This window comes from Pseudomonas sp. JQ36, from assembly GCF_053851495.1.
On sequence record NZ_CM132642.1, the window covers coordinates 2,454,919 to 2,512,430 of the forward strand.

The following is a 57,512-nucleotide window of genomic DNA, read 5'->3' on the forward strand; positions in this document are numbered from 1 at the left end:
TTCACTGGCTTGGCTTGCTCGGCGGCGAGCTTGGGTTTGCTGATCAGGGTGCGTTCGCTGAGCACGCTGTCCGGCTCGGCGCTGAGCACGTCGTAATCGTCTTGCGGGCGCGCGGCGCTGTCCTGATGTTTGATCAGAAACCAGTTTTCCTTCTTGCCCGGCATGTGCGTGCGCACCAGGTTCCAGATCCCGGAGAGCTTTTCGCCCTGCAGCTCGAACTTGAGTTTGCCCTTGGCGTAAGCCTTGGCCGGATCCTCCAGCGGAATCCACACGCCACGATCCCAGACAATCACATCGCCGGCGCCGTAATGCCCCTCGGGGATGCTGCCCTCGAACGTCGCGTAATCCAGTGGATGGTCTTCGACGTGCACCGCCAGGCGCTTGACCTTGGGATCGAGCGACGGCCCCTTGGGCACCGCCCAGCTCTTCAGCGCACCATCGAGTTCGAGGCGAAAGTCATAATGCAGGTGCGACGCGTCGTGCTTCTGGATGCAAAACTGCAGCGCATGTTCAGTGGCCTTGCTGCGGCCACGGCGCTTGACGGCGGCCGGCTCCGAGGTCGCCGAGAAATCGCGCATGCGGTTGTAATCGTCGAGGTTCCTGTTCATGGCGCACCTGCCTTGTGTCAGCCAATGCGGGTCACGGTCAGCGCGACCACGGCGATCCGGTCCACGCGCTGGTAACCGGGGTTCAACAACTCTTCACCGAACACGTCAGGATCCAGTTCGCGATAGGTCCAGCCGAATCGCGTCGAATCCAGGCGTGGCACCACGGTGTCGAAAAACGGATCACGACCATCGACCATCGCTACCCCGGTGTACAACAGCAACGAGCCACCGGGCGCCAGTCGATTGAGCGCCTGCTCGACGATGCGCAGCGACAACCCCGCACCGAGCGACCCACCGCCATGCCGATAAGCACGCCCGGCCGGGTCAGCCATATACGGCGGGTTGGCGACGATCAGATCGAAGTTGCCTTCGGTGCCCTGCAGTACATCACTGGCCAGCACCTCGACATTGGCGACCTCGGCCAATGCCGCATTGATCGCGGTCAGGCGCAGCGCGGCGGGATTGATGTCCACCGCCAGCACCTCGGCTTCGCGGCGCGCGCGGGCAATCAGGATTGCGCCGACGCCGGCGCCGCAGCCAATGTCCACCGCACGCTGAATCGGCGCGAAGCTCTGTTGCAGATGCGCGTGAATCAGTTGCGCGAAACGGTAGGTGTCCGGGCCGAAAAACACCGAATCGGCGGCATCGGTTGGGAAGCCCGAATGCACGAACAGCAGGTCATCCAGACTCGACCAGCGCACCCGGCTCTTCAAGCGGCCGTCGTAGACGTCAATCACTTGTGCCTCCTGCAATTGCCGCTGTTCGTCAGCGGACAACAGCCCCGGTTCGAACGGGCGCGACCAGCCGAAGACGTCGCGCAGGGTATCGGCCACCTGCCCTTCGTCACGCTGGTTGACCCGCTGATGGGTCAATGGCGTCGGCGTGATGAAATGGTAGCCGTCGGCCTGCAAGCGCCGGCCGAGTTGCAGCAGCGTCAGGTCGTTGGCGGACAATTGTTCTTCCTGATTCATGGAGATTTCCTTAACGCAGACTGGATTTGAGTTCGATAAACCGACGTGTCGCCAGCAGCCCCGCCGGGTGGGCATGGCGGGCCGGTGCCAGCCAAGGGATCAGCGTCGCCATTTGCGCGTGTCCGTCCTGCCCTTGCAGGGCAGACATCAGGCGCTGCACATCGGGATCGTGTTCGGGCACGGCGGCGTCCGGGGTGGCGACCTGACGGCTGCGTCGTGGCGCTTTGCGTTGGTCGGATGGGGTCCAGTCGCCGGCAATCCAGTCGTGCAGCAGCTGCTTTTCATACGGACTGAACACGCCGAACATCGCCGCACCGTCGCCGTCAATCAGTTGCCAGAAACGGCTAGCCTGCGGATCTTCGTTGCGTTTGATCCAGCCTTTGTCCTGCATTGCCTGCAGGAAACCCGGTAGCTGTTCGGGAGTGGCCAGCCACTGATTGACGGTTTTGCCTTCGAAACGGCAGTAATCGGAGTGCATGTGCTGACCGAACGGGCGCTTGCGCTCGAGCATCGCCAGCACTTCCTGCTCCAGGTCAAAACCCTCGATGATCGCGCGACTGCCCTGCCCCAGGTCATTGAGTCGATAGCCCAGCGACACCCGACGCAGAAATTCGCCGCGATCGGCTTCCAGCGGCAGCAAGTCGAGTACCGACTGCACGGCTTTTTGCGCATGGCCGGTGCTGGCGTTATCGATGGTCACATGCAGGGTGAAGTAGTAAGGATCAATGCCCAACTCACTGAGTTCATAGGCACTGATCAGCAAATGCAGCGGCAGTTGTTCGTAGCCGAGGTTGTAGCCGATCACCTCCGGCAGCAAGCTTTCGCCACAGGCGCCGAGTGCCAGTTGCAGGGCACCTTGCAGGTAGCGTTCATCGGCGATGGCGCTGGCGTCCTGCAAACCGTGCTCAGCGAGCAGTTTGCGGTAGATCACCACGTGGTTTTGCGCCGGATTGCCGTCGCCGAGTTCTTCCAGATAGGTACACAGCAACCCGTCGAAACGCGGGTCGCGCCACTGCGCCAACAAACCGTACAACCACGCGCCATCGACCAGTTTGGTCGGCGCCACGGCTTGCAGAAAGTACAACGCGTGAGCCTTGTTACGGAAGAACTGGCGCGGTCCGCCGGCCTGGCGCTGTTGCAGGTAATCGGCGTACTGCCGGGCAACTTCTGTGCAGTGCTCGGCGACCCAGCCTTGCCACGCCGACGGATCCTGCGGAAGTTCCTCGGGCAACAGCGCGGCGCGCTGCAACTGCTCGGCGAGAAAGTCCTGCGCGAGGGTTTCAGGCGCATCCTCAAGCAGCAGTGCCTCATAAATGCGCCGCAGGTCACCGTCGGCAGTGATGGGCTGTTGCTGCGCACTCGGCGCATGCAGAGGGGTCAGGGCAGTCATGTCAGTGTTCTCACTCGGTTGGCCGGTCAGGGCGTTGTTTCACGCCTCTACATCAGCAGAGCAACCGCTACGGAGAAAAATTCAATCGACATGAAAATTGCCCTGACGGACGGCCTGATCAGCGCCAATTCTCTTTCACTTGATCAATCATCACTTGGTCACTTGGTCACTTGGTCACTTGGTCACTGTAGGAGCTGCCGAAGGCTGCGATCTTTTGATTTTGTCTTTTACGATCAAGATCAAAAGATCGCAGCCTTCGGCAGCTCCTACATTTACATCGTGTAATGGCTTGGGTTCGTGAACTGTCATTGGGCAGCTAGTGTTGAAGGACGATGGTTACAGAGGGCAATGGAATGCCTGAAGCTGCAAAAGCCTGCGGTTTACGCAAGGGACGCTATTCGGAGGTTGGGCGGGTTTATTTGCTGACAGCGGTGATTAAGGAACGTCGACCGGTGTTTAGCGACTGGAGAATCGGACGACTGTTGGTTGAACAGATGCGCGCGACAGATGAGGCAGGATTGGTCGTGTCTTTGGCTTGGGTGGTCATGCCGGATCACCTGCATTGGCTGGTTGAACTGAAGCAAGGTTCTTTGGCGCAATTGATGTGTCGTGTAAAGGCAAGAAGTTGCCGGTCAATCAATTTGATTTTCGGTAGACAGGGCGGCCTGTGGCAACGCGGATATCACGACCGCGCTCTGCGTCGCGATGAGGATTTGAAAGCGGCCGCCCGCTACATTGTCATGAATCCATTGCGGGCCGGTCTGGTGCAGCGCTTGGGTGATTACCCGTTGTGGGACGCAATCTGGCTTTGAAGAGCAAAAGATCGCAGCCTTCGGCAGCTCCTACATTTGGAACACTTTTCCCCTGTAGGAGCTGCCGCAGGCTGCGATCTTTTGACTTTGCGTCAGGCAGTGCCCTTGGCCTGCTGTTCCAGATGCACCTGCAATTGCGGGTCAATCTGCAGCGCGGCAGCCAGTTCATCCAGGTAGTTGCGTTCGGCGTCTTGCTGGTCGTCTACCAGGATCACGCTGACCAGGTACATTTCGGCGGCCATGGCCTGGTCGCCTTTTGCAGCCGTGGCGACTTCGTTGGCGTCCAGCGGTTTGGCGACTTCGCTTTCGAACCACTGCTGCAATTGCGGATCGTCGGTGTGCTTGCTGATTTCACTGTTGATCATCTGTTGTTCCCTGAGATCAATCTCACCGTCAGCCTTGGCCGCCGCGATCAGCGCCCGCAGCACAGCATGACTGTGTTCTTCAACTTCGGGCCCGGCCAGCAGATTGGCCGTTTGCGGGATCTGTTGTGGCGCCGCCGAGGCCTGACTGCGTTGCCAGGCCTGATACGCCTGGAACGCCATCATCCCCAGTGAGGCCAGCGCCGCGTAATTGGTACCGCCGGAACGACTTTGTGTTCCGCCGCCGCCGAGTGCTCCGCCAAGTGCACCGCCCAAGCCACCACCGCTACCGCTGCCGAGCAGGCCGCCGAGCAAACCGCCCAAACCGCCCAGCCCACCGGACTGCGCCGCACTACCGCCGGAGCCTGCACCGCCACCCAGCAGACCGCCAAGCAAGCCGCCCAATCCACCCAGCCCACCAGCGGCTGGGCCAGCACCTTGTTGTCCCGCCGAGGCCTGGCCCCGCAGCAGTTGTTCGAGCAAATCACTGGTGTTCATGATCTCGTCCTCAGCCATTGGCAATAAATGCGTCAGGCAACAATAGACTGCAGACGCTGGCGCGCCAGCACCGTTTGGCTGACGCTGGCAGATTTCGCCGAGGTATTTTTCGAGCGGCCAGCTAAGATTCAAAGGTGGTGAACCTTATCCCGGCCAAACCGGTCGATAGCTGCAACCCCGACCCGGTTTGCCGGCGCCCTTTGCCCGAGGGTGATACCCGGCATGCTTCATTTTTCTGGAGAACGCCCCTGTGATATCGACTGTACACATCGCCAGGCTCAAAGCATGGGGCGCCCATGGTTTTACCGCGACCGGCGTGGTCACTGCATTTCTGGCGACCCTCGCCCTGCTGGAGAACCAGCCGACCCACTGTCTGATGTGGCTGGGCGTGGCGCTGATCGTCGACGGTCTCGACGGGGCGCTCGCACGCAAGGTCAATGTGCAGTCGGTGCTGCCGAGTTTCGACGGCTCGATCCTCGATCTGGTGATCGACTACCTGACCTACGTGTTCATTCCGGCCCTGTTCATCTATCGCTACATTCCCCTGCCCGACTACACCCTGCTGCTGAGCGTATCGCTGATTCTTGTGTCGTCGCTGTTCTGTTTCTGCAACGTCAACATGAAGAGCAAGGACAACTACTTCGTCGGCTTCCCCGCCGCGTGGAACGTGGTTGCCCTGTGCCTGTACATCATCGACCCGGGGCCGTGGATCACCTTTCTGACCATCATCGGTCTGGCGCTGCTGACCGTGACCCGCATGAAGTTCCTGCACCCGTTTCGCGTTCGCCGGTTCATGCCGATCAACATCGCGGTGACGGCCATCTGGCTGCTGTGCAGCCTGTCGCTGGTGCTCAATCACCCGGTGATCAATCCGCTGGTGATGGGTTTGTGGCTGCTGGCGTCGGCGTACTTTCTGGGGATCTGTATCTGGCGTACGGCGCTGGAGTGGTTTGATGGGGCGCACCTGAAATAGGCCCGATCACCATACCCAAAACCTGTGGGAGCGGGCTTGCTCGCGAATGCGTCTGTCCAGTCGATAACTCTGTCTACTGACCCACCGCATTCGCGAGCAAGCCCGCTCCCACAGGGGTTTGGCATGATTCTGAACATTCAGCGTTTGGTGATGACCACCTCCAGATACTCGCTCGGCACCACCAGCGACTTCTCTCCCACCCGGTTCGAGCGGTTCAGCAGGTCCGCCAGATCACTCTCCAGCGCCTGCCCGCTTTCCGGCGGCAATGCCGCAAAGGCCTTGTGCACCGGCCCGTACCAGTGACGGAAAATGTCGATGAAATGCGCCGCCGAGCGATAGCGGAAGTTGAAGGTGCGGCGGGTGACCTGCAGCAGAAATTCGCGCTCATTGAAGTGGCTGTGCAACCACGCTTCAGTGCCCCAGTTCGACGGCGGTTGGGCCACGGCGGGTGGCGGCACATGCCGGCCAAGCACCTTGAACATCTGGCCGACGAAGCCTTCCGGCGTCCAGTTCGCCAGACCGATGCGCCCGCCCCTTCGGCAGACCCGCGCCAGTTCCGCCGCCGCAATCGCCTGATCCGGGGCAAACATCACGCCGAAGGTCGACAGCACCGCGTCGTAACTCTCGTCGGCGAACGGCAACGCTTCGGCATCGGCGACCTGAAAAATCACATCCAGATGTTCGGCCCGCGCCCGATCCTGTCCGCGCTCCAGCAGCGCCGCCACATAGTCGGTGGAGGTCACCTGACAACCACGTCGCGCCGCCGCCAGTGTTGCATTGCCGTTGCCGGCGGCAACGTCCAGCACCTGCTCGTCATAGCGCAGGTCGCAAGCCTCGGCGAGATTTTCGCCGACGATTTGCAAGGTGGTGCCGATCACGGCGTAATCGCCGCTGGCCCAGGCGACTTTCTGACGCTCTTTCAAAGCCGTCAGATCAATGGGAGTACTCATCAATCGTGCTCCGCAGGTTGGAGAAATTCACTCGGCCGTGGTCGGGTCGATGACCGTCATCACCCGCGCCACACTGTCAGCCGGGAATCCACCCAGCCTGGCGTGCTCGCGCACCTGTTCTTCGTCAGGGGCGATGTAGACGCAATAGATTTTGTCGGCCGTGACGTAACTCTGCAGCCACTGCACCTCTGGCCCGAGTTCACGCAACACTTGGCAGGAGGTTTGCGACACGGTTTTGAGTTCTTGCTCCGACAGCTTTCCGGCCCCTGGAATCTCGCGTTCAATCACGAATTTCGGCATGGCAACCTCGCGCTTTTTTTATCAGCGACAGAGTCGGCAGTGGCCCTGCTTGTGCACTATCGCGCCGAGGGGCGATGGCGTCCCTGCCAATCGTCCGAAGAGCCCGGAAAACCGCGGCCGGGCCGATGAATGGCGGCTTTTTGTAAAGGCCTCGAAACACTCTCGGGATTGCCATGGCACGCGGGCAATCAGATCGGACGAACAATGGATCACGATTCGCGACCTGTGAGCCGTCGTCGGGTTTCGACACTTACGCCGCCGGTGCCTTGGCCTCCTCCAGCAACTGACGGATCATCTGCTCCTGCGCCTGGTAGCCGCCCTCGCCGAAATGGCTGTAACGCACCTGCCCTTTGGCATCGATCAGGTAATGCGCCGGCCAGTACTGATTGTCGAAATTGCGCCAGATCGCATAGTTGTTGTCGATCGCCACCGGGTAAGTGATGCCGAGTTTCTGCACCTGCTCCCTGACGTTTTCGATGATCCGTTCGTAGCCGTATTCCGGGGTGTGCACGCCGATCACCAGCAAACCGTCTTTGGCGTATTTTTTCTCCCACTCTTTAACGTACGGCAGGGTGTGCTGGCAGTTGATGCAGTCGTAAGTCCAGAAATCCACCAGCACCACTTTGCCGCGCAGATCCTCAGCGTTCAACGCGGGTGAGTTGAGCCATTGCACCGCTCCGGACAGCGACGGCATGCTGCCCTGGCCTGTCTCCATCGGCGAATCCGCGCGGACTTTGCTGACCAGGTAATCGAGCACTTTCGGTACGTTCTGCAGCACGCGGGTCTCGATGCCGGTGAGGCCTTCGGACGAGGTGCCGGCCAACAGGGTTTTGTCGGTGCCGGTCGCAATCAGCGCCGCTGCACCGAGCACCGCGACCCCGGCGCCACGGCGCAGCCAGCCGGTGAAGGGAATCGACGGCTTGAGCCGGTTGACCAGCCCGCGCCCGGCAAAAATCAAAACCCCCAGCGACAATGCACTGCCGGCGCCATAAGCCAGCAACAGCAGGCTGGTCTGCGCGTTGGCACCTTGCAGCATGGCGCCGGTGAGGATCACCCCGAGAATCGGCCCCGCACACGGTGCCCACAACAAACCTGTGGCCACGCCGAGCATGAGCGAGGTGAGCGGCCCGGACTTCTTGCGCATGTCGGGGTCAAGGCGATTGCCGAGCCAAACAAACGGTCGCGCCAGCCAGTCGCCGACCCGCGCCGAGATCAGCGACAGGGCGAACAGCGCCATCACCCCCAACGCGACGTGGCGTCCGGAATTACTGGCCTGAATCACCCATTCGCTGCTGACCACCGCCAGGCTGGAAATCAGCGCAAAGGTCAGCGCCATGCCAACCAGGGTCAGCAGGATCGACGAGCGCTGGCGCTGGGCACCGGCAAACAGGAACGGCACCACCGGCAGGATGCACGGGCTGAGGACGGTCAGCAGACCGCCGACAAATGCGATCAAGTACATAAGCTTCACTCCGAAAAAGGGATCACTCAGTTCTCGTTGTTGCAGCCGTCGGCGAATTTGCGGTAATCCAGCACCTGGGTTTTTCCGGCCGAATCCAGGTACGTCATGCGCGCATCGATAATGCCGCAGGTCACCGAGTTGTCCTCGGTCATCGACAGCACTTTCTGGATGTCCAGGTGCGTGCCGTAGGTGTAGGTGTGCGGGCTGACATCGGCTTCGGCGCGGGCCGACAGGGTGCAGATGTTCAGGGCGGCGAACAGGCAGGCGGCGACTACGGTCTTGTGCGTCATGGTGGTTTCCTCAAGGCTTGTATGGGTTGAGCCGAGGCAAGCTGTGTGGGCCTCGATGGAGCCTATTTGAAGCGCTTGAGGTATCGCCTCTGTGTCAGGAAACGGCCGCTATCAATCGCTGTGTATCTCTGCCGCCCCGAGATACACAGCGATACAAAACCCTGAAAAAATCGCGCTTTTGCGTGTGTATGTATCCGTCACGGCGCCAGATACACTGCAATACAAACCCGGGCAGGCAAGCCGGCGCAGGCTCGATAGACTGCACCGCATTGCCCTTTGATAGAGGTTCTGCACCGATGGAACATGTCGATCACATTCTCATCGTCGACGACGACCGCGAGATCCGCGAGCTGGTCGGCAATTACCTGAAGAAGAACGGTCTGCGCACCACTGTGGTCGCCGATGGCCGGCAGATGCGCAGTTTTCTTGAAGCCAACACCGTTGACCTGATTGTGCTCGACATCATGATGCCCGGCGACGATGGCCTGCAGCTGTGTCGCGAATTGCGCGTGGGCAAACACAAGGCCACGCCGGTGCTGATGCTTACGGCGCGCAACGATGAAACCGACCGCATCATCGGCCTGGAAATGGGCGCCGACGATTACCTGACCAAGCCGTTCGCCGCTCGCGAACTGCTGGCGCGAATCAACGCGGTGCTGCGGCGCACACGGATGCTGCCGCCGAATCTGGTGGTCAGCGAAAGCGGCCGGCTGCTGGCCTTCGGCCGTTGGCAACTGGACACCTCGGCCCGGCATCTGCTGGACAAGGACGGCACGCTGGTCGCCCTCAGTGGCGCCGAATATCGCTTGCTGCGGGTGTTTCTCGATCATCCGCAGCGGGTGCTCAGCCGTGATCAATTGCTCAACCTGACCCAGGGCCGCGAGGCCGATCTGTTCGACCGTTCGATTGATCTGCTGGTCAGCCGTTTGCGCCAACGCCTGCTTGATGATGCACGTGAGCCGGCCTACATCAAGACCGTGCGCAGCGAGGGTTATGTGTTCTCGCTGCCGGTGGAGATCCTCGGGGCCTCGGCATGAGCCTCAAGCTGCATTGGCCGCGCACCCTGGCTTCGCGGTTGTCGCTGATCTTTCTGGTCGGGCTGATCCTCGCCCAGGGCCTGTCGTTTGGCGCGCAGTATTACGAGCGCTATCAAAGCGCCCGCAGCACCATGCTCAACAATCTGCAAAACGACGTCTCGACGTCGATTGCGATTCTCGACCGCTTGCCCGCAGAGGAACGTCCCGCCTGGCTCACCCGGCTGGCTCGGGCCAATTACAATTATCTGCTGAGCGAGGGTGAACCGGGGGAGCCGCTGGACGCGGGCGAAATGCCGGTAGCCGGGACCTCGATCAGCGCCGCGATCGGTGATGCCTATCCGCTGACCTTCACCCGGTTCCGCGAGGAGAAAAAACACTTTCAGGGGCATTTGCGCCTCAGCGACGGCAGCCCGCTGACCATCGATGTGCGTCCGGCCATGCCTCCCCTGTCGCCATGGCTGCCGGGGGTATTGCTCGGGCAACTGGCGCTGCTGATCGCCTGTACCTGGCTGGCGGTGCGCATCGCGATCCGCCCCCTCGCCCGCCTCGCCAACGCCGTGGAAAGCCTCGACCCCAATGCCCATCCAGTGATGCTCGACGAGCAAGGCCCGACCGAAGTGGCCTACGCCGCCCGGGCCTTCAACGCGATGCAGGCGCGCATCGCTGCATACCTGAAGGAGCGCATGCAACTGCTGGCGGCGATTTCCCATGACCTGCAAACCCCGATCACCCGCATGAAGCTGCGTGCAGAGTTCATGGACGACTCGGTCGAGAAAGACAAACTGTGGAACGACCTCGGCGAGATGGAGCACCTGGTGCGCGAGGGCGTGGCGTATGCCCGCAGCATCCACGGCTCGACCGAGGAAAGCCGGCGTACCGACCTCGATTCGTTCCTCGACAGTCTGGTGTTCGACTATCAGGACATGGGCAAGGACGTGCAGCTGAGCGGCAAGAGCGCCGCGGTGATCGATACCCGCCCCCAGGCCCTGCGCCGGGTGCTGGTGAACCTGACCGACAACGCACTGAAATTCGCCGGTGCTGCGCAGTTGCAGGTCGACACCGACGACGGTCTCTGCATCAAAATCCTCGATCGCGGGCCAGGCATTGCCGAAGCCGAGTTGCAACAGGTCATGCAGCCGTTCTACCGGGTGGAAAACTCGCGCAACCGCAGCACCGGCGGCACCGGCCTGGGCCTGGCGATCGCCCAGCAACTGGCCATGGCCCTCGGCGGATCGCTGACCCTGAGCAACCGCGAGGGCGGAGGCCTGTGCGCGGAGTTGAAATTGCCCCTGCGCTGACCCCCACACCAATCCCCTGTGGGAGCGGGCTTGCTCGCGAAAGCGGTGTATCAGCCCCTGATGCATCAACTGACACACCGCGTTCGCGAGCAAGTCGAATCTTCGTACCGCCGCTTACACATTGAAATTTGCACAGGGCACAAACACTGCATCTTGCCCCAGCCCGGCTAGACTGATTCATGACCCAGTCGAGGGGGAATGCAGGACGACGTCTGCTGTGCCCTGCCCACTTCTGTGACCACCGCCCTGCGGCCCATGCCTCGACAACGTTTTGCCACCGGACGGTGATCCTGTATCAGGAGCACTCGTGATGGACGAAACAAGACTCAACGCTTTCATGGGCAAGCTGGTCAACGACATGGGCGGCGCCGCGATGCTGGCAAATGTCATCGTTGGCGAAGAACTCGGGCTGTACCGGGCGATGGCCGACAGTCAGCCGGTCACCCCGCAAGCCCTCGCCGAAAAAACCACCTGTAACCCGCGTCTGGTACGCGAATGGCTCAGCGCGCATGTCGCGTCCGGCTATATGGAGCATCACGATGGCCAGTTTCGGTTGCCGGAAGAGCAGGCGCTGGCACTGGCCGTGGAAGACTCGCCGGTGTACGTCGCCGGCGGGCTCGGTGTGGTGGCCTCGTTTTTCCACGACAAGGACAAACTGGTCAAAGCCATGCGCGGCAACGGCGCCCTGCCCTGGGGCGATCACCACCCGTGCATGTTCAGCGGTACAGAACGTTTCTTTCGCCCCGGCTACAAAGGTCACTTGATCGCGGAATGGCTGCCGGCGCTGGACGGCGTGGTGGCCAAACTCGAAAAGGGCGCGAAAGTCGCCGACATCGGCTGCGGCCACGGCGCCTCGACGGTGATCATGGCCCAGGCCTATCCCAACTCGCACTTCGTCGGTTTCGATTATCACGCGCCGTCGATCACGGTTGCCACGCAGCGCGCCGAAGAGGGTGGCGTCAGCAGCCGAGCGGAATTCTTCCGGAGCGACGCCAAAAGCTACCCCGGTAACGACTATGACCTGATCTGCTACTTCGACTGCCTGCACGACATGGGCGACCCGGTCGGCGCCGCACGGCATGCGTTCGAATCATTGAAGGACGACGGCACGGTGCTGCTGGTCGAGCCGTTCGCCAATGATGCGCTGGACGACAACATCAACCCGGTCGGACGCCTGTTTTACGCGGCCTCGACCTTTATCTGCACGCCGAATTCGCTGTCGCAGGAAGTTGGCCTGGGGCTGGGTGCGCAGGCCGGTGAAATGCGCTTGCGCAAGGTGTTTACCGAGGCCGGGTTCAAGCATTTTCGCCGGGCGACGCAGACGCCGTTCAATCTGATACTGGAGGCGCGCAAATAAATCACCGCTATCACCTGTGGCAAGGGAGCTTGCTCCCGTCGAATTGCCAGGCAAGCCGAAAAACAGGCCTGCTGCGCAGTCCAGCGGGAGCAAGCTCTCTCGCCACACGGTTAATGCTAACCTGCGGGCATCGTCCTCCCCGGAGTGCTGACCATGCTCGACAGCCCGACCCGCGAACACCTCGACACCCTGCACCAGGCCATGGCCGATGGCGATTTCCTGGTGCTGACCGGCGCTGGTATCAGCACGCCGTCGGGCATCCCGGATTACCGCGACAGCGAAGGTGTGCGCCGTGGCCGGCAGCCGATGATGTATCAGGAATTTCTCGCCGCTCCGGAATCCCGTCGTCGCTATTGGGCACGGGCCATGCTCGGTTGGCCGCGGGTGCGCCAGGCGCGGCCCAATGCGGCGCATACAGCACTGGCCGAGTTGCAGCGCCAGGGGCGAATCAGCGACTTGATCACGCAGAACGTCGACACCCTGCACGATCAGGCTGGCAGTCAGAACGTGATCGAACTGCATGGCAGCCTGCACTGGGTGCTGTGCCTGGATTGCGGCCAGCGCAGCGCGCGCGATGACATTCAGCAGCGGATGGTCGAGCAGAATCCGTATCTGGCCGGGGTCGATGCGGTGCAGGCGCCAGACGGCGATACCCTGCTCGATCCGGCCTTCGAAGCACGTTTTCAGACACCACAATGCCCGCATTGCGCAGGCGAGCGGATGAAGCCGGACGTGGTGTTTTTCGGTGAGAACGTGGCGCAGCCAACGGCAGCGCGGGCTATGGCCGCAGCGGAAAAAGCCGAGGGTTTGCTGGTGGTGGGGTCGTCGCTGATGGCGTATTCGGCATTTCGTCTGTGCCGGGTGATCGCCGATCGCGGCAAGCCGTTGCTGGCGATCAATCTGGGCAAGACTCGCGCCGATGATCTGCTGGATCTGAAGATCGAGGCGTCATGCGAACAGCTGCTGCCGTTGCTGGTGCAACGCTTATCTACCTGAATGCCGAAAATCCCTGTAGGAGCTGCCGAAGGCTGCGATCTTTTGACTTTGTTTTTTAGAAGCAAGATCAAAAGATCGCAGCCTTCGGCAGCTCCTACAGAGCCAGCATTACATTCAGTGTTCGGCTTTGAGGATGTCGAACAGTGCCTGCGCCGCTGCCGACAGCTCATTGCCTGGCTCCGTGAGCACACCAATCGCCCGCTCCACCGAATCATTCAAGGTCAGGCAACAGGCGCCCAGCTCCTGCATCTGCTCGGCACACAACGCCGGCACTGCACTCACCCCCAGTCCGCTGGCGACCATGCGCCCAACGGTTGCCAGTTGATGACTCTCGAACTCCACCGGCAGTTTCATGCCCCGGGCCTGCAAGTGCTCTTCGAGCATTACCCGCACCGTCGACGGCCGTTGCAGGGTGATGAACGGTTCCTGCAGCAGGGTCTGCCAGTCGATCTCCATGCGCTCGGCCAACGTGGAATCCTGCGGCACCACTGCGACGAAGCGATCGATGTACAGCGGGGTGAACGTCAGCGAGGTGTTCTGCATCGGTTCGAACGCCACACCCAGCTCAACGTGCCGGTCGCGGACCATTTCCAGCACTTGCTCGTTGATCACGTCGTTGACCGTCACGTTGACGTTCGGATAGCGCGCGCGAAAGGTCTTGAGAATCGGCGGCAGCAGGTTGCCGGCAAACGACGGCATCGCCGCCAGCGTCACCCGCCCGCGTTGCAGGCTGAAGCGCTGGCGCATTTCGTCTTCGGCGTTGTCCCAGTCGGCAATCAGACGCCGGGCCAGCGGCAGCAGCGATTCGCCCTCGGCGGTCAGCGCCACATTGCGCGTGTTGCGGCTGAACAACCGCCCGCCCAGCCCCTCCTCCAGCGCCTTGATCGTCAGGCTCAGCGCCGATTGCGACAGGTGCAGCCGCTCGCAGGCCACGGCGAAGCTCAGGCTCTGGGCCACGGCGAGGAAAGCACGGATCTGTTTGATGGTCATACTGGATACCTTACCGTTCTTGCTACTGCCTCGGATCAACGCCGTACCCACTGTAGGAGCTGCCGCAGGCTCGGGCCGCGTTCGGACGATCTTTTGATCTTGATCTTTAAAAACAAAATCAAAAGATCGCAGCCTGCGGCAGCTCCTACAGGGAAAACACCAACTATTGAGCTTTATCAATCAATCGACCTTAAAAATCAACTTAACAAATATATCCTCCAGCGAGACACTCCAGTCATTCGGCTAGCCAGCCGCCCGACAAACAATAAAAGAGGTGCATATGGCAGGTTTCGACAAGCGCGTGAGTTCCTACGAGGAAGCCATGGCGGGTCTTGAAGACGGCATGACCGTGATTGCCGGCGGCTTCGGCCTGTGCGGTATCCCGGAAAACCTGATCGCCGAGATCAAGCGCAAGGGCACCCGCGACCTCACCGTGGTCTCCAACAACTGCGGCGTCGACGGTTTCGGCCTCGGTGTGCTGCTGACCGACCGCCAGATCAGCAAAGTCATCGCCTCCTACGTCGGCGAAAACAAACTGTTCGAAGAGCAACTGCTCAAGGGCGATATCGAAGTCATCCTGACCCCGCAAGGCACCCTCGCGGAAAAAATGCGCGCAGGCGGCGCCGGCATCCCGGCCTTCTTCACCGCCACCGGCGTCGGCACCCCGGTCGCCGAAGGCAAGGAAGTGCGCGAATTCAAAGGGCGCAAATACCTGATGGAGGAATCCATCACCGGCGACTTCGCCATCGTCAAAGGCTGGAAAGCCGACCATTTCGGTAACGTCGTCTACCGCCATACCGCGCAGAACTTCAACCCGCTGGCGGCCACCGCCGGCAAAATCACCGTGGTCGAAGTCGAAGAAATCGTCGAGCCCGGCGAGCTGGATCCGTCGCAGATCCACACCCCCGGCATCTACGTCGACCGGGTCATTTGCGGCACGTTCGAAAAGCGCATCGAACAGCGCACCATCCGCAAATAATTCAGGCTGACGGAGAATAAAAACATGGCACTTACCCGCGAACAAATGGCTCAGCGCGTCGCCCGCGAAATGCAGGACGGCTACTACGTGAATCTCGGCATCGGCATTCCGACCCTGGTCGCCAACTACATTCCCGAAGGCATGGAAGTCATGCTGCAATCGGAAAACGGTCTGCTCGGCATGGGCCCGTTTCCAACGGAAGACACCATCGATGCCGACATGATCAACGCCGGCAAACAGACCGTGACCGCGCGCATCGGCGCATCGATTTTTTCCTCCGCCGAATCCTTCGCGATGATCCGTGGCGGGCATGTCGACCTGACCGTGCTCGGCGCGTTCGAAGTCGACGTCGAAGGCAACATCGCTTCGTGGATGATTCCCGGCAAACTGGTCAAGGGCATGGGCGGCGCGATGGATCTGGTGGCCGGCGCCGACAACATCATCGTGATCATGACCCACGCCTCCAAGGACGGTGAGTCGAAACTGTTGGCCAAGTGCAGCCTGCCGCTGACCGGCGCCGGCTGCATCAAGCGCGTGCTGACCGACCTCGCCTACCTGGAAATCGAAAATGGCGCTTTTGTCCTCAAGGAACGCGCACCTGGCGTCAGCGTCGAGGAAATCGTCGCCAAAACCGCTGGTAAACTGATCGTCCCGGATCACGTACCGGAAATGCAGTTCGCTGCCCAGTGAGGAATTCGAAAATGCAAGACGTCGTAATTGTTGCCGCCACCCGTACCGCGATCGGCAGTTTCCAGGGTTCGCTGGCCAGCGTGTCCGCGGTGGATCTGGGCGCTGCGGTGATTCGCCTGTTGCTCGAACAGACCGGTCTGGACGGTGCGCAGGTCGATGAAGTGATCATGGGCCAGGTGCTGACGGCCGGTGCCGGCCAGAACCCGGCGCGTCAGGCCGCGATCAAGGCCGGCCTGCCCCACGCCGTGCCGGCCATGACCCTGAACAAGGTCTGCGGCTCGGGCCTGAAAGCCCTGCACCTGGGCGCACAAGCGATCCGTTGCGGTGATGCCGAGGTGATCATCGCCGGCGGTCAGGAGAACATGAGCCTGTCCAACTACGTGATGCCGGGCGCACGCACCGGTCTGCGCATGGGGCACGCGCAAATCGTCGACACCATGATCAGCGATGGTCTGTGGGACGCTTTCAACGATTACCACATGGGCATCACAGCCGAGAATCTGGTCGATAAATATGAGATCAGCCGCGAACAGCAGGACGCCTTCGCCGCCGCCTCGCAACGCAAAGCCGCTGCGGCCATCGAAGCCGGGCGCTTTGTCGATGAGATCACCCCGATCCTGATCCCGCAGCGCAAAGGTGATCCGGTGGCGTTCAAGGTCGACGAACAACCACGTGGCGACACCACCGCCGAATCGCTGGCGAAACTGCGTCCGGCATTCAAGAAGGACGGCAGCGTCACCGCCGGTAATGCTTCGTCGCTGAACGATGGCGCCGCTGCAGTGATCCTGATGAGCGCCGAAAAGGCCAAGGCCCTGGGCTTGCCGGTGCTGGCGAAAATCGCCGCGTATGCCAACGCCGGCGTTGACCCGGCGATCATGGGCATCGGCCCGGTCTCGGCCACCCGTCGCTGCCTGGACAAGGCTGGCTGGAACATCGGCCAACTGGACCTGATCGAAGCCAACGAAGCCTTCGCTGCGCAATCGCTGGCAGTGGCCAAGGATCTGCAATGGGATCTGGACAAGGTCAACGTCAACGGCGGCGCCATCGCCCTCGGTCACCCGATCGGTGCGTCGGGCTGCCGCGTGCTGGTGACGCTGCTGCACGAAATGATCAAGCGTGATGCGAAAAAAGGTCTGGCGACCCTGTGCATCGGCGGCGGTCAGGGTGTGGCGCTGGCGCTGGAACGCGCTTAACCCAAGAGTTCACAGCGGGCGGCGGATCCACGACATCCGTTGCTCGCTGGCAACAAAAAACCCGGTGCGACTTACGCTGCACCGGGTGTTTTTTTGCCCACTCAAAATCTTCTTTGAATGGGCCTCCCTCTTCGCGAGCAAGCCCGCTCCCACAGGGGAATGCTTTCCAGGGTGGGAGCGGGCTTGCTCGCGAAGGGGCCAGCTCAGGCAACAGAAAAACCAGGGCTCACACCACCATCTGCAGAATCAACCACGCATTCGCCCCACTGATCACCGCAAACAGCCCCCACGCCAGCACCCGGGTTGGCAGCCGGTTCACAAACGGCCCCATCAGCTGCTTGTCGCTGGTCATGCGGATCAGCGGATACAGCGCAAACGGCAGTTGCAGGCTCAGTACCACCTGACTCAGCACCAGCAGTTTGCCCACCGCGTTATCACCCATCAGCCACACGCCGATGAACGCCGGAATCAACGCCAGCCCCCGGGTGATCAAGCGCCGCTGCCAGCAGGGAATCCGCAGGTTCAGATAACCCTCCATGATCACCTGCCCGGCGATGGTCCCGGTGAACGTCGAACTCTGCCCCGACGCCAGCAACGCCACGCCGAACAGCACACTGGCCAGCGCGCCGCCGACCAGTGGGTCGAGCAGGTGGTAGGCGTCCTGAATATCCACCACATCGGTATGCCCGGACTGGTGAAACGCGGCGGCCGCCAGAATCAGAATCGCCGCGTTGACCAGCAGCGCCAGCGCCAGCGAACCGATGGTGTCGATGCGCGCCAGACGCACCGCGTCTTGCTTGCTGGCCAGATCCTTGCCGATCATCCGCGTCTGCACGATCGAAGTGTGCAGGTAGAGGTTGTGCGGCATCACCGTGGCGCCGAGGATGCCGATTGCCAGGTACAACGGCGCGGCATCGCTGATCGCCGAGAGCGACGGTTTGAACCCGGCGAACACGTCCGGCCAGTAAGGTTTGATCAGCACCAGTTCGACGAAGAAACACACGCCGATGGTCGCCACCAGCACCAGCATGATCGCCTCCAGCCGACGGAAGCCACGATTTTGCAGGGCGAGTACCAGCAGGGTGTCGAAGGCGGTCAGGGCAATGCCGAAGGTCAGCGAACAGCCGAGCAACAAGTGGAATGCCAGGGCGCAGCCGAGCACTTCCGCCAGATCAGTGGCGATGATCGAGATTTCCGCCAGCACCCATTGCAGGCGTGCGGTCGGGGTGCTGTAGCGCTCGCGGGACAATTGCGCCAGATCGCGGCCGGTGGCGATGCCCAGCCGCGAGCACAGGCACTGCACGACCATTCCCGCCAGACTCGCCAGCAACACCACAAACAGCAGGCTGTAACCAAAACGCGAGCCGGCTTCGATGGCAGTCGCCCAGTTACCCGGGTCCATGTAGCCGATTGACACCAGCAAGCCCGGACCGGCAAAACGCAGCACGCGTTTGAAGAACGAAGCGTTCGGATCCACCGCGACACTGCCGGCCACTTCCGGCGGGCAGAACGGCGCGGTGGCGATTTTGGGTAAGCTGAATTTCACGCACACATCCAGAAACAAGTTCGAAAGACGCAGCTTAGAGGTTTCAGCTTCAGGCTTGAAGAGCAAAAGATCGCAGCCTTCGGCAGCTCCTACAGTGCAACGCATTCCAATGTAGGAGCTGCCGAAGGCTGCGATCTTTTGCTCTTACCGACTCACACCCAGTAACTGCTGACGCAACTCAGGGTTACGGGTACGCGGATCCAGCCAGATATCGAAAAACGCCCGGGCAAATTGCGGATCATCGATTTCATGCTGCAACTGCTGACCGACAAAAAACCGCGCGCCCTGCCCCGGCAGATACACGCCGGTAATCCGCGTGCCGGCCTGCACATCGACGAACGATTGCTGCATTTGTTCTCGCCACCTGGCCAGTTGCGCGGGACTGACGCCTGCGCCTGCCAGCCGTTTGATTTCATCGACACTGACCTGCACCAGATCATCACGGGAGATCTTGCGTCGGTAGATCAGCTCCAGCGCGAACGGCTGTTCGGTGGACAACGGACGTGCCGCGCTCCACAACCGCGCGTTGTAGACGTCGAAGCCGAACACACTGAAATCGCCGGTGCCGATGATTTGCGCGCCGGGCACGGCGTCCTGCCAATTGGCCCAGGTCGGCGTCAGCAACAGCGCCCACAAGCCAATGCCACACACCCCGCGCATCACTTTTGATGGTTTGTTCATCGCGGCATCGACTCCGGTAAACCCTGATTTTCAGAGCATAGCGGATATCACACGCACACTTTGTATACAAAAACTGTCGATCAATGCAGCAATCGGTTACCTTGGCCATCCCATCCCCGGAGGCCTCCCGCGTGCTGATCCTCAAATTACTGCTGATCCCAGGTTTTCTGCTGCTGATTTCCCTCGCCGGCAAGCGCTGGGGTCCGAGCGTGGCCGGGTGGCTGTCGGGGTTGCCGGTGGTGGTCGGGCCGATTCTGTTTTTCCTCGCCATCGAACAAGGGCCGCAGTTTGCCGCGCAATCGGCGGTTGCGGCGTTGTCGGCGATGTTCGCCATGATCGCGTTCTGCATTACCTACGCGCAGGTGGCACAGCGCGCGAACTGGCCGTGGGCGCTGACGATTTCCCTGACGGTGTGGGCGGTGCTGGCGCTGGGGTTGTCGCTGATTCCGCCGTCACTGACGTTCTCGGTCGCGGCGGCAGCCATTGCCCTGCTCGCCGCGCCGTACCTGTTTCCCGACGTGCAACCGGTGCTGAACGGCCCGGCACCGAAGTCGGACAAACTGCTCTGGCGGATGATTGCCGGCGCGGCGCTGACGCTGCTGGTGACGATGCTCGCGAGTACCGTGGGCGAGCGCTGGAGCGGCCTGCTCGCGGTGTTCCCGGTGCTCGGCAGTGTGATGGCGGTGTTCTCTCAGCAGACTCGTGGCCCGGCGTTTACCGCGGCATTGCTGCGGGCGACGGCGACCGGCATGTACTCGTTTTCGGCGTTTTGCCTGGTGTCGGCGCTGGCCCTGCCGAGCTTGGGCCTCAACGGGTTCATCGCCGGTGTCGCAGTGTCGGTGGCGATGCTCGGGGTCACCCGCAAACTGCTGGCCCGGCCGGTCCCGGCAAAGGCCGACCAGCCCAAGGCTGACGCGAACGCCTGACAAACCGCGCTGGAATGCCAGGCATGCTCCGTGGGATCATCGCCGCCCTGGCGCGACCATCCCTCGGAGATTCACATGTCATTGCTCAGCAAGAAAGCCGTCGTCCTGTTGCTGGCGGCGGTCGCCGCTCTCGGTGCCCTCAATGCCCAGGCAGCCAAGCCCAAGGAAAAGACCTCGACCAACAACGTGTCGATGCTCGACGGCAAGTTCACCTTCGTTCTGCCCAAAGGCTTCACCGCCGACCCGCTGCCAGCCGGGCCGACCGGTGCCAAGGGCACGATGTACACCAATCAGGCGACCAAGACCGTGGTCATCGCCGCGGAAAACCAGATCGCCGGTGGCGCCAGCGTCAAGGACAACGACAACGAATTTCTCGATGGCAGCCTGGCGAGTTTCATCGATGATCAGCGCAAGGCTTTGCCTGACTTCAACAAGCTCACAGAAAAGAGTCTGACCCAGAAAAGCAGCGGCCTCGGCGTGCGTCAGGTCGACAGCACCGCCACTCAGGGCGGCGGCCAGACCCTCAATACCACTCTGCTCGCCGCCTCCGGCAAGCGCATGGCGCTGGTTCAGGTGATTTCCCGGGCCAGCGACAAGAGCGGTCACGATGCGCTGGTGAAAACCATCCTCAAGGACAAGTGATCCTTACGGATTGAGTTGCTGCAGCCAGGCATTCAGATCCCGCAGCTCGGCCGCACTGATGCTGTGGCCGACACCGGGATAGGCGTGAAACTCGGGGCTGTAGGCGAGTTTCTGCAGCAGCGCATTGGCCTCGGTGCCGTCGCGGTACGGCACTCGATCATCGGCGGTGCCGTGGCCGATGAAAATGTGCAGCGGCAACGGTTTCTGCTCGGCCTTGAGCTCGGCTTTCAACACCGGCAACAGGCGTCCGCTCAACGCTGCGATGCCGCCGACCGCCACGGGCGGACGCAGGCCCACTTCGTAGCTCATCATCGCGCCCTGACTGAAACCGATCAGGTACACCTTGTCCCGGCTGGCGTGATATTTCTGCGCCGCCTGCGCGACAAACTCCCGCAACTTCTGGCCGCTGGCGTGCAGATCATCGGTTTCACCGTTGTAGGCCCCTTCGCCTTTCTTGCGAAACCACTGGAAACGCCCTTCGCCCAACGCCAGCGGCGCCTGCACCGACAGGTAGTTGTACTGCGCCGGCAACTGGAACTTCATGCCGATCAGATCGGCTTCGTTACTGCCGTAGCCGTGCAGAAAAATCACCAGCGGCCGGTTGTTCGCGTCCGGGTGGACCTGTTCGATGTATTTCAGTGGCAAGTCGCTTTGCAGCGTGGTTTGCGCGTGGACGGCGCTGGACGCCAGGAGGGTTAACAGGGCAAACGCCTTCAACATAAAGCCTTCCTTCACAGAGTGTCGGGTTCGTCGGTGAGCCTAACACTCTCTGAAGATTGTGGTGCTGGCGAGACCGCTATCGCGAGCAGGCTCACTCCTACAGGGACAACGCATTCCAAATGTAGGAGTGAGCCTGCTCGCGATGAGGCCGGAAAATCCAAGGAAATCTGTCAGTCGTTGATCAGCTTGCCCACCCGAATCGGCTCGCGCCCCGCCACCTTGGCCTGCCAGGTCCCCGGCTGGGTGTAACGCCCACGATCGTTCGCAAACAACACGCCGCTGGTGCCGGCACAAACAGTGGTTAGGCGGTCATTCAACGGGTCGACCACTTCGAACAGCGCGTCGCCCCGCTCGACCCACTCCCCGGCATTGCGCAGGAAACTGACCACGCCATGGTGCGGGGCGAACAGATATTCGGTGCCTTCGAACGGCATGCCTTCGCAGCACTCGCTCGGTGCCGCCGGCCATTCGCCGCTGATGAAACCCTGTTCGGCGAGAAACCCCAGAATCGCCTCGCAATTGGCCTGCGCCTGATCGACCCGGGTGTCGCCCATGCTGCCCAGTTCCAGGGTGGTGGCGAGGTTGGCCGGGGGAATTGCTGCGTTCGGAAACGCCCGCGCCAGACGCAGCCACGGTGACGAACACGATTCGTCGAACGAACTGCCACCGGAGTCTTCGCACAGCAAGGCCACGCCGGCCTTCAGTCGCGCCGCCAGCGATTGCCAGCGCGGCCAGTGTTGCGGCAGCGCGTAGAGGTGAATAGCCGCGTCGAAATCGCAATGCAGGTCGAGGGTGATGTCGGCATCGCAGGCGTGGCGCAGCAGCAAGCGGTGCAGCGCTTCGAGTTGCGAGGCCGGGGCTGGCAGCTCATCAAACACCTGGCCCATGGTCTGGCGGATCAGCGCGATGTTGGCCTCGGCGTCGCTGCCCAGTTGCTCGCCGATTCGCGCCGCGACTGGCGCGCTGAGTTCGACAAACGAGCGGTTGAAATTCTTGCCGCTGCCCAGCTCGAAGCGGCCCATGTGACTGCCTTGCAGATGTTGGTCGAGACCAATCGGGTTGGCCACCGGCACCAGCTCGATCACGCCTTGCAGACGACCCTGCTGTTCTAGCGCGTTGAGGCGTTGCTTGAGCTCCCACGCCGTGCGCATGCCCGGCAGCTCGTCGGCGTGCAGGCTGGCCTGGATGTACACCTTGCGGCTGCCGGCGCCGTAACGGAAGACGCTGAGGGAACGTTCGCTGCCCAGATGGCTCCAGGGCAGGACATGGTCGATGCGTTGCATGGGAAAACTCCTGAATGGCTGGATCACGCAGATCCCCTGTAGGAGTGAGCCTGCTCGCGATAGCGGTGTGTCAGGCACTAGAGCGGCTGAATGTTAAACCGCTATCGCGAGCAGGCTCACTCCTACAGGGTTCTCCTATGAATCAGAGCACAAAAAAAGTGGCCACCGCGCAAACGGGGCCACTTTTTTCTACGGCGTATTAATGGCCGTACACGTCAAAGTCGAAGTACTTGTCCTGGACTTTTTTGTACTCGCCATTGGCGCGGATTTCGGTGATGGCCTTGTTGAATTTCTCGGCCAGCTCGGTATCACCCTTGCGCACCGCAATGCCCGCGCCGCCGCCGAAGTACTTGGCGTCTTCGTAGGTCGGGCCGACGAATTCGAAGCCTTTGCCGGCGTCGGTCTTCAGGAAACCGTCGCTGAGGTTGACCGAGTCGGCCAGCATCGCGTCGATACGACCGGAGACCATGTCAAGGTTAGCTTCCTGTTGCGAGCCGTAACGCACCAGATCGATCCCGGCCGGAACCAGCACTTCAGTGGCATAACGGTCGTGGGTACTGGCGCGCAGCACGCCGACTTTCTTGCCCTTGAGCTCGGTCAGCGGGTCTTTGACACCCGAGCCTTCCTTCATCACGAAACGTGCCGGGGTGTGGTAGTACTTGATGGTGAAATCGACGTTTTTCTTGCGGTCATCCGTAATGGTCATCGAGGACAGGATCGCGTCGATCTTCTTCACTTTCAGCGCCGGAATCAGGCCATCGAACTCTTGCTCAACCCAAGTACATTTGACTTTCATCTGCGCGCACAGGGCATCACCGATATCGACGTCGAAACCGGCGAGTTTGCCGTCAGGGGTTTTCATCGAGAATGGAGGGTAACCGGCTTCAATACCAATGCGGATCGGCTTGGCGTCTTCGGCCACAGCGGTGAGGGACAACATCGACAGTGCCAGGGCACCGAACATCACTAGCTTCTTCATTTATTACTCCTGTGTGCGGAGGTTTTTATTGGCAGCTTTCGATTGGCATTCGGTCATGGCCATTGAGCAGCAAAAACCGAAGTGGACGGCAGTCTATGGCGGCGCGCACAGGGCAAATTGTCTTTAGGCGACAAATACTTACAGAAAATCGGCGCGCGCGTTGACTGGGATCAACGGTGCGCCGACATGGTGCAAATGCTGTAGGACAAACCCTCAAAAAGAGTACCTATTGCTCATGTAGGAGCTGCCGCAGGCTGCGATCTTTTGACTTTAAAAGAGCAAAAGATCGCAGCCTGCGGCAGCTCTCAAAAGCATTTTCAGCATTCGCACGCGATGGGGGTTTTGGCGGGCTGTTCGACGCTCAGCGAAAAACCCTCATCCAGCCAGCCGGTCACGCCGCCGATCATCTCCTTGACCGGGTAACCCAACGCCGCCAGTTTCACCGCAGCCTTGTTGGCGCCGTTGCAGTGCGGGCCGGCGCAATAGACCACGAACAGCGTGCTCGTCGGATACTCCGCCAAGCCCTCGGCGATCAGCAAGCGCGTCGGAATGTTGATCGCGCCCGGCACGTGACCGCGCTCGAACGCCAAAGGGCCGCGCACGTCAACCAGAACAAAATCGACTTCACCGGCCTCCTGGCTGCTGTACACGTCAGAACAATCGGTTTCAAACGTCAGACGATTGCTGAAATGCATCAGGGCAATGGCCGACGGTGCAGCAGGAATGTCGCGAACCAGGCTGGTCATGTTGTGTGGCTCCTTCGTCTGTTGGGTGTGAACAGACTTTATCGGGCCGGCACTTGGCGCTACAGTGGCGCGCAAGACACTCACCGGGAATTTTCCGCCAAATGCCTGACTCACCTGGATTGGTTGCGATTCTGGCCTACGATGGCCTCTGTACCTTCGAGTTCGGCATCGCCGTGGAGATTTTCGGCCTGCCCCGGCCGGAGTTCGATTTCCCGTGGTACGAGCACCGCATCGTCGCCGTCGATCAAGGGCCGATGCGCGCCATGGGCGGGATTCACGTACTGGCCGATGGTGGCCTGGAGCTGCTGGCACAGGCGCGCACCATCATCATTCCCGGTTGGCGCGACCGCGAGGCCCCGGTGCCGCCGGCACTGATCGACGCCTTGCGTCAGGCCCACGCACAGGGTGCGCGGTTGCTGTCGATCTGCTCCGGGGTGTTTGTGCTGGCCGCCAGTGGCTTGCTCGACGGTCACGGTGCGACCACGCACTGGCGCTACACCGATGAACTGGCGCGACGCTTTCCGGCGATTGCGGTTGATCCGGATGTGCTTTACGTCGACTCCGGCCAGTTGATCACCTCGGCGGGCAGCGCCGCCGGGATCGATGCCTGCCTGCATCTGCTGGCACGGGACTTCGGCACTCAGGTCGCCAATTCGGTGGCTCGGCGGCTGGTGATGTCGCCGCAACGCACTGGCGGTCAGGCGCAGTTCATCCCGACGCCGGTCAGCGCGACGCCGCGCAACGACTTGTCGCGGGTGATGCAGTGGGCCCGCGAGCGCCTGCATCAACCGCTGGAAGTGCGCGATCTGGCCAGCGAAGCGGCGATGAGCGAGCGCACCTTTCTGCGCCGTTTCACCGAGGCCAGCGGGCAATCGCCCAAAGCGTGGCTGCAACACGAGCGGCTGGCCCGGGCGCGGGAATTACTGGAGAGCAGCGTGCATAACACCGAGCAGATCGCCCAGCGCTGCGGTTATCGCTCGGTGGAAAGTTTTCGCGTGGCGTTTCGCGGCGTGGTCGGGGTGCCGCCGTCGGTGTATCGGGAGCGGTTTGGGCGTGAGGTCAAGGCCATTTCTTGAGTTGACTGTGATGACCCCTTCGCGAGCAAGCTCGCTCCCACATTTGAAATGGGCCCCCCTGTGGGAGCGAGCTTGCTCGCGAAGAGGCCAGTCCAGCCACAAAAAACCTACGGCTTGCGCAACAGATAGGTATCCATGATCCACCCATGCTCAGCCCGGGCAGCCTTGCGCACCCGCTCGATCTCAGCTGCCACATCCTTGAGCTTGCCGCTGATCAGAATCTCATCCGGCGTGCCCAGATAGGCCCCCCAGTAAATCTCGGTCTGCGGATCCGCCACATGGCGGTAGGAATCTTCAGCGTCGAGCATCACCACCAGGCTGTCCGTGTCACCCACCTGCCCCGCCGCCAGGCGCCGGCCCGTGGTGATTTCAATTGACCGGCCAATGCTGTTCAACGGCACCTTATGCTGCGCCGCCAACGCCTGAACGCTGCTTATCCCGGGGATCACTTCAAACTCGAAAGCACAGCGGCCGGACGCCAGAATCGCCTGCAGGATACGAATCGTGCTGTCGTACAGCGCCGGGTCGCCCCACACGAGGAAACCGCCGCATTCGTTGTCAGCCAATTCTGCATTGATCAGCCGCTCGAAGGTTTCCTGCTTGGCGCGGTTCAGATCTTCGACCGCGCGGCTGTAGTCCACGTCGCCACGCTCGCGTTCCGGGCTGTGGGCTTCGACGAAGCGATAGGCTGGATCGGTGATGTATCGCGCACAGATATCGCGCCGCAGATCGATCAGTTTGTTCTTGCTCTGGCCTTTATCCATCAGAAAGAACACGTCGACCTGATTCAGCGCCTTCACCGCCTGCATGGTGATGTAGTCGGGATTTCCGGCGCCGATGCCGATGACCAACAGTCGTTTCATCACAGTGCTCCCGCAAGATCGATACCCGCCAAGCGTAGCCGCCAGATGCCGTTGAACCGCAGTTCAACCACGGACAACGGTTCAACATCAATCGCGTTGAACGCCGCGCCCTGTAACACCTGCATCAGTGCCGCACGCACCACAAACGGATGGGTGACGGCGACGATGTGCCCCGGAACGCCTTGCAGACTGGTCAGCCACGCCGCCACGCGTTCGCTCAACTGCATTACCGACTCGCCACCATGCGGTGCCGCCTGCGGATCATTGATCCACGCCTGCAAGGCCTCGGCCTCGCGCACTTGCAGATCCTTGATCGCTTGCCCGTGCCAGCGCCCCAAATCGCAATCGCGCAGCGCTTCGTCCACTTGCGGCGCCGCACCGAACCACTCGGCAGTCTGGCGCGTACGCAATTCCGGCCCGCACAACAAACGGCTGGCACCGCTGAATTTCACGGCCAACGCGCCGAGCGCCAATGGCGATTTTTCAACAGGCTCGTTCGTAGGAAAACGCGACAATTTCTGTGCGACGGTTCGCGCGTGGCAAATCAAAGTCAAACGGGTGGACTGCACAGATTTTCACTCGATGAGCATCAACTGAATCGGCGGCAAATCGCCGGTCTTGTGGCAATTGTGCCGTAACCCGGGTGTTTCAGGGGATCTCGTCAACTTCCAGCTCAGTACTCTGAAGTAGAAAAAGCGGCAATGTCTGACACGTCTAGAGGCAATGGCCTACAAGAGCCACAGACTAAGGTGTAGCCCCTGTTACACAGGACTCTGACCTTATTTAAACGTCGAATCGCCAGCGCTAAAAATTCACTAGACATGTAACCTGAGTTACATAAATACTGTTTTAACGGATTGTGAAACGAATTCAACACCCCCCCTTCATCCAGCAGGAGCCCGGATGCCCCCTCTCAGAGACTTGATCACCGACCCCGGCCTGGAGCTGACGCCGTCTGAGCGCAAAGTGATTCGCGCCCTGCTCGACCAGTATCCACGCAACGGCCTGGGTCCGATGGCGCGTCTGGCCGAACACGCCGGCGTCAGCGATCCGACCATCGTGCGGCTGGTGAAGAAGCTCGGATTTGGCGGTTATGCCGAATTTCAGGACGCCCTGCTCAGCGACATGGATCACCGCCTGCGTTCGCCGCGCACCCTGTTGCAGCCACGCTCGCACCTCAATAAAGACGATGCCTGGGGCCATTATCTGGCTGACAGCCAACGCCTGCTGGTGGAAACCCAGGTTCTGACGCAACCCGAAGACGTGCGCATTCTGCTCGACTGGCTGCTCGATACCCGGCACCAGATCTACTGCTTTGGCGGGCGCTTCAGCAGCCTGATGGCCAACTACCTGCTCAATCACTTGCGCCTGCTGCGACCCGGCTGCTTTGCCCTGGAAGACAACGCGCAACTGCCGGATCGCCTGTTCGACCTGCAACGCCAGGACGTGGTGCTGCTGTTCGACTATCGGCGCTACCAGTCCCAGGCCCTGCGGGTGGCCTCGGCGGCAAAAAGTAACAGCGCGCGGGTGGTGTTGTTCACCGACATCTACGCCTCGCCGCTGCGCGAACTGGCTGACCTGATCATCAGCGCCCCGGTGGAATCGGCTTCGCCGTTCGACACCATGGTGCCGGCGCTGGCCCAGGTCGAGGCGCTGATTGCCTGCCTGACCCTGCGCAGCCCCGATCTGGCCGATCGCCTGGAAGGCATCGACGCCCTGCGCAACGACTTCAACACCCATCTGCTGGAGGATAAATAAGGATGTTCAGTCTTCCCCACCGCTCGCCGCGGGACTTGCCATTTGTCACCGGCCACACCGCGCTGTTGCTGGTGGACATGCAGCGTGCCTGGCTCGAACCGCAGTTCGACCCGCACCTGAACGGCCCGGACGCCGAGTATTTCCTGACCCGCGCGCACATGCAGGTGGTGCCCAACCAGCGCCGTTTGCTCAGTGCCTTTCGCGAAACGCGGCAGAACGTGCTGCACACCATCATCGAAAGCCTGACCGCCGACGGTCGCGACCGCTCGCTGGATCACAAACTGTCGGACATGCACCTGCCCAAGGGCAGTCAACAGGCGCGGATCATCGACGACCTGACGCCGGTGGAAAACGAGATCGTGTTGCCGAAAACCTCGTCCGGGGTGTTCAACTCGACCAACATCGATTACGTGCTGCGCAACCTCGAAACCCGCCACCTGATCATCGCCGGCATCGTCACCGACCAGTGCGTCGACATGGCGGTGCGGGATGCCGCCGACCGTGGCTATCTGGTGACACTGGTCGAAGACGCCTGCGCTACTTACACCCCGGCGCGGCATGACGCCTGCCTCAACGCGATCAAGGGTTACTGCTGGATCAGCGACACGCAAACCGTGCTCGGCCGCTTGCAGGAGATGCGCCCATGAGCGAGCGCCTGACGCCGTTGCCGATGACCACCATCGTCACCACCGACCTGATCGGCATCACCCGTGGCCGCTCGTTTCCCACCGATCAGTTGGAGCACTATCAAGCGGCCGGGTGCGGCTGGGTGCCGGCCAATAGCGCACTGACCCCGCAGGACATAATTGCCTCGACCAACCCGTGGGGCGCGTACGGCGATTTGCGGCTGATTCCGGATTTGAGCAGCCGCGTCACCGTCGGCAATGGCCCGGACGCTGCAGCACCGGCGCTGGACTTCATCCACGGCGACATCCGCGAGACCGATGGCCGGCCGTGGAGCGCTTGCCCGCGCACGCTGTTGCGCGATGAAATCGAGCGCTATCGCGACGACCTCGGCTTGCAGGTCAACGCGGCGTTCGAACACGAATTCAATCTGCATGCCGGTTTTGCCGAGCATCTGGCTTTTTCCCTTGAAGCCCAGCGTCAGGGCGCCGAGTTCGGCGGCTGGCTGCTCAGCGCGCTGCGCGCCGGCGGTGTCGAGCCGGAAATGTTCCTGCCCGAATACGGCAAGCACCAATACGAAATCACCTGCCGGCCGACCCTCGGCGTGGCGGCGGCGGATCGTGCGGTCAACGTGCGCGAAATCACCCGCGAAATCGCCCGGCAAATGGGCGTCGACGTCAGCTTCGCGCCGAAAACCAAGTCCGACGCGGTGTGCAACGGCGTGCACCTGCACGTCAGCCTGCTCGACCTGCAAGGTCTGCCGCTGCTGTACGACGCCGGCACCAGCAACGGTCTGTCGACGCTCGGCCAGCATTGGGCTGCGGGGATCCTGCATTACTTGCCGGCGCTGTGTGCGTTCACCGCACCGACACCGGTGTCGTACGAGCGTTTGCAGCCGCACCACTGGAGCGCGTCCTACGCGTGTCTGGGGCAGCAGAACCGCGAAGCAGCGCTGCGCATCTGCCCGACCGTCAGCCTCGGCGGCAAATCCGTAGCGGCGCAGTACAACCTGGAGTTCCGCGCCATGGACGCCACCGCCTCGCCGCATCTGGCGATGGCCGCACTGCTGATTGCCGGACGGCTGGGCATCGAACAGCGTCTGGCGCTGAACGCGATCACCGATGAAATTCCCGACTCTCTCAACGACGAGCAACGCAAGGCCCGGGGCATTGTGGCCCTGCCCGCCTCGCTGGCCCAGGCGCTGGATTGCCTGCGTGACAGTGCAGCCTTCAATCAATGGCTGCCCAAGCCGTTGCTCGACACTTACCACGCCCTTAAAACCGAGGAACTGGCGCTGACGGAACAGCTCTCGCCCGCTGACCTGTGTGAGCACTATGCACGCCTGTACTGAATCCGCCGAGCTGGGGTTGTACACCCGCCCGGTCTACAACCTGAGTCGCGAAGATTCATCGCATCCGTTGATTCTGGTGTGCGAGCACGCCAGCCGCTACATCCCCGAGGCCCTGAACAATCTGGGCCTGGACGATGCAGCTGCGCGCGAGCACATCGCCTGGGACATTGGTGCATTGCAACTGGCTGAAAAGCTCTCGGAGAGACTTGGGGCGACACTGTTGAGCGCCAACTATTCACGGCTGCTGATCGACCTCAATCGGCCACGGCATGCCCCCGACAGCATTCCGGCGCAGAGCGAAATTTATCAGGTGCCGGGCAACCGCGAGCTGGACGAAGCCACTCGCGAATACCGGCGCCAGACCCTGTTCAAACCGTTTCACGCCCGGCTGCAGACCCTGATCGACCAGCGCGTCGCACAAGGCCAGGCGGTGCGGGTAGTGGGGATTCACAGTTTTACCCCGGTGTACTACGGCCAGCCACGACCACTGGAAATCGGCGTGCTGTTCGGTCAGTCCAAAGCGTACGCCCAGCGCCTGCTCGACGGTTTGGCCGAGCACTCGCTGCAGGTCGCGGGCAACCAGCCGTATCGGGTTGATCCGCTGGGCGACATGACGGTGCCGGTGCACGGCGATGCCCGGGGGCTGGAATCGGTGCTGATCGAGGTGCGCAACGATCTGTTGCGCAGCCCCGAAGCGGTATCGCTGTGGGCCGAGCGCCTGGCGCCGCTGCTGTAAACAATGCTGCAAGACTGCTGACGCGGTAACGATGGATCGACATAACAACTAAAAACGCTGGATAGGCTGACAAGGAGTTGCGCTTCATGGAAATAGAACAGTTCGGCTACAAACAGGAGTTGAAACGTAGCCTGACACTGACCGACCTGGTGGTGTACGGGATGATCTTCATGATCCCCATAGCCCCGTTTGGCGTGTATGGCTACGTGAATGCCGAGGCGCCCGGGATGGTGCCGCTGGCCTACATCATCGGCATGGTCGCGATGCTGTTCACCGCGCTGAGCTACGGCAGCATGGCCAAGGCGTTTCCGGTCGCAGGCTCGGTGTATTCCTATGCGCAACGCGGCCTCAATCAACACGTCGGCTTCATCGCCGGCTGGCTGATGCTGCTCGACTACCTGCTGATTCCACCGCTGCTGTACGTCTACGCGGCGATGGCTCTGAACCATTTGTACCCGGACATTCCGAAGGTCGGTTTCATTCTGGCGTTCCTGGTCAGTGCAACCTTCGTCAATCTGCGCGGCATCACCTTCACCGCACGGATGAACATCATCTTTCTGCTGGCACAGCTGGTGGTGTTGGGGATTTTCCTGTTCTACGCCTGGAACGCCCTGCACAACGGCGGCGGCAACGGCGAGCTGACCCTGGCGCCGCTGTATCACCCGGAAACGTTCAACTTCGCCCTGCTGATGCAAGCGGTGTCGATTGCCGTGCTGTCGTTCCTTGGCTTCGATGCAATCTCGACCCTCGCCGAAGAAATCAAGGGCGATCCGGGCAAAAGCGTCGGCCGCGCAGCGCTGATCACTCTGGTGGTGATGGGCGTGATTTTCGTCGTACAGACTTGGATCGCCACCGATCTGGCCGCCGGCATGGGCTTCAAGTCCGCCGACACCGCGTTCTATGAAATTGCCGAAATCGCGGCTGGCAGCTGGCTGGCGACCCTGACCGGTGTCGCCACGGCGCTGGCCTGGGGCGTCGCCGTGGCGATCACCTCGCAAGCCGCCGTGTCGCGCCTGCTGTTCGGCATGGCCCGCGACGGCAAGTTGCCAAAAGTGCTGGCCAAGGTGCACCCGAAGCACAACACCCCGTACCTGAGCATTTATCTGGTGGCGGTGCTGTCGCTGGTGATCTGCTACCTGTTCATCAATTCGGTCGACACCCTGACCTCGCTGGTCAACTTCGGTGCCCTCAGCGGTTTCATGCTGCTGCACCTGACAGTGATCAACTACTACTGGCGTCGGCAGAAGTCCGGTCAGGTCGTACGCCATCTGATCTGCCCGGTGATCGGCTTCATCATCGTCGCCGCCATCATGTACAACATGGGCGTCGATGCGCAGAAACTCGGCCTGATCTGGATCGCGCTGGGTCTGGTGTACCTGTTCTTCCTGAACAAGCTCGACGCCAGCACCGCGCTGCCTGACCCGAGCAATGGCTGACAAGAAAAAGAGCGGCGTCTGACATCAAATCAGGCGACCGCCGCTTTAAAGCGTGGCAACCGACAGTGATAGTCAGGTTCGGTGGGGATCACCGGACCCTTTGATACAGGAGTGCATCCATGCTGGTCTTACGCCCAGTCGAGACAACCGACCTGCCGCAATTGCAGCAACTGGCCCGCGACAGCCTGGTCGGCGTCACGTCGTTGCCGGACGACAGCGAGCGCCTGCGCGAAAAAATCGCCGGGTCCTGTGCCTCGTTCGACAACGACATTCAGGCGCAAGGCCCGGAGAACTACTTCTTCGTCCTGGAAGATCTCGACACTCAACGGCTGGTCGGCTGCTCGGAAATCCTCGCCACGGCCGGTTTCAACGAACCGTTCTACAGCCTGCGCAACCGCCACTTCACCAGTGCCTCGCGGGAACTGAACATCGAACACGGGGTGCCGGCGCTGTCGCTGTGTCACGACCTCAGCGGACACACGCTGTTGCGCGGGTTTCACATCGACAACGCGCTGGTGCGCAGCGCCTTTTCCGAATTGCTGTCGCGGGCGCGACTGCTGTTCATCGCCGCCCACACACCTCGTTTCGCCGATGCGGTGATCACCGAAATCGTCGGCTACAGCGACGAGAACGGTCATTCGCCGTTCTGGGACGCTCTGGGCAAGCACTTCTTCGACCTGCCCTACGTCGAGGCCGAGCGCCTGTGCGGCCTGCAAAGCCGCACGTTCCTCGCCGAACTGATGCCGCAATACCCGATTTACGTGCCAATGCTGCCCCCGGCAGCACAGGAATGCATCGGCCGGATTCATCCTGACGGTCAGGAAGCGTTCGACATCCTCGAACGCGAAGGCTTTGAAACCAACAGCTACATCGACCTGTTCGACGCCGGCCCGACCCTGTATGCGCGCACCGCGAATATTCGTTCGATTGCCCACAGCCAGACCGCCACAGTGCGCCAGCAAGCGCAAATCGACGCCCGTGGCCGTTACCTGCTGAGCAACGACGCACTGCACGGTTTCCGGGCCATCGTCGCCGAACTGGATTACCAGCCCGATCAACCGCTGTCGCTGACGCCGGCCCTGTGCGCGGCGCTGAAGGTCACCGATGGCAGCACGATCAGGCTGACCGCCCTGTGAATCGCGCCCGGTTGCATACCCAACGACAGTGCCCGAACCGGCGCGTACAAGGAGTTACCGCATGATCGTCCGTCCGGTCAAAGTCAGCGACCTGCCAGCGCTGATGACCCTGGTGCAACAGGCCGGCCCGGGGTTCACCACCCTGCCGGCCAATGAAGATCGCCTCGCCCACCGGGTGCGTTGGGCCCAACGCGCGTTCTCCGGCCAAGTGGAACGGGCCGACGCCGATTATCTGTTCGTGCTTGAAGATGATGACCTGCGAGTGGTCGGCGTCAGCGCCCTGACCGGGGCGGTGGGCCTGCGCGAGCCGTGGTACAACTACCGGGTGGGGCTGACCGTGAGTTCAGCACCGGATCTCGGTATTTCGCGGCAGATCCCCACACTGTTTCTCAATAACGAGCTGACCGGCCAGTCGGAACTGTGTTCACTGTTCCTCCAGCATGAGCAACGCCATGGCAACAATGGCCGGCTGCTGTCGCTCGGGCGGCTGCTGTTCGTGGCCGAATTTCCGCAACTGTTTGGCGAGAAGATGATCGCCGAGCTGCGCGGCAGTGCCGATGAACTCGGCTGCTCGCCGTTCTGGGACAGTCTGGGCCGGCATTTCTTCCAGATGGACTTCAGCCATGCCGACCACTTGTCGGGTCTGGGCAACAAGTCGTTCATCGCCGAACTGATGCCGCGCCAGCCGTTGTACACCTGCATGCTTACCGAACAGGCACAGGCGGCCATCGGCCAGGCGCACCCCAATACCGAGCCGGCGCTGAAGATCCTGCGCGAAGAAGGTTTTGTGCATAAGGGCTACATCGACATCTTCGACGGCGGCCCGGTGATCGAGGCACCGATCGGCAGCATTCGTACTGTACGCGACAGCCTGGCGCTGACCCTGAGTCTCGGCACGCCGGACGATCAGGCACCGTTGTGGCTGATCCATAACCGGCGCCTAGAGAACTGCCGCATCACCGTGGCCCCCGGTCGTCTGGTCGGCAATGCCCTGGTGGTCGACCGCCTGACCGCCAAGCGCCTGCAACTGCAGCCGGGCAATTCGGTACGCGCCGTGCTGCTGCCCAGGCAACAGCAACAGGCGGTAGCGGCCTGATCTGCGGTTTTGCCACTGAACATCCGCTGACTGCGGATGAAACCTTTCAGCCATTGGATCCGTCATCAACGCCTCACGCGCAAATTCGTCATGAACCTTGACCCATTCGCGTGATAGCCTTTTCATTCTTCGGCGTTGACACCTTTGCTCAAGCCGTTCCATTCCTTTGTATTGGTGGAACTCGTATGACCAGGCTTTCCCATCAAGATTTGCGCCGTAACTTCCGTCAATTGCTGGCTTCCGACACCTGCTACCACACCGCCTCGGTGTTCGACCCGATGTCCGCGCGCATTGCCGCCGACCTGGGTTTCGAAGTGGGGATCCTCGGCGGCTCCGTGGCCTCGTTGCAGGTGCTGGGCGCCCCCGACTTTGCCCTGATCACCCTCAGCGAGTTCGCCGAACAGGCCACCCGCATTGGCCGCGTCGCTCAGTTGCCAGTGATCGCCGACGCCGACCACGGCTACGGCAACGCCCTCAACGTGATGCGCACCATCGTCGAACTGGAACGCGCCGGCGTCGCCGCCCTGACCATCGAAGACACCCTGCTGCCAGCACAATTCGGTCGCAAATCCACCGACCTGATCTCGGTCGCCGAAGGCGTCGGCAAGATCCGCGCGGCGCTGGAAGCCCGGGTCGATTCGGAAATGGCGATCATCGCCCGCACCAACGCCGGGATTCTGCCGAATCAGGAAATCATCAGCCGCACCAAGCAATACCAGGCCGCCGGTGCCGACGGCATCTGCATGGTCGGGGTGCAGGACTTCGATCAGCTTGAGCAAATTGCCGAACACCTGACCGTGCCGCTGATGCTGGTGACCTACGGCAACCCGGCGCTGCGCGACGACAAGCGCCTGGCCGAACTCGGCGTACGCGTGACCATCGATGGTCACGGTGCGTACTTCGCCGCAATCAAGGCCACCTACGACAGCCTGCGCGAACAACGCCAGATCTTCACCCAGGCCTCGGACCTGAGCGCCACCGAACTGACGCACACCTACACCCAGCCTGAGGATTACATCCTGTGGGCGAAGGAATACATGAGCGTCAAGGAATAATCTGCGGTCAGGCCCGGCCTCTTCGCGAGCAAGCCCGCTCCCACAGTGGATCTTCAGTGAACACAGCATGGGTGTTGAACACAGATCCCATGTAGGAGTGAGCCTGCTCGCGATGACGTCGGCACATTCAACACCCATTTAGCCTGACCCGCCGCCTTCGCGAGCAAGCCCGCTCCCACAATGGATCTTTCAGTGAATACAGCATTGGTGTTGAACACAGATCCCATGTAGGAGTGAGCCTGCTCGCGATGACGTCGGCACATTCAACACCCATCTAGCCTGACCCGCCGCCTTCGCGAGCAAGCCCGCTCCCACAGTGGATCTTTCAGTGAACACAGCATTGGTGTTGAACACAGATCCCATGTAGGAGTGAGCCTGCTCGCGATGACGTCGGCACATTCAGCACCCATTTAGCCTGACCCGCCGCCTTCGCGAGCAAGCCCGCTCCCACAGTGGATCTTCAGTGAACACAGCATTGGTGTTGAACACAGATCCCATGTAGGAGTGAGCCTGCTCGCGATGACGTCGGCACATTCAGCACCCATTTAGCCTGACCCGCCGCCTTCGCGAGCAAGCCCGCTCCCACCGTGGATCTTCAGTGAACACAGCATTGGTGTTCGGCACAGATCCATTGTGGGAGCGGGCTTGCTCGCGAAGGCGTCAGTTGCAGCACCGCCAATCCGAGGGAGTCAGCGTTTGGCCAACTCCATGATCATCCGCGACAACAGATAAATCCGCGGCGTCACGCTCGCCACTTCAGCGTATTCCTCCGGCGTATGAATATTGCCGCCGACAATCCCGAAGCCATCCAGCGTCGGCGTACCCACCCCGGCTGACAGGCTGGCATCCGCCGCACCACCGCTGCCCTCTTCGGTCAGCTTGCGGCCGATCTCGCCGTAAATCCCTTGCGCCATGGCCATCAAGCGATCCGACTCCGCCGTCTGCGGCATCGGTGGCAGCCCGCGTTTGAGGCTGGTGGTGACTTCGGTTTCGGCGATCAGCTTGTCCTGCGACACTCGCGCCAGATCTTTCTCGATCCGGTCGAACTCTTCCGGCACCGCCGCACGCACGTCAGCCTTGGCCGTGGCGTGATCCGGGATCACGTTGGTGCGATCGCCCGCCTGGAGCACGGTGAAGTTGATCGTGGTTTTCTTCGCTTCGTCGCCGAGTTTGCCCAGTTGCAGAATCTGGTGCGCCGCTTCCATGGCCGCGTTCCGCCCCAATTCCGGCGCGACCCCGGCATGCGCCGCCTTGCCTTTAACCTCGACCAATGCCGTCGCGCTGCCTTTGCGCCACACCACCAGTCCATCGGCCGGACGCCCAGGTTCGAGGTTGAGGGTCACGTCGTGAGCCTTGGCGGTTTTCTTGATCAGGTCAGTGGCGACGTCGGAGCCGGTTTCCTCGCTGGCGTCGAGCAGGAAGGTGATCTGCGCGTAGTCCTTGAAGTCGAGGTTCTTCAGAATTTTCAACGCGTAGATCCCGGCGACGATGCCGCCCTTGTCGTCCATCACCCCAGGCCCGTAGGCGCGGCCGTCCTTGATGTGGAACGGGCGCTCGGCGGCGGAGCCTTCCTTGAACACCGTGTCCATGTGCGCCATCAAGAGGATTTTCGCCTTGCCGGTACCCTTGAAGGTGGCCAACACGTGGTTGGATTTTTCCGGGGTGTTGGGCACCAGTTCGATGGTTGCGCCGAGTTTTTTCAGCTCGTCGATGGCGATCTCGCTGACTTGCTTGAGGCCGGGTTCATAACCGGAACCAGAGTCGATGTTGACCAGCCGCTCCAGCAGTTTCAGGGCTTCGGGCTGATACTGCTCGGCATCCGCCAGCACTTGCTTGTGCGGTTCGGCGAAGGCGCTGGCGGAGCTGAGGACGAGGGACAGGCCGAGACTGGCGGCCAGCAGCGAGCGGGAAAATGAGAACGTCATGAATCGATCCTTGTTTCGCGTCGGGGGGAATTGAACCGTACCTGACATCGACGCAAGGCTCTATACCGGATGCGACATCTCTGCGGCCAACACCGAATACTTGCAGGCCTTCGCCTGCTCGCGCTAGCGGAGTGTCAGCCGAGATCAATGCCACTGACAGAGCGTCTTCGCGAGCAAGCCCGCTCCCACAGGGAACTGCGGTGGGCAGTCAGACCGAATCGAGCACTTCCTGCTTCGGCAGATCATCACTGTTGCAGATCACCCGATTGCGCCCGGTGGCCTTGGCCTCGTACAGCGCCTGATCCGCATCATTGAGCCAACGTGTCGCGTCGCCATGCGCCGGATCGTATGCCGCCAGACCGATACTCAGGCTGACCTTGAGCGCCGGGTTCTGTTCGTAACCGAGGGTGGCGAAACGTTCGCGCAGGGCTTCCATCGCCTGCGCGGCGTTGAACAGCGGCAGGTCCGGCAAAATCACGCAGAACTCGTCACCACCGTAACGCCCGGCCACGTCTGCGGCGCGCAGGTTTTGCTTGAGCATCTTGCTCAACTGGCGCAGCACGATGTCGCCAGCCACGTGGCCGTAGGTGTCGTTGATTGCTTTGAAGTGGTCGATGTCGATCAACGCAATCGCTGCGCCCTGCTTCTGTCGGCGACAACGCTGAAACTCGATTTCCAGTTGATCCTTCCAGGCACCGTGATTGAGCAGACCGGTGAGGCTGTCGGTGCGGCTCAGCGCCAGTAGCTCACGTTTGTGCAGGCCCAGCGTGTAGGCCTGGCGAAAGCAGATCCAGCCCAGCGCCAACGGGTACAGCATCAGCAACGGCAGGCACGCATAGAGCTGCAACGGTGAGGTCTGCGGGATGAACGCCGGGGCGAACACCACCAGGCCGACGCCAATGCCGAGGATCTGCGCGGCCAGGCCCGCCGCAAGAAAACGCATACCGCCGATGGCGACGTTGTTCATCGCCATCATCGAGACGGTGGTGGCACTGGGCAGCGGATTGAAATGCATGGCGGCGACCCAGAAGCCGCCCATAAACGCGTCGATCAACAGATTGCGGTGTTCCGCATGATAGGGAACCCTGGAGCGACGGGCCCATTGAAACGCCAGGTGCGGCCAGACCAAGCCGTTGAACAGCATCAGCGCCCAGGCCCACAACGGCGGGTCGAGCGGGTACATCGCCGCGCTCACACACAACAGCCCCAGCACCAGCCCGAGGGTTCGCGATGTATAAAGCCTCCTGGCCAATGAAAGTCCCTTTCCCCCCTTGTTTCGCATAAGGGCCTCGACCACTCAACGGAACCTGCGCACACCGTCAGACCGATGTGCTGGAAGTCTAACAGGCAGCCGTTAAATAGCCATCACCGGTCAGCCGCTGAATACCGCGCCATCGCCGTCGCGCACAGTGCAAATATTTAGCTATACCTGAAAGGACGAAAACGGAAAAACGACTATAAGAAGGAGGCCCATGCAGACGTACCGAGTGTTGATCATCGGCAGCGGATTTGGCGGCCAATGTGCGGCGGTCAATTTGCTCAAGGCCGGTATCGACGATTTTCGCCTGCTGGAAAGACGCGACTTCCTCGGCGGCACCTGGTGCCAGAACACCTACCCCGGCGCGGCGGTGGATGTGCCGTCGCCGCTGTACTCGCTGTCCTTCGCGCCGTACCGCTGGACGCAGATGTTCGCCGCCCAGGCTGAACTGCATCAATACACCGAACATGTCATCGAGCGCTTTGGCCTGCGCGAGCGCGTGGAGCTGCAAACCAACGTCGAACGCATCGAATGGGACGACGCCGAAAAGCGCTGGTCGGTGCATACCAGCAAGGGGATTTTCTACGCGCAGTTCGTGATCAACGCCTCCGGCCCGTTGAGCCAACCGGTGATCCCACCCTTCCCCGGCCTGGATCGCTTTCAGGGCAAGACTTTTCATACCAACAATTGGGATCACAGCTACGACTACCGCGGTAAACGCGTGGCCATCGTCGGCAGCGGCGCCAGTACTGCGCAGGTGATTCCGACGATTGCTCCAGAAGTCGAGCGATTGCACGTGTTCCAGCGCACACCACATTGGGTGCTGCCGCGCGCCGATCGCAGGTTCGGGCCTTTCCAGCGCTGGTTGCTGGGGGTGAAACCGGCCTACAAGCTGCTGCGCTGGTTGCTCTACTGGCAATTCGAAACCCGGGTCATCGCCTTCAAATATTCGAAACCGGCGATTCATCTGGTCCAGCGTCAGGCCCTGCGCTTTCTCAAACAGCAGGTGCCGGACCCGCAGTTGCGCGCAAGACTCACCCCGGACTTCACTATCGGCTGCAAGCGCGTCCTGCTTTCCAGCACCTATTACCCGGCGCTGACCCGGCCCAACGTCACGCTGCACAGCCGCGAACAGGGTATCGCCGAAATCGACGAAACCGGCATCACCACCACCGACGGCCAGCACATTGAGGTCGACCTGATTGTCTGGTCGACCGGCTACGACGCCACCGACGGCGTGGTCTCCTACCCGGTCACCGGCCGTCAGGGCGTGCAGCTCAAGGATGTCTGGAGCGAGTACCCACGCGCCTATCTGGGCACCAGCCTGCCGGACTTTCCCAACCTGTTTATCGTCACCGGCCCCAACACCGGCATCGGGCATACCTCGGCGCTGTTCATCATCGAAGCGCAGATGAACTACATCCTCGACTGCATCCACACGCTGCAGTCAAAAGGCCTGCGCAGCATCGAAGTGCGCCCCGACGCGGAACGTACCTACACTGCAATGATCCACCGTGAGATGGAACGCACGGTGTGGAAGTCCGGCGGCTGTCACAGTTGGTATCAGAGCAAGAGCGGTCATGTGATCGCGATATTTCCCGGCTTCAGTTTCAGCTACTACCGGTTGACCCGGGCGCTGAAACCGGCTGACCACATTCTGTCCTGAACAACGTAAAAGGAAGACGTCGATGCTTGTGCTGTTTGTCGCTCTCGCGGTTTTCGTGGCCTGGAGCTGGTTGAGTTACCCGGCGGTCGGCCATTTGCTGTACGACCTGAGCACGGCGCTCGAGGCCAAGTTGTACAAGTTGCACAAAATCGAGGTGCCGATTGCCGAAATGACCGTCTCGACCTGGCAGGGCGGCCCCTATGAGGCGGCCAGCGCGATCCTGATGCTGCACGGCTACAGCGCCGAGAAAAATCTGTGGCTGCGCTTCGCCAGGCACTTTGTCCGCCAGTACCGGGTGATCATTCCGGACATCGCTGGTCATGGGGAAACCGGGTTCAAGGCCGGCGGCGGCTACGACATTGCGCTGCAGGCCAAGCGCATGATCCAGCTGCTGGACGTGTGTGGCGTGGAGAAAGTCCACGTGATTGGCAACTCCATGGGCGGCTACATCGCAGCGTGGCTGGCAGCAACTTACCCAGAGCGGATTGCCTCGGTGGCACTGATCGACCCGGCCGGCGTCACCGCGCCGCAGGCCAGCGACATGGAACGCCATCTGGCCCGTGGGCATAACCCGTTTCTGATCAACTCCCGGGAAGAGTTTCGCCAGTTTTATGCGATGACCATGGCCTCGCCACCCTGGGTGCCCGGACTGGTGCTGGACGCCATCGCCCAGCGATACGAACGCCAGCGCGATGAGCTGGAAGAGATCTTCCGCGACTTTCGCGCCAGCCCACCGATGGAGCCGAAACTCGCAGACATCAAGTGCCCGGCGCTGCTGCTGTGGGGCCGCAAGGATCGCTTGATCGACGTCAGCAGCGTGCCGATCTGGAGCAAGGGCATCGCCAATCTGCGGGTCGAGGTGTGGGATGGCGTCGGGCACATGCCGATGGTTGAACAACCGGGGAGCACCGCGCGGTTGTATCGGGAGTTTCTGGGCAATCAGCGATGAAACCCACCGCTGGCACTGTGGCGAGGGAGCTTGCTCCCGCTGGGGCGCGAAGCGGCCCTGCTCCAGCGCATGCGACTAGCCTGCCTCGCCACAGTATCGATCTCAGGTCTGCTGCGCAGCCCAGCGGGAGCAAGCTCCCTCGCCACAAAAAGCCCTCTTGTCGATAAAGATTCGGAAGGTCGAAATGAACATTCTCTACGACGAACGCCTCGACGGCCCGCTACCGGAGGTGAACAAGGCTGAGTTGCTGAAAACCCTGCAGCGCGCCCTTCCGGATCTCGACCTGCTCTGGCGCGAAGACGAACTCAAACCCTACGAGTGCGACGGCCTCTCCGCCTACCGCACCACGCCGATGCTGGTCGCCCTGCCCCGGCGACTCGATCAGGTGCAGACCCTGCTCAAGCTCTGCCATCAACACAACGTGCCGGTGGTGGCCCGGGGTGCCGGCACCGGATTGTCGGGGGGTGCGCTGCCGCTGGAAAAAGGTCTGTTGCTGGTGATGGCGCGCTTCAACAATATTCTGCACATCGACCCGGCGGCCCGTACCGCGCGGGTTCAACCCGGGGTGCGCAATCTGGCGATCTCCCAGGCGGCCGCGCCGTTCGGTCTGTATTACGCGCCGGATCCGTCGTCGCAGATCGCCTGCTCGATCGGCGGCAACGTCGCGGAAAACGCCGGTGGCGTGCATTGCCTCAAGTACGGCCTGACCGTGCACAATTTGCTGAAAATCGAAGTGCTGAGCATCGAGGGCGAACGTCTGACGCTGGGCAGCGACGCCCTCGACTCGCCGGGTTTCGATTTGCTGGCGCTGTTCACCGGCTCCGAAGGATTGCTGGGAATCATCACCGAAGTCACGGTCAAACTGCTGCCCAAACCGCAGGTCGCCAAGGTCTTGCTGGCCAGTTTCGACTCGGTGGAAAAGGCTGGCCGCGCCGTGGCCGATATCATTGCCGCCGGGATCATTCCCGGCGGCCTGGAGATGATGGACAACCTGGCGATTCGCGCCGCCGAAGACTTCATTCACGCCGGTTACCCGGTCGGTGCCGAGGCGATTCTGTTGTGCGAACTCGATGGCGTCGAAGCCGATGTCCACGACGATTGCCTGCGGGTGCGCGACGTCATGCTCCAGGCCGGCGCCAGCGAAGTGCGGCAGGCCCGCGACGAAGCCGAGCGTGTGCGCTTCTGGGCCGGGCGCAAAAATGCCTTTCCGGCGATCGGCCGTCTGTCGCCGGACTACTACTGCATGGACGGCACCATCCCGCGCCGCGAATTGCCCGGCGTGTTGCAAGGCATCGCCCGCCTCGGCGCCGAATACGGCTTGCGCGTGGCCAACGTGTTTCATGCCGGCGACGGCAATATGCACCCGTTGATCCTGTTCGATGCCAACCAGCCGGGCGAACTGCAGCGCGCCGAAGCGTTGGGCGGGAAGATTCTGGAATTGTGCGTGCAGGTCGGCGGCAGCATCACCGGTGAACACGGGGTCGGCCGCGAGAAAATCAATCAGATGTGCGCGCAGTTCAACAGTGCTGAGCTGAGCCTGTTCCACGCGGTCAAAGCCGCGTTCGACCCGCAAGGCCTGCTCAACCCCGGCAAGAACATCCCGACCCTGCATCGCTGCGCCGAATTCGGTGCGATGCACATTCATGCCGGACAACTGCCATTCCCCGAACTGGAGCGCTTCTGATGGCTGATTTCGACGCCAGCGGCGCGCTGCTCGATCAGGTCAACGCGGCCCGGGCCAACGCCACACCGCTGAAAATTCAGGGCGGCAACAGCAAGGCGTTTCTCGGCCGCGAGGTGGCCGGTGAAGTGCTCGACGTCCGCGCGCATCGCGGCATCGTGCGCTATGAACCGACCGAGCTGGTGGTCAGCGTGCGTGCCGGTACGCCGTTGCGCGAGCTGCTGGCGGCGCTTGACGCGGCCGGGCAGATGCTGCCCTGCGAGCCGCCGGCCTTCGGCGAAAACGCCACGGTGGGCGGGATGATTGCCTGCGGTTTGTCCGGGCCACGGCGGCCCTGGTCAGGTTCGGTACGCGATTTTGTCCTCGGCACCCGGGTCATCACCGGTCTCGGCGAGCACTTGCGGTTCGGTGGCGAGGTGATGAAAAACGTTGCCGGCTACGACCTCTCACGCCTGTTGACCGGCAGTTACGGCTGCCTCGGCGTGCTGACCGAAGTCTCGCTGAAAGTCCTGCCGAAACCGCGCCAGTGTCTGAGTATCCGTCTCGATATCGATTGCGCGCGGGCGCTGACCAGACTGGCCGAATGGGGCCAGCAACCGTTGCCGATCAGCGGCGCCTGCCATGACGGGCAAAGCCTGTATCTGCGCCTTGAGGGCGGCGAAGGCTCGGTCACCGCCGCGCATCAACGACTCGGCGGCGAGCCGCTGGATTCGACGTTCTGGCGCGACTTGAACGAGCAACGCCTGAGCTTTTTCGACGAAGGACTGCCGCTGTGGCGCCTGTCGCTGCCGAACAATCTCGGGCCGCAGGACTTGCCCGGCCAGCAACTGATCGACTGGGCCGGTGCGCAACGCTGGCTGAAATCCGATCACGAGCACATTCAGATTCTCGCCCAGGAACTCGGCGGGCACGCCACCTGCTTTACCCATGGCGCCAGCGACACACCGTTCCAGCCGCTGCCGCGCACACTGATGCGCTATCACCAGCAACTCACGGCGCAACTCGACCCGCAAGGGCTGTTCAACCCCGGCCGGATGTACGCGGAGTTCTAGCCATGCAAACCACCCTCAGCGAACAAGCCCGACAACTGCCGCGTGCTGCCGAGGCGGAAAAAATCCTGCGTACCTGCGTGCATTGCGGGTTCTGCAACGCGACCTGCCCGACCTATCAGTTACTCGGCGATGAACTCGACGGGCCGCGCGGGCGCATTTATCTGATCAAGCAAGTGCTCGAAGGCGCTCCCGCCACCGAGCAGACGCAACTGCATCTGGATCGTTGCCTGTCCTGCCGCAACTGCGAAACCACCTGCCCTTCCGGCGTCGACTATCACAACCTGCTGGACATCGGGCGGGCGGTGGTCGATCAGGCGGTGCCGCGCCCCGCCGCCCAGCGCCTGTTACGCGAGGGTTTGCGCGCACTGGCGCCGAATCCCGGGGTGTTCAAGGGACTGCTGCGGGTCGGCACGACGTTCCGGCCCCTGCTGCCGCGAATGTTCGAAAGCAAATTGCCCCAGCGCTCGCCAGCGTCCGGCACACGCCCAGCCCCGCGCCACGCACGGCGGGTGTTGTTGCTCGAAGGCTGCGTACAACCGGGCCTGTCGCCGAACACCAATGATGCGACGGCGCGGGTGCTCGATCGGTTGGGGATCAGCGCGACGCCGGTGGCCGAGGCGGGTTGCTGCGGCGCGCTGGACTATCACCTCGACGCCCAGGCCAAGGGCCTTGATCGCGCCCGGCAGAACATCGACGCGTGGTGGCCGCACCTGGAAAACGGCGCGGAAGCCATCGTGCAGACAGCCAGCGGTTGCGGCGCGTTCATCAAGGATTACGGGCATTTGCTGGCGCAGGATCCGCGCTACGCCGACAAGGCGCGGCAGATCAGCGAGCGGACGCTGGATCTGGTACAGATCCTGGCCCAGGAGCCCCTGGAGAAACTGTGCGCCGCCAGCCAACGCCGGATCGCCGTGCATTGCCCCTGCACCTTGCAACATGCGCTGAAACTCGGCGGCGCGGTGGAAGCGCTGCTGACCCGGCTGGGTTTCAACCTCACGGCGGTACCGGATGGGCATTTGTGTTGCGGTTCGGCCGGCACCTATTCGTTGACGCAACCGACCCTTGCCCGGCAACTGCGCGACAACCGCCTCAACGCCTTGGAGAGCGATCGCCCGGACCTTATCGTCACTTCCAACATCGGTTGCCAGAATCATCTGGGCGGCGCCGGGCGCACGCAAGTCTTGCACTGGATCGAACTGGTGGATCAGTCATTGGCAGAATGAAGTTCGTAGGATTCTTCGTTTGCCGCCGTCGGCGAAGGCTGCGATCTTTTACTCCATCCAAAACGTGACCGTGGCAGGAATTTTTTTCATGACCGTGCAGCCTTTCGTCAGCCCCGACCTGATCCGCCAACGCTTCTCCAAAGCGATGTCCGACATGTACCGCGAAGAAGTGCCCTTGTACGGCGCGCTGATGGAACTGGTCGAGCAGACAAACCGCGAAGTGCTGTCCGCTCAGCCGGACATCGCACGGCAGCTCGACAGCACCGGTGAAATCGAACGGTTGGACATGGAGCGCCACGGCGCCATCCGCGTCGGTACCGCCAAGGAGCTGGCAACCCTCGCGCGCCTTTTCGCGGTGATGGGCATGCAACCGGTGGGTTATTACGATCTGACCCCGGCGGGCGTGCCGGTGCACTCCACGGCGTTTCGCGCGGTGCATGAAGCAGCGCTGCAGGTCAGTCCGTTTCGAGTGTTCACCTCGTTACTGCGTCTGGAACTGATCGAGGATCCCGAGCTGCGCGCGTTTGCCGAATCGGTGTTGAACCAGCGTTCGATCTTTACACCTGCTGTCTTGCAACTGATCAAGCAGGCTGAGTCATCTGGTGGGCTGAATGAGGATGAAGCGGAGGAATTTATCCTGCAGGCACTGGAGACCTTTCGCTGGCATCACAGCGCAACTGTCACTGCCGCGCAGTACCAGACCCTCAGCGCCCAGCACCGTTTGATCGCCGATGTGGTGGCGTTCAAAGGCCCGCACATCAATCACCTGACCCCGCGCACGCTGGACATCGATAGGGTTCAGGCGCAAATGCCGGTGCACGGCATCACCCCGAAAGCGGTGATCGAAGGCCCGCCGCGCCGGCACTGCCCGATCCTGCTGCGCCAGACCAGTTTCAAGGCGCTGGATGAGCCGATCACTTTCACCGACCAGCACGACACTCGTGGTAGCCACAGCGCGCGTTTCGGCGAGATCGAACAACGCGGTGCGGCGCTGACGCCCAAAGGCCGGGCGCTGTATGACCGCTTGCTGAATGCTGCGCGCGATGAACTCGGTGACTTCCCCAACGAAGGCAACGCCGCACGCTACAACGCGCTGATGACCCAACACTTTGGCGAATTTCCTGACAGCGTCGACGGCATGCGCGAGCAGGAGCTGGCGTATTTTCGCTACTTCCCTACGGAAAAAGGCTTGGCAGCGGGTAGCCTCACGTCCGCATCGCTGGAGGATTTGCTCCGCGAGGGCCATGTGAAAGCTGAACCGTTGGTGTACGAAGATTTCCTGCCGGTGAGTGCGGCGGGGATTTTTCAGTCGAACCTTGGGGATGCTGCGCAGACGCACTATGGCGAACACTCGAACCGCCAGGCATTCGAACAAGCGCTGGGGCGTGCGACCATTGATGAATTGGGGTTGTATGCCGAGACGCAGCGGCGTTCGATTGAGGAGTGCCTAGCAGCGCTTTCGCGCTGAAAGATCAAAAGATCGCAGCCTGCGGCAGCTCCTACAGATGGAATGTGTTTCCCCCTGTAGGAGCTGCCGCAGGCTGCGATCTTTTGCTTTTGCTTCTAGCGCAAGCGTGACAACAACGCGAACGCCGTCTGCGACTGGTTTTCCACCGCTATAAAAACGCTTCGATCAACGCAATAGAATGGCGATCCTGCACCAGATTCCGCAGTTGGAGGCGAATCGTTTCAAACGCCCGATGCTAGCCCTTGGCCTTACTGCGCAACTTCTTGCGCACTTGTTCGGCAAAAAAGCCTGATCATTTCGCTGCAGGCCTTGACTGGCGTGGCTTATAGCCAAGTGCGCAACTTCTTGCGCAGTACTGCGCAAGAAGTTGCGCACTTTCCATCTCGATTCGGCAAAAAACATCGGCCAAACCGCAGGCTAGAGCCACTCCACCCCCGGCTACCGGGGCCTTCGACAAACCTGGCACGCTCCTTGATAACAGTCAGGCACCCACCGGGCGATTTCGCCTCCCGGGCACCCTAAATTTATCCGCAAGGAGAGCACCCCATGGCAACACCAGCGTACATGTCGGTTACCGGCGAAAAACAAGGCCTGATCACTGCCGGCGCCTTCACCGCCGACTCCGTTGGCAACACCTACCAGGAAGGCCACGAAGACCAGGTCATGGTTCAGGCTTTCAGCCACGACGTGATCATCCCGCGTGACCCACAATCCGGTCAGCCAACCGGTCAGCGCGTTCACAAGCCAGTGATCATCACCAAGGTCTACGACAAGGCTTCGCCTCTGCTGCAAGCTGCTCTGACCTCCGGCGAGCGCATGAGCGAAATCGTTATCCAGTGGTACCGTACTTCTGCTCAAGGTACTCAAGAGCACTACTACACCACCAAACTGGAAGACGCGATCATCGTCGCCATCAACAACAAAATGCACAACTGCCAGGATCCAGGCAACTCGCACTTCACCCACCTGGAAGAAGTGCAGTTCACCTACCGTAAAATCACCTGGACCCACGAAGTATCCGGTACTTCGGGTTCCGATGACTGGCGTGCTCCAGTCGTTTAATTACGGCTGATCGTTACAAGCATCGACCAGCCCTGCTGGTCGATGTTGTTTACGCCCCTCCAGAATTTCGCGTACGTTGAGCCGTTTTTTGCGGCCGTCGACGAACGCCGCTGTACAGCACGAGGAACAAGGGATGTTCGCGCCGGCCAATGAAACCCACTTTGCCCTGACCATCGAAGGGCTCTCCGCCGACTTTCAGGTGTTTACCCTGACCGGCCGGGAAGCCATCAGCCAGCCTTTTGTGTTCGAGGTGGAGCTGGTCAGTGAGCAGCCGTCGCTGGACCTCGAAACCCTGCTGCACAAGCCGGCCTTTCTGCAGTTGTCGCCCGATGGCAGCGGCATCCACGGCCAGATCTACCGCGCCGCGCAAGGTGACTCGGGCAAACGCCTGACCCGTTATTCGGTGACCCTGCGCCCGCAACTGTCGTACCTGGCGCACCGCGTCAACCAACGCATCTTCCAGAACCTCACGGTGCCGAAAATCATCGGCATGGTCCTCGAAGAGCACGGCATCCAGAGCAACGCCTACGAATTCAAGACCGGTTCGATCTATCCCGAGCGCATCTACTGCGTGCAATACGATGAGTCGGACCTGCATTTCATCCAGCGCCTGTGCGAGGAAGAAGGTATTCACTACCACTTCCAGCACAGCGCCACGGCGCACAAGCTGGTGTTCGGCGATGACCAGACGGTGTTCCCGAAACTCAAGCCAGTGGCCTACCAGCAAGATTCCGGCATGGTCGCCAGCAATCCGGTGATCAAGCGTTTCGACCTGCGCCTGGAAACCCGCACCAGCCGCACCACCCGCCGCGACTACGACTTCGAAAAACCACGCCTGACCCTGGAAAGCGAGAACCGTGGCGACGCCCTGCCCGACCTCGAAGACTACGACTACCCGGGCCGTTTCATCGACCGCGAGCGCGGCAAGCACCTGGCCAAACGCGCCCTCGAACGCCACCGCAGCGACTTCCAGCTTGCCGAAGGCAAGAGCGATCAGCCGCTGCTGGTCAGCGGCCATTTCCTCGCCCTGACCGAGCACCCGAAAGCCAAATGGAATGACCTGTGGCTGCTCACCGAAGTCCTCCACGAAGGCAAGCAGCCGCAAGTGCTCGAAGAGTCGGTGACCAGCGACACCACCGCACTGAAAGACGATTTCCATCAGGGCTATCGCAACCGCTTCCAGGCCACCCCGTGGGACGTGCCGAACCGTCCACCGCTGCGCCACCCGAAACCGCGCATCCTCGGCAGCCAGAGCGCCGTGGTCACCGGCCCCAAAGGTGAAGAGATCCACTGCGACCAGTACGGCCGCGTCAAAGTGCAATTCCACTGGGACCGCGAAGGCCAGGCTGACGACAAGACCAGTTGCTGGCTGCGCGTCTCCAGCGCCTGGGCCGGCGCCCAGTACGGCGGCATCGCCATCCCGCGCATCGGCATGGAAGTGCTGGTCACCTTCCTTGAGGGCGATCCCGATCAACCGCTGATCAGCGGCTGCCTGTATCACAAGGAAAACACCGTCCCGTATGAGCTGCCGGCAAACAAGACCCGCAGCACCTTCAAGACCCTGAGTTCGATGGGTGGCGGTGGCTACAACGAACTGCGCATCGAAGACAAAAAAGGTCAGGAGCAGATCTTCCTCCATGCCCAGCGCGACTGGGACGAGAACATCGAGCACGACCAGAAGATCCGCGTCGGCAACGAACGCCACGACACCGTCGAGCAGAACAGCTACACCGAATTCAAGGCCGAAGAACACCATACCGTCTACGCCGACCGCAAAGTCGAAGCCCGCGCCAACGACCACCTGACCGTGGGCGTCAACCAGCACATCAAGATCGGCACCGGCCAGTTCATCGACGCCGGCCAGGAAATCCACCTGAGCAGCGGCATGAAAGTCGTGCTCGAAGCCGGCGCCGAGCTGACCCTGGTCGGCGGCGGCAGCTTCATCAAGATCGACGCCGGCGGCGTGACCATGAGCGGCCCGGTGATCAACATGAACTCCGGCGGCAGCCCCGGCAGCGGCACCGGCGCCGCCCCGCTGATGCCCGGCATCCTCAAACAGGCCGACGCCGACAAAGCCGGCCAGGTCCTGACCCCGGCCCAAATCAACACCCTCAAACGCAACGCGCCGTTCTGCGAAGAATGCGAAAAATGCAAGGCAGGTGCCTGTGCCATCTGATCGACTGACGCCCAAGGACTGGCTGGCACAACAGCCGCTGCAGAGCGGTGAACGCCTATACCTGATCATCAGCGCAGCAAGCGATGCCGACGCGCTGAAAACCCTGTACCTGACCGAACCCACCGCCCAGCTCCTGCCAATCTGGGGCGGCACGCCCTACTCCACCTGGCAACCGGTGATGCCCTACGTCACCGAACTCAAACCGAACTCGGCATTCCTGCCATGGATCGCCGAAACCGACGCGCTCGATTGGGGTTGGCTGGCAGTATCGCGTTCGGAGCCGAACGAAGTGTTCGAGCATTTGCGCAGCCTGACGCAGGTAAAGATGCCGGATGGCACCGAGGTGTTTTTCCGCTTCTGGGATGGGCGGCATATCTACCCGATTCTGAAGGGGCTTGGGGAGAAGGCTGGGGAAGTAATGCCGATGTTTGAGCGGTATTTGATTAATGGGCAGACGCTGGAGGTTGGGACGCGGGTGTTGCCGAAGGTGAAGGATTGGCCGTGGTGGGAGGTGCCGAAGGATTTGCTGGATGGCTTAGCCAAGGAGAACCCGACGACACTGATCAGCAACCTGATGCAGTGGCTGGAAGAGGAACGTCCGGACCTCTACACCGCCTGGCCCGAGAACAACCTGAAACACAAGATCGCCCGTTTCGTACGTCGCCCGGATGCTCCGGACAACCTTAAAGAAGCACTGTTAAATCACCTGATTCTGGAGCAAGGCTGATGATCGCAAAGGAACGCATTGAGTTCATTGATGAGCAACTTAAAGTTTTTCCCGATAGCTTGAAACAATACCGCAGCCTTACTGAATCTTCATTTGCCGAGTGGCTTGGCAGAGGGAGAGAATTTTTCGATAAACCTGCACTCTTCGGAATGAACAGGTCCATAAAGCTTGGAAATGCCAATAAAACCGTCAGTGTGACCGACAATGCGTTCGAGTCTACAGTTGCGCAGTGCCCGAAAGACGGCAGATTGCTTATTGAGAGTAAGTTTGTCTCAGTTCACGACATTCCAGTAGGAAACATCACTGTTGAGGTAACCCCTGAGGAAGGTGGTAACCCTGTACCTGTCACACTAGACGATCAAGGCAAAGGAGTTTTCAAAGGCACTCCTGGAAAAAAATACTATGTCCGCGTGCAGAGTAGTGTCACCGAGCGTCAGCTTAGCGACCTGTTCAATTCATATGACAAATTCACAAAAGAACTGAATAGCTGGCTTGACAACGAGTGGAAAACCTACAGACCTCTCTGGTCAAAAGAAACATTAGTATCAGCATACTTCGCGCAACTAAAAGGAACATTAGAGGGTGGCTGGAATGCAGTCAAATCGGCATTTGATGGCGTTAAGCATTTTTTTGAAATATTAAAAGACCCCGGGAAATTTGCAAACGAAATTGGCCAGAGCGCTGCTGACTTACTCAAGCTCGCAAAAGAAACGCCCCAAGCAATGGAAAAGTTGATGCTGCTGGCGAGTGACCAAGCAGTTCTTTTTCTGCTTATTAAAACCACCGCCTTATGGCTACTTCAACTACCACCCAGCATCATTTCTGGAAAATTCTCTGAGCAACTGTCCAGCATAGCAGTAACAATTCTTATCGATATCGTTTTCGCCATCGTACTGACATTCGCTGCCGAGGGTACTGGCATTGCATATTTAGGCGCCCGACTAATCAACTATGGCGCAAAAATTGTCGAGGCTGTCACTGGCTTCATAAAATCCATCATCCGCATATTGAAAACCTTTGCGGATATGATTGATCAATTTAAACGTGTTGCTACCCGCACAATCGCAGGCACCTTTGAAAAAGGCAAGGTAAGAGTAAACTGGGATAGGCAGGATCACGCAAAGATCAGTCGTTCCGAGCATGTCGATGACAAATCAAAACAATCGACCAGCCATGACGACAAGAATGTCGCGTGCACCAGAGAAACCTGCGTAAACGGTTGCCCTGTTTCAATGGTCACCGGTGAGGAACTGTTAACGCTCACTGATGGACAACTGAATGGACTGTTCCCTTTTGAATGGACTCGTCTTTATCGAACCAGCGCAGTAGAAATCGACTGTGGCCTAGGTCATGGTTGGAGTCATGCACTGTCGCAGCGTGTCGAGGTTCTTTCGGAAGATGTGATATGGACTGACCATGAAAACCGCATAACGACTTTCCCCCTGCCTAACGCCCAGCGACCGGCAATCACCAATAGTCTGGCCAAAGCGGCGGTATTTATAGGCGATGATCCATCTGAGCTTGTACTCACACAAGCCGGGGATCGCCCGCTGTTTTATCACTTCCGATATGACAGTAAAGGCGCCACGCTGGTTGCTATTAGTGACCGATACCGTAACCGTTTGCACATCAACCGAGATATACATGGTCGTATCAAGCGCATCGACAATGGTGCAGGTCGTGCCTTGCTGCTGCGTTATGACCGAAAACACATTATTGCCGTTGACTATCAACAATTCCGTCCGGCAGATAACTTGGAAGAGAGTTGGAGCACTATCCAAACTCTCGTCACTTATCGTTACGATGAAAAAAATCGTCTAATAGAAGCAAAAAATGCTGCGGGCGAGAGCGAGCGTTATGCCTATAACGATCTGCATGTGATCCTCGAGCGTCAGTTAGCCGGCGGTGCGAGTTTCTTTTGGGAATGGGAAAACGAAGGCAAATCATCGCGCTGCACGCACCACTGGGCAAACTTCACTCAGATGGATGCTTACTACGCGTGGGATGACAAAGGAAGCGTCACCGTTACCAATGCTGATGGCAGTGAAGAAGTCTACACTCACGATGACCAAGCCAGGTTGATTAGCCAAATCGATGCAGATGGTGCTGAGCACCTGAAGGCGTACGACGAAAAAGGCCGCCTAGTCGCTGAAAAAGATCCGCTTGGTGCAATTACTGAATACCAATACAACGAGGCTGGACGTTTGGAGGCGCTTATCCCACCTGAGGATACGCCTACAGTTTATGACTACACTAACGGCTTTGTTTCAGAGGTTCGTCGCGGCGACTCAACCTGGTATTACCACCGAAATGTTCAAGGCGACATTACTCAACAAGTAGACCCGAATGGTCATATCACCGAATACATCTATGATGCTCAGGGCCGTTTGCTGGAAATCCGACACCCGGACGGTGGCCGCCATAAGTTTGGTTGGAACGATCTCGGTGAACTGCTTGAGGAACATCTGCCGGATGGAGGCAAACGCAAATATCGCTACGATTCTCTAAGTCGGCAAATTACTCGACAGGACGAAACTGGGGCAATTACTCAGTTCGTTTGGGATGCCGCTAACCGACTCGCCCAAGTCTCTTTGCCTGGCGGTGCGGTTCGCGCCTACACCTACAACCCCTATGGGCGTGTCACTGCCGAACGCGACGAACTGGGCCGCATCACCCGCTACGAGTACGCCGACAATCTGCACCTGGTCAGCCGCCGCATCAATCCAGACGGCAGCCAATTGCGCTACCGCTACGACAACTCGCGCTTGCTGCTCACCGACATCGAAAACGAACGCGGCGAGCACTACCACCTCGACTACTACAGTAACGGCCTGATCCAGCAGGAAACCGGCTTCGATGGTCGCCGTACTGCCTACGAATACGACCTCAACGGCCAACTGCTGAAGAAAACCGAGTTCGGCGACGACGATAGCGAGTTGGTGACCGAGTACAAGCGCGACGCCGCCGGCCGCCTGTTGGTGAAAACCCTGCCCGACGGCGAGGAAATCCGCTACAGCTACGACGCCCTCGGCCGCCTGGTGAACGTCGACGACGGCCATTGGCCCCTCACATATGAGTACGACGTTCAGGATCGCCTGATTACCGAACACCAGGGTTGGGGTACCACGCGCTACGAGTACGATAGTGTCGGTCAGCTCAAGCATTGCCGCCTGCCCGACGGCAGCAAGCTCGACTACCGCCACCTGCCTGGCGGCCAGCTCAGCGGCATCGACCTCAACGGCTCGCGCCTGACCCGCCACCAGTTCAGCGCCGGTCGCGAACAGCAGCGCCAGCAAGGCCTGCTGCTCAGCCAATACCAATACGACGAGCAGGGCCGGCTGCAATCCCACAGCGTCAGCCAGCGCGACAGGAATCTGTTCCAGCGCCGCTACGCCTACGACGCCAACGGCAACCTCGCCGGTATCGACGACAGCCGCAAGGGCAACCGCAGCTTCCACTACGACCCGCTCGACCGCCTCATTAGCGTGCGCGGGGCCACCCCGGAAAGCTTCGCTCACGACCCGGCCGGCAACCTCCTCGGCCAGAACGACCTGCCCGTCGCCAACCTCGCCAACGTCAAGGGCAACCGCCTGCTGATGCAAGGCGACCGCCACTATGACTACGATGTCCATGGCAACCTGATCCGCGAACGCCGCGGCGCCGGGCAGAAGCTCGTCACCGAGTACCGCTACGACGCCCAGCACCGCCTGGTCGGCGTCACCCTGCCCAGCGGCAGCACAGCCAGCTACAGGTACGACGCTTTCGGCCGCCGGATCGAGAAGACCGTCGACGGCCACACCACCGAGTTCCTCTGGCAAGGCGAACGCCTGATCGCCGAAAGCGCGGACAACCGTTATCGCACTTACATCTACGAAACCGGCAGCTTCCGCCCGCTGGCCGTGCTCGACGGCGAAGGGCCGCTTAAGGCGACACCGTTCTATTACCAGCTCGATCAGCTTGGTACGCCGCAGGAACTCACGGACTACAGTGGCGAGATCATGTGGTCCGCGAAGTACCGCGCCTACGGCAACCTTGCCGCGTTGGACGTCAGCGAAGTCGACAACCCATTGCGATTCCAGGGTCAATATTTCGATGCGGAGACGGGGTTACATTACAACCGGCACCGCTACTACAATCCGGGAACTGGACGGTTTCTGACGCCGGATCCAATAAAGCTTGCGGGTGGACTGAATAACTATCAGTACGTGCCTAACCCTACTGGCTGGATCGACCCACTGGGTTTGAACTCCGATTGCCCCGGAGGACCAAACTGCCAACCCGGAAAAGTAGAAGATCCCTCACGTAAAGCAAAGGTGGAAGACGGAGAACCAAAATCTCCAGATGTTCAATGGACCAACCACGGAAATAAACACGTTGCTCCCAAGGCTCCTTGGCCATCGGTTGTAAAATCAACAGCAAATGGCGGAGCAGCCAAGTACGCACCGGGTACCGACATTGAGGCTTTAGAACGACATGCTTTTGAGCATGGCCAAGAGGTTAACAACGGAAAACCTTGGAAAGTGATTGACATGGGACGAATCATTGGCGCAAACGATGGAAAAGAAACTCGATTCATGAGGGTTGAGCTCAGTGCGAATACAATTCATGGACATCCAATTTCCGAAGATGCATTTAAAAAACTCACGAAAAAGAAGAAATAAAACATGCTCACTACAGAAATAGAAAAGCTAGGCGGAACTGTTACATTCGACGACATTTCTCAGCTGGATCAGTCCGCTGAGATTTCCATCATAGTGGATGAACTCAAAGAAGATTTATTTCAAGCCGCTCTTCCGTTCCAGCAAATAATTGATATTGGTTGGTATCCGGAGTTTAGCGAACACGGCGCATTCAAAGTATCATTAATCTCAAATTTCAACTGGGAAAAACCCATCTATAGCGAAAAAGCAAAAAACTGGACCGAGCTAAAAAATGCAATCAAGAACACTTTGAAAAAAGTACAAACAGAATAACGGATAGAAGTTAACTCTTCAAAATCTTAAAAATCCCGATAGAAAAAAGCACAAAGGGGACAGACTCATTTCCGGTTTGCCCCCAATTTTTGATTCAAAAGGGAGTGAAAATCCCCCCCCTGTTCTAGCCGCCTTTTTCAGAAACAAGTCCGTGCCCTTTTTCCGGAAGAACGCCTGCCGGACGGCGGCCAGCGTAAATATCGCTACGATGCACTGGGTCGGCAGATTACCCGTCAGGAAGAATCCGGCGCCATCACCCACTACCAATGGGATGCGGCCAACCGCCTGGCACAAGTCACGCTGCCGGGCGGCGCAACACGTGCCTTCACCTACAACGCCTATGGCAACGTCACCGCCGAACGCGACGAACTCGGTCGCGTCACGCGATATGAGTATGCGGAAAACCTACACCTGGTCAGCCGCCGCATCAATCCGGACGGCAGCCAACTGCGCTACCGCTACGACAACTCGCAACTCAATCTCACCGAAATCGAAAACGAACGCGGTGAGCGCTATCAGCTCGATTACTACTCGAACGGCCTGATCCAACAGGAAACTGGCTTCGATGGCCGTCGTACTGCCTACGAGTACGATCTCAACGGTCAGTTGCTGAAGAAAACCGAGTTCGGCGATGACGGCAGCGAGCTCGTTACCGAATACCAACGCGATGCCGCTGGCCGTCTGCTCGTGAAAACCCTCGCCGATGGCGAAGAAGTTCACTACAGCTACGACGCCCTCGGTCGCCTGGTAAACGTCGACGACGGCCACTGGCCGCTCGCCTACGAATACGATGTGCAGGATCGCCTGATCACTGAACACCAAGGCTGGGGCACCACGCGTTACGAATACGACAGCGTTGGCCAACTGAGTCACTGCCGTCTCCCTGACGGCAGCACACTCGACTACCGTCACCTGTCCGGCGGACGCCTGAGCAGCATCGACCTCAACGGCTCACGCCTGACCAGCCACCAGTTCAGCGCCGGTCGCGAACAACAGCGCCAGCAAGGCCTGTTGCTCAGCCAATACCAATACGACGAACAAGGCCGCCTGCAAGCACACACCGTCGGCCAGCGTGATAAAAACCTGTTCCAGCGTCGCTACAACTACGACGCCAACGGCAACCTCGCCGGCATCGACGACAGCCGCAAGGGCAATCGCAGCTACCATTACGACCCGCTCGACCGACTCATCAGCGTGCGCGGCGCTACACCGGAGAGCTTCGCCCACGACCCGGCGGGCAACCTGCTGGGTCAGAACAACGAAGGCACGGCCAACCTCGCTAACGTCAAAGGCAACCGTCTGCTGATGCAAGGCGACCGTCATTACGACTATGACGCCTATGGCAATCTGATCCGCGAACGTCGTGGCACCGGCCAGAAACTAGTCACTGAATACAGATACGACTGCCAGCACCGTCTCATTGGCGTCAGCCTGCCGGGTGGGAGCACCGCGTCCTACAAATACGACGCCTTCGGCCGACGCATCGAAAAAACCGTTGACGGCCACACTACCGAGTTCTTGTGGCAAGGCGAACGTCTGATC

At 60.6% G+C, this 57,512-nt stretch carries 50 protein-coding genes and 1 pseudogene (2 of these 51 only partly in view); 32 read left to right on the top strand and 19 right to left on the bottom strand.

Annotated features, from left to right (window positions below):
- The 3 genes in view from ligD to ACS4NR_RS10850 are tightly spaced (at most 17 nt apart) and all read right to left on the bottom strand, a layout consistent with a single transcriptional unit that may run on beyond the window.
- Positions 1–608 carry the 5' end (the start) of a DNA ligase D gene (gene ligD, locus ACS4NR_RS10840; protein WP_456020067.1) on the bottom strand. It extends 2,011 nt beyond the left edge of the window, so 608 of the gene's 2,619 nt are visible here — the first part of the coding sequence; it begins with the start codon at positions 606–608; the stop codon falls past the left edge of the window.
- A 17-nt stretch (positions 609–625) separates the two neighbouring features.
- On the bottom strand, positions 626–1,579 hold the full coding sequence (locus ACS4NR_RS10845; protein ID WP_456020068.1) for a methyltransferase: 954 nt from the start codon (positions 1,577–1,579) through the stop codon (positions 626–628).
- A gap of 10 nt (positions 1,580–1,589) precedes the next feature.
- The gene (locus ACS4NR_RS10850; RefSeq protein WP_456020069.1) at positions 1,590–2,969 is read right to left on the bottom strand and encodes an iron-containing redox enzyme family protein; all 1,380 of its coding nucleotides are present in this window, start codon (positions 2,967–2,969) and stop codon (positions 1,590–1,592) included.
- A 353-nt stretch (positions 2,970–3,322) separates the two neighbouring features.
- On the opposite strand from ACS4NR_RS10850, the gene ACS4NR_RS10855 reads away from it, so the two are divergent.
- A complete protein-coding gene (locus tag ACS4NR_RS10855; protein WP_456020070.1) occupies positions 3,323–3,781 on the top strand; it encodes an REP-associated tyrosine transposase in 459 nt (152 codons plus the stop codon).
- A gap of 92 nt (positions 3,782–3,873) precedes the next feature.
- On the opposite strand, the gene ACS4NR_RS10860 is transcribed toward ACS4NR_RS10855, so the two are convergent.
- Positions 3,874–4,641: a tellurite resistance TerB family protein gene (locus tag ACS4NR_RS10860; protein WP_456020071.1), complete on the bottom strand. Its 768-nt coding sequence runs from the start codon at positions 4,639–4,641 to the stop codon at positions 3,874–3,876.
- A 250-nt stretch (positions 4,642–4,891) separates the two neighbouring features.
- Between ACS4NR_RS10860 and pcsA the strand changes: the two genes are divergently transcribed.
- Positions 4,892–5,614, top strand: coding sequence for a phosphatidylcholine synthase (gene pcsA / locus ACS4NR_RS10865; RefSeq protein ID WP_400762310.1), 723 nt, complete (start codon positions 4,892–4,894; stop codon positions 5,612–5,614).
- Positions 5,615–5,751: 137 nt separating this feature from the next.
- On the opposite strand, the gene ACS4NR_RS10870 is transcribed toward pcsA, so the two are convergent.
- The 4 genes from ACS4NR_RS10870 to ACS4NR_RS10885 all read right to left on the bottom strand — a co-directional run bounded on the left by ACS4NR_RS10870 (position 5,752) and on the right by ACS4NR_RS10885 (position 8,616).
- Entirely contained in the window at positions 5,752–6,564 is an 813-nt protein-coding gene (locus ACS4NR_RS10870) for a class I SAM-dependent methyltransferase (protein ID WP_456020072.1), read from the bottom strand.
- A gap of 27 nt (positions 6,565–6,591) precedes the next feature.
- Positions 6,592–6,864: a DUF4242 domain-containing protein gene (locus tag ACS4NR_RS10875; RefSeq protein WP_166497835.1), complete on the bottom strand. Its 273-nt coding sequence runs from the start codon at positions 6,862–6,864 to the stop codon at positions 6,592–6,594.
- A gap of 250 nt (positions 6,865–7,114) precedes the next feature.
- A complete protein-coding gene (locus ACS4NR_RS10880) occupies positions 7,115–8,326 on the bottom strand; it encodes a cytochrome c biogenesis protein DipZ (RefSeq protein WP_456020073.1) in 1,212 nt (403 codons plus the stop codon).
- A gap of 26 nt (positions 8,327–8,352) precedes the next feature.
- Entirely contained in the window at positions 8,353–8,616 is a 264-nt protein-coding gene (locus ACS4NR_RS10885; protein ID WP_204895863.1) for a DUF2790 domain-containing protein, read from the bottom strand.
- A gap of 296 nt (positions 8,617–8,912) precedes the next feature.
- Between ACS4NR_RS10885 and ACS4NR_RS10890 the strand changes: the two genes are divergently transcribed.
- From ACS4NR_RS10890 to ACS4NR_RS10905, 4 genes are all read left to right on the top strand, one after another.
- Positions 8,913–9,653: a response regulator gene (locus ACS4NR_RS10890; protein ID WP_007962407.1), complete on the top strand. Its 741-nt coding sequence runs from the start codon at positions 8,913–8,915 to the stop codon at positions 9,651–9,653.
- Positions 9,650–10,951: an ATP-binding protein gene (locus tag ACS4NR_RS10895; RefSeq protein ID WP_456020074.1), complete on the top strand. Its 1,302-nt coding sequence runs from the start codon at positions 9,650–9,652 to the stop codon at positions 10,949–10,951. Before ACS4NR_RS10890 ends, ACS4NR_RS10895 begins: the two co-directional genes overlap by 4 nt.
- Positions 10,952–11,261: 310 nt before the next feature.
- Positions 11,262–12,308 (top strand): class I SAM-dependent methyltransferase, encoded by a 1,047-nt coding sequence (locus ACS4NR_RS10900; RefSeq protein WP_456020075.1) that lies wholly within the window; start codon positions 11,262–11,264, stop codon positions 12,306–12,308.
- Between the two features lie 153 nt (positions 12,309–12,461).
- Positions 12,462–13,304, top strand: a complete 843-nt coding sequence (locus tag ACS4NR_RS10905; protein ID WP_456020076.1) for an NAD-dependent protein deacetylase — start codon at positions 12,462–12,464, stop codon at positions 13,302–13,304.
- Positions 13,305–13,418: 114 nt separating this feature from the next.
- Here ACS4NR_RS10905 and ACS4NR_RS10910 read toward each other — a convergent pair whose 3' ends face one another.
- Entirely contained in the window at positions 13,419–14,294 is an 876-nt protein-coding gene (locus ACS4NR_RS10910; RefSeq protein ID WP_456020077.1) for a LysR substrate-binding domain-containing protein, read from the bottom strand.
- Positions 14,295–14,574: 280 nt separating this feature from the next.
- Between ACS4NR_RS10910 and ACS4NR_RS10915 the strand changes: the two genes are divergently transcribed.
- The 3 genes from ACS4NR_RS10915 to ACS4NR_RS10925 are packed head-to-tail and all read left to right on the top strand — an operon-like array spanning position 14,575 to position 17,156.
- Positions 14,575–15,273, top strand: coding sequence for a CoA transferase subunit A (locus tag ACS4NR_RS10915; RefSeq protein ID WP_253151160.1), 699 nt, complete (start codon positions 14,575–14,577; stop codon positions 15,271–15,273).
- Positions 15,274–15,297: 24 nt separating this feature from the next.
- The gene (locus tag ACS4NR_RS10920; RefSeq protein WP_456020078.1) at positions 15,298–15,963 is read left to right on the top strand and encodes a CoA transferase subunit B; all 666 of its coding nucleotides are present in this window, start codon (positions 15,298–15,300) and stop codon (positions 15,961–15,963) included.
- Between the two features lie 11 nt (positions 15,964–15,974).
- Entirely contained in the window at positions 15,975–17,156 is a 1,182-nt protein-coding gene (locus tag ACS4NR_RS10925; RefSeq protein ID WP_456020079.1) for an acetyl-CoA C-acetyltransferase, read from the top strand.
- A gap of 226 nt (positions 17,157–17,382) precedes the next feature.
- On the opposite strand, the gene ACS4NR_RS10930 is transcribed toward ACS4NR_RS10925, so the two are convergent.
- Together ACS4NR_RS10930 and ACS4NR_RS10935 are read right to left on the bottom strand one after the other, a co-directional pair.
- A complete protein-coding gene (locus tag ACS4NR_RS10930; RefSeq protein ID WP_456020080.1) occupies positions 17,383–18,702 on the bottom strand; it encodes an Nramp family divalent metal transporter in 1,320 nt (439 codons plus the stop codon).
- 144 nt (positions 18,703–18,846) lie between these two features.
- A complete protein-coding gene (locus ACS4NR_RS10935; RefSeq protein WP_456020081.1) occupies positions 18,847–19,383 on the bottom strand; it encodes a chalcone isomerase family protein in 537 nt (178 codons plus the stop codon).
- Between the two features lie 131 nt (positions 19,384–19,514).
- Between ACS4NR_RS10935 and ACS4NR_RS10940 the strand changes: the two genes are divergently transcribed.
- Both ACS4NR_RS10940 and ACS4NR_RS10945 read left to right on the top strand, forming a co-directional pair.
- The gene (locus tag ACS4NR_RS10940; protein WP_166497844.1) at positions 19,515–20,309 is read left to right on the top strand and encodes a hypothetical protein; all 795 of its coding nucleotides are present in this window, start codon (positions 19,515–19,517) and stop codon (positions 20,307–20,309) included.
- A 75-nt stretch (positions 20,310–20,384) separates the two neighbouring features.
- The gene (locus ACS4NR_RS10945; RefSeq protein WP_456020082.1) at positions 20,385–20,951 is read left to right on the top strand and encodes a hypothetical protein; all 567 of its coding nucleotides are present in this window, start codon (positions 20,385–20,387) and stop codon (positions 20,949–20,951) included.
- Between the two features lie 3 nt (positions 20,952–20,954).
- Here ACS4NR_RS10945 and ACS4NR_RS10950 read toward each other — a convergent pair whose 3' ends face one another.
- From ACS4NR_RS10950 to ACS4NR_RS10965, 4 genes are all read right to left on the bottom strand, one after another.
- Positions 20,955–21,671, bottom strand: a complete 717-nt coding sequence (locus ACS4NR_RS10950; RefSeq protein ID WP_456020083.1) for an alpha/beta hydrolase — start codon at positions 21,669–21,671, stop codon at positions 20,955–20,957.
- A gap of 170 nt (positions 21,672–21,841) precedes the next feature.
- A complete protein-coding gene (locus ACS4NR_RS10955) occupies positions 21,842–22,954 on the bottom strand; it encodes a succinylglutamate desuccinylase/aspartoacylase family protein (RefSeq protein ID WP_456020084.1) in 1,113 nt (370 codons plus the stop codon).
- 199 nt (positions 22,955–23,153) lie between these two features.
- Positions 23,154–23,933, bottom strand: coding sequence for an ABC transporter substrate-binding protein (locus ACS4NR_RS10960; protein WP_095136615.1), 780 nt, complete (start codon positions 23,931–23,933; stop codon positions 23,154–23,156).
- A 317-nt stretch (positions 23,934–24,250) separates the two neighbouring features.
- Complete coding sequence (locus ACS4NR_RS10965; RefSeq protein WP_456020085.1) at positions 24,251–24,679, bottom strand: rhodanese-like domain-containing protein; 429 nt, start codon at positions 24,677–24,679, stop codon at positions 24,251–24,253.
- Positions 24,680–24,780: 101 nt separating this feature from the next.
- Here ACS4NR_RS10965 and ftrA point away from each other — a divergent pair, with 101 nt between their 5' ends.
- The gene (gene ftrA, locus ACS4NR_RS10970) at positions 24,781–25,755 is read left to right on the top strand and encodes a transcriptional regulator FtrA (protein ID WP_166497849.1); all 975 of its coding nucleotides are present in this window, start codon (positions 24,781–24,783) and stop codon (positions 25,753–25,755) included.
- A 107-nt stretch (positions 25,756–25,862) separates the two neighbouring features.
- On the opposite strand, the gene cobF is transcribed toward ftrA, so the two are convergent.
- Together cobF and ACS4NR_RS10980 are read right to left on the bottom strand one after the other, a co-directional pair.
- Positions 25,863–26,618 carry a precorrin-6A synthase (deacetylating) gene (gene cobF, locus ACS4NR_RS10975; RefSeq protein WP_456020086.1) on the bottom strand — a complete coding sequence of 252 codons (756 nt, stop codon included), beginning with the start codon at positions 26,616–26,618 and terminating at the stop codon, positions 25,863–25,865.
- Positions 26,618–27,187 carry a histidine phosphatase family protein gene (locus ACS4NR_RS10980; protein ID WP_443536026.1) on the bottom strand — a complete coding sequence of 190 codons (570 nt, stop codon included), beginning with the start codon at positions 27,185–27,187 and terminating at the stop codon, positions 26,618–26,620. Before ACS4NR_RS10980 ends, cobF begins: the two co-directional genes overlap by 1 nt.
- 334 nt (positions 27,188–27,521) lie before the next feature.
- On the opposite strand from ACS4NR_RS10980, the gene ACS4NR_RS10985 reads away from it, so the two are divergent.
- The 8 genes from ACS4NR_RS10985 (at position 27,522) to ACS4NR_RS11020 (ending at position 35,810) form a co-directional block, all read left to right on the top strand.
- Positions 27,522–28,376, top strand: coding sequence for a MurR/RpiR family transcriptional regulator (locus tag ACS4NR_RS10985; RefSeq protein WP_095136620.1), 855 nt, complete (start codon positions 27,522–27,524; stop codon positions 28,374–28,376).
- 2 nt (positions 28,377–28,378) lie between these two features.
- Positions 28,379–29,023 carry an isochorismatase family cysteine hydrolase gene (locus tag ACS4NR_RS10990; RefSeq protein ID WP_047601825.1) on the top strand — a complete coding sequence of 215 codons (645 nt, stop codon included), beginning with the start codon at positions 28,379–28,381 and terminating at the stop codon, positions 29,021–29,023.
- Positions 29,020–30,351, top strand: a complete 1,332-nt coding sequence (locus ACS4NR_RS10995) for a glutamine synthetase (RefSeq protein ID WP_456020087.1) — start codon at positions 29,020–29,022, stop codon at positions 30,349–30,351. Before ACS4NR_RS10990 ends, ACS4NR_RS10995 begins: the two co-directional genes overlap by 4 nt.
- Entirely contained in the window at positions 30,335–31,087 is a 753-nt protein-coding gene (locus ACS4NR_RS11000) for an N-formylglutamate amidohydrolase (protein WP_456020088.1), read from the top strand. The genes ACS4NR_RS10995 and ACS4NR_RS11000 overlap by 17 nt, the downstream gene beginning before the upstream one ends.
- Before the next feature lie 86 nt (positions 31,088–31,173).
- Positions 31,174–32,523, top strand: coding sequence for an APC family permease (locus ACS4NR_RS11005; protein WP_456020089.1), 1,350 nt, complete (start codon positions 31,174–31,176; stop codon positions 32,521–32,523).
- 119 nt (positions 32,524–32,642) lie between these two features.
- On the top strand, positions 32,643–33,659 hold the full coding sequence (locus ACS4NR_RS11010) for an arginine N-succinyltransferase (protein WP_456020090.1): 1,017 nt from the start codon (positions 32,643–32,645) through the stop codon (positions 33,657–33,659).
- Positions 33,660–33,720: 61 nt separating this feature from the next.
- Positions 33,721–34,755 carry an arginine N-succinyltransferase gene (gene astA, locus ACS4NR_RS11015; protein WP_456020091.1) on the top strand — a complete coding sequence of 345 codons (1,035 nt, stop codon included), beginning with the start codon at positions 33,721–33,723 and terminating at the stop codon, positions 34,753–34,755.
- Between the two features lie 185 nt (positions 34,756–34,940).
- Positions 34,941–35,810, top strand: a complete 870-nt coding sequence (locus tag ACS4NR_RS11020) for an isocitrate lyase/PEP mutase family protein (RefSeq protein ID WP_007968750.1) — start codon at positions 34,941–34,943, stop codon at positions 35,808–35,810.
- Positions 35,811–36,499: 689 nt separating this feature from the next.
- Here ACS4NR_RS11020 and ACS4NR_RS11025 read toward each other — a convergent pair.
- Positions 36,500–37,735 carry a M20/M25/M40 family metallo-hydrolase gene (locus ACS4NR_RS11025; RefSeq protein ID WP_456020092.1) on the bottom strand — a complete coding sequence of 412 codons (1,236 nt, stop codon included), beginning with the start codon at positions 37,733–37,735 and terminating at the stop codon, positions 36,500–36,502.
- Positions 37,736–37,943: 208 nt separating this feature from the next.
- A complete protein-coding gene (locus ACS4NR_RS11030; protein ID WP_456020093.1) occupies positions 37,944–39,017 on the bottom strand; it encodes a diguanylate cyclase in 1,074 nt (357 codons plus the stop codon).
- A gap of 190 nt (positions 39,018–39,207) precedes the next feature.
- Here ACS4NR_RS11030 and ACS4NR_RS11035 point away from each other — a divergent pair, with 190 nt between their 5' ends.
- The 12 genes and pseudogenes from ACS4NR_RS11035 to ACS4NR_RS11090 all read left to right on the top strand — a co-directional run.
- A complete protein-coding gene (locus ACS4NR_RS11035; protein WP_456020094.1) occupies positions 39,208–40,659 on the top strand; it encodes a flavin-containing monooxygenase in 1,452 nt (483 codons plus the stop codon).
- Positions 40,660–40,681: 22 nt separating this feature from the next.
- Positions 40,682–41,608 carry an alpha/beta fold hydrolase gene (locus ACS4NR_RS11040; protein ID WP_456020095.1) on the top strand — a complete coding sequence of 309 codons (927 nt, stop codon included), beginning with the start codon at positions 40,682–40,684 and terminating at the stop codon, positions 41,606–41,608.
- 184 nt (positions 41,609–41,792) lie between these two features.
- Positions 41,793–43,292 carry a glycolate oxidase subunit GlcD gene (gene glcD / locus ACS4NR_RS11045; protein ID WP_456020096.1) on the top strand — a complete coding sequence of 500 codons (1,500 nt, stop codon included), beginning with the start codon at positions 41,793–41,795 and terminating at the stop codon, positions 43,290–43,292.
- A complete protein-coding gene (glcE, locus tag ACS4NR_RS11050) occupies positions 43,292–44,341 on the top strand; it encodes a glycolate oxidase subunit GlcE (protein WP_456020097.1) in 1,050 nt (349 codons plus the stop codon). Before glcD ends, glcE begins: the two co-directional genes overlap by 1 nt.
- 2 nt (positions 44,342–44,343) lie before the next feature.
- Entirely contained in the window at positions 44,344–45,564 is a 1,221-nt protein-coding gene (gene glcF, locus ACS4NR_RS11055; RefSeq protein ID WP_456020098.1) for a glycolate oxidase subunit GlcF, read from the top strand.
- A gap of 88 nt (positions 45,565–45,652) precedes the next feature.
- Positions 45,653–47,032, top strand: a complete 1,380-nt coding sequence (gene hglS, locus ACS4NR_RS11060) for a 2-oxoadipate dioxygenase/decarboxylase HglS (RefSeq protein ID WP_456020099.1) — start codon at positions 45,653–45,655, stop codon at positions 47,030–47,032.
- A gap of 546 nt (positions 47,033–47,578) precedes the next feature.
- Positions 47,579–48,094, top strand: coding sequence for an Hcp family type VI secretion system effector (locus ACS4NR_RS11065; RefSeq protein ID WP_003226246.1), 516 nt, complete (start codon positions 47,579–47,581; stop codon positions 48,092–48,094).
- Between the two features lie 133 nt (positions 48,095–48,227).
- The gene (gene tssI, locus ACS4NR_RS11070) at positions 48,228–50,270 is read left to right on the top strand and encodes a type VI secretion system tip protein TssI/VgrG (RefSeq protein WP_456020100.1); all 2,043 of its coding nucleotides are present in this window, start codon (positions 48,228–48,230) and stop codon (positions 50,268–50,270) included.
- The gene (locus ACS4NR_RS11075) at positions 50,260–50,997 is read left to right on the top strand and encodes a DUF4123 domain-containing protein (RefSeq protein WP_456020101.1); all 738 of its coding nucleotides are present in this window, start codon (positions 50,260–50,262) and stop codon (positions 50,995–50,997) included. The genes tssI and ACS4NR_RS11075 overlap by 11 nt, the downstream gene beginning before the upstream one ends.
- Positions 50,997–55,658, top strand: a complete 4,662-nt coding sequence (locus ACS4NR_RS11080) for an RHS repeat-associated core domain-containing protein (RefSeq protein ID WP_456020102.1) — start codon at positions 50,997–50,999, stop codon at positions 55,656–55,658. The genes ACS4NR_RS11075 and ACS4NR_RS11080 overlap by 1 nt, the downstream gene beginning before the upstream one ends.
- Before the next feature lie 3 nt (positions 55,659–55,661).
- Positions 55,662–55,970: a hypothetical protein gene (locus tag ACS4NR_RS11085; RefSeq protein ID WP_115987054.1), complete on the top strand. Its 309-nt coding sequence runs from the start codon at positions 55,662–55,664 to the stop codon at positions 55,968–55,970.
- Positions 55,971–56,135: 165 nt separating this feature from the next.
- Positions 56,136–57,512, top strand: a pseudogene (locus tag ACS4NR_RS11090) (RHS repeat-associated core domain-containing protein); its annotated part runs 855 nt beyond the window's last position; the annotation flags it as partial.

What these genes read in the sequence shown, in the direction of transcription:
- ACS4NR_RS11035 (WP_456020094.1), top strand. Translation starts at nt 39,208, where the DNA reads ATGCAGACGTACCGAGTGTTGATCATCGGCAGCGGATTTGGCGGCCAA.
- ACS4NR_RS10985 (WP_095136620.1), top strand. Translation starts at nt 27,522, where the DNA reads ATGCCCCCTCTCAGAGACTTGATCACCGACCCCGGCCTGGAGCTGACG.
- ACS4NR_RS10875 (WP_166497835.1), bottom strand. Translation starts at nt 6,864, where the DNA reads ATGCCGAAATTCGTGATTGAACGCGAGATTCCAGGGGCCGGAAAGCTG.
- cobF (WP_456020086.1), bottom strand. Translation starts at nt 26,618, where the DNA reads ATGAAACGACTGTTGGTCATCGGCATCGGCGCCGGAAATCCCGACTAC.
- ACS4NR_RS10885 (WP_204895863.1), bottom strand. Translation starts at nt 8,616, where the DNA reads ATGACGCACAAGACCGTAGTCGCCGCCTGCCTGTTCGCCGCCCTGAAC.
- ACS4NR_RS10910 (WP_456020077.1), bottom strand. Translation starts at nt 14,294, where the DNA reads ATGACCATCAAACAGATCCGTGCTTTCCTCGCCGTGGCCCAGAGCCTG.
- ACS4NR_RS11085 (WP_115987054.1), top strand. Translation starts at nt 55,662, where the DNA reads ATGCTCACTACAGAAATAGAAAAGCTAGGCGGAACTGTTACATTCGAC.
- ACS4NR_RS10845 (WP_456020068.1), bottom strand. Translation starts at nt 1,579, where the DNA reads ATGAATCAGGAAGAACAATTGTCCGCCAACGACCTGACGCTGCTGCAA.
- ACS4NR_RS11040 (WP_456020095.1), top strand. Translation starts at nt 40,682, where the DNA reads ATGCTTGTGCTGTTTGTCGCTCTCGCGGTTTTCGTGGCCTGGAGCTGG.
- ACS4NR_RS11080 (WP_456020102.1), top strand. Translation starts at nt 50,997, where the DNA reads ATGATCGCAAAGGAACGCATTGAGTTCATTGATGAGCAACTTAAAGTT.
- ACS4NR_RS10860 (WP_456020071.1), bottom strand. Translation starts at nt 4,641, where the DNA reads ATGAACACCAGTGATTTGCTCGAACAACTGCTGCGGGGCCAGGCCTCG.
- ACS4NR_RS10895 (WP_456020074.1), top strand. Translation starts at nt 9,650, where the DNA reads ATGAGCCTCAAGCTGCATTGGCCGCGCACCCTGGCTTCGCGGTTGTCG.
- glcF (WP_456020098.1), top strand. Translation starts at nt 44,344, where the DNA reads ATGCAAACCACCCTCAGCGAACAAGCCCGACAACTGCCGCGTGCTGCC.
- ACS4NR_RS10965 (WP_456020085.1), bottom strand. Translation starts at nt 24,679, where the DNA reads ATGACCAGCCTGGTTCGCGACATTCCTGCTGCACCGTCGGCCATTGCC.
- ACS4NR_RS10920 (WP_456020078.1), top strand. Translation starts at nt 15,298, where the DNA reads ATGGCACTTACCCGCGAACAAATGGCTCAGCGCGTCGCCCGCGAAATG.
- glcE (WP_456020097.1), top strand. Translation starts at nt 43,292, where the DNA reads ATGGCTGATTTCGACGCCAGCGGCGCGCTGCTCGATCAGGTCAACGCG.
- glcD (WP_456020096.1), top strand. Translation starts at nt 41,793, where the DNA reads ATGAACATTCTCTACGACGAACGCCTCGACGGCCCGCTACCGGAGGTG.
- ACS4NR_RS10905 (WP_456020076.1), top strand. Translation starts at nt 12,462, where the DNA reads ATGCTCGACAGCCCGACCCGCGAACACCTCGACACCCTGCACCAGGCC.
- ACS4NR_RS10890 (WP_007962407.1), top strand. Translation starts at nt 8,913, where the DNA reads ATGGAACATGTCGATCACATTCTCATCGTCGACGACGACCGCGAGATC.
- ACS4NR_RS10960 (WP_095136615.1), bottom strand. Translation starts at nt 23,933, where the DNA reads ATGAAGAAGCTAGTGATGTTCGGTGCCCTGGCACTGTCGATGTTGTCC.
- ACS4NR_RS11065 (WP_003226246.1), top strand. Translation starts at nt 47,579, where the DNA reads ATGGCAACACCAGCGTACATGTCGGTTACCGGCGAAAAACAAGGCCTG.
- ACS4NR_RS10935 (WP_456020081.1), bottom strand. Translation starts at nt 19,383, where the DNA reads ATGAACAAACCATCAAAAGTGATGCGCGGGGTGTGTGGCATTGGCTTG.
- ACS4NR_RS10870 (WP_456020072.1), bottom strand. Translation starts at nt 6,564, where the DNA reads ATGAGTACTCCCATTGATCTGACGGCTTTGAAAGAGCGTCAGAAAGTC.
- ACS4NR_RS11010 (WP_456020090.1), top strand. Translation starts at nt 32,643, where the DNA reads ATGCTGGTCTTACGCCCAGTCGAGACAACCGACCTGCCGCAATTGCAG.
- hglS (WP_456020099.1), top strand. Translation starts at nt 45,653, where the DNA reads ATGACCGTGCAGCCTTTCGTCAGCCCCGACCTGATCCGCCAACGCTTC.
- ACS4NR_RS11020 (WP_007968750.1), top strand. Translation starts at nt 34,941, where the DNA reads ATGACCAGGCTTTCCCATCAAGATTTGCGCCGTAACTTCCGTCAATTG.
- ACS4NR_RS10850 (WP_456020069.1), bottom strand. Translation starts at nt 2,969, where the DNA reads ATGACTGCCCTGACCCCTCTGCATGCGCCGAGTGCGCAGCAACAGCCC.
- tssI (WP_456020100.1), top strand. Translation starts at nt 48,228, where the DNA reads ATGTTCGCGCCGGCCAATGAAACCCACTTTGCCCTGACCATCGAAGGG.
- ACS4NR_RS10990 (WP_047601825.1), top strand. Translation starts at nt 28,379, where the DNA reads ATGTTCAGTCTTCCCCACCGCTCGCCGCGGGACTTGCCATTTGTCACC.
- ACS4NR_RS11000 (WP_456020088.1), top strand. Translation starts at nt 30,335, where the DNA reads ATGCACGCCTGTACTGAATCCGCCGAGCTGGGGTTGTACACCCGCCCG.
- ACS4NR_RS10915 (WP_253151160.1), top strand. Translation starts at nt 14,575, where the DNA reads ATGGCAGGTTTCGACAAGCGCGTGAGTTCCTACGAGGAAGCCATGGCG.
- ACS4NR_RS10995 (WP_456020087.1), top strand. Translation starts at nt 29,020, where the DNA reads ATGAGCGAGCGCCTGACGCCGTTGCCGATGACCACCATCGTCACCACC.
- ACS4NR_RS10950 (WP_456020083.1), bottom strand. Translation starts at nt 21,671, where the DNA reads ATGTTGAAGGCGTTTGCCCTGTTAACCCTCCTGGCGTCCAGCGCCGTC.
- ACS4NR_RS10925 (WP_456020079.1), top strand. Translation starts at nt 15,975, where the DNA reads ATGCAAGACGTCGTAATTGTTGCCGCCACCCGTACCGCGATCGGCAGT.
- ACS4NR_RS10945 (WP_456020082.1), top strand. Translation starts at nt 20,385, where the DNA reads ATGTCATTGCTCAGCAAGAAAGCCGTCGTCCTGTTGCTGGCGGCGGTC.
- astA (WP_456020091.1), top strand. Translation starts at nt 33,721, where the DNA reads ATGATCGTCCGTCCGGTCAAAGTCAGCGACCTGCCAGCGCTGATGACC.
- ACS4NR_RS11005 (WP_456020089.1), top strand. Translation starts at nt 31,174, where the DNA reads ATGGAAATAGAACAGTTCGGCTACAAACAGGAGTTGAAACGTAGCCTG.
- ftrA (WP_166497849.1), top strand. Translation starts at nt 24,781, where the DNA reads ATGCCTGACTCACCTGGATTGGTTGCGATTCTGGCCTACGATGGCCTC.
- ACS4NR_RS10880 (WP_456020073.1), bottom strand. Translation starts at nt 8,326, where the DNA reads ATGTACTTGATCGCATTTGTCGGCGGTCTGCTGACCGTCCTCAGCCCG.
- ACS4NR_RS10855 (WP_456020070.1), top strand. Translation starts at nt 3,323, where the DNA reads ATGCCTGAAGCTGCAAAAGCCTGCGGTTTACGCAAGGGACGCTATTCG.
- ACS4NR_RS11030 (WP_456020093.1), bottom strand. Translation starts at nt 39,017, where the DNA reads ATGCGAAACAAGGGGGGAAAGGGACTTTCATTGGCCAGGAGGCTTTAT.
- ACS4NR_RS11025 (WP_456020092.1), bottom strand. Translation starts at nt 37,735, where the DNA reads ATGACGTTCTCATTTTCCCGCTCGCTGCTGGCCGCCAGTCTCGGCCTG.
- ACS4NR_RS10955 (WP_456020084.1), bottom strand. Translation starts at nt 22,954, where the DNA reads ATGCAACGCATCGACCATGTCCTGCCCTGGAGCCATCTGGGCAGCGAA.
- ACS4NR_RS10900 (WP_456020075.1), top strand. Translation starts at nt 11,262, where the DNA reads ATGGACGAAACAAGACTCAACGCTTTCATGGGCAAGCTGGTCAACGAC.